55 protein-coding genes and 2 pseudogenes (1 of these 57 running past the window's edge) are annotated in these 56,846 nt (G+C 62.4%); 29 read left to right on the top strand and 28 right to left on the bottom strand.

All coding sequences use genetic code 11. The features are described from left to right. The 5 genes in view from AC1DWF_RS01685 to AC1DWF_RS01665 are tightly spaced (each overlapping or abutting the next) and all read right to left on the bottom strand, a layout consistent with a single transcriptional unit that may run on beyond the window. A protein-coding gene (locus AC1DWF_RS01685; RefSeq protein WP_476783208.1) for a branched-chain amino acid ABC transporter permease crosses the window boundary here: on the bottom strand, positions 1–209 show its 5' end (the start). The gene continues 694 nt to the left of window position 1, outside the view; only the first 209 of its 903 coding nucleotides appear in the window; the start codon lies at positions 207–209; the stop codon falls past the left edge of the window. Then, positions 206–934 carry an ABC transporter ATP-binding protein gene (locus AC1DWF_RS01680; RefSeq protein ID WP_476783209.1) on the bottom strand — a complete coding sequence of 243 codons (729 nt, stop codon included), beginning with the start codon at positions 932–934 and terminating at the stop codon, positions 206–208. Before AC1DWF_RS01680 ends, AC1DWF_RS01685 begins: the two co-directional genes overlap by 4 nt. Beyond that, a complete protein-coding gene (locus AC1DWF_RS01675; RefSeq protein ID WP_476783210.1) occupies positions 931–1,722 on the bottom strand; it encodes an ABC transporter ATP-binding protein in 792 nt (263 codons plus the stop codon). Before AC1DWF_RS01675 ends, AC1DWF_RS01680 begins: the two co-directional genes overlap by 4 nt. Next, the gene (locus AC1DWF_RS01670; RefSeq protein ID WP_476783211.1) at positions 1,719–2,939 is read right to left on the bottom strand and encodes a pyridoxal phosphate-dependent aminotransferase; all 1,221 of its coding nucleotides are present in this window, start codon (positions 2,937–2,939) and stop codon (positions 1,719–1,721) included. The genes AC1DWF_RS01675 and AC1DWF_RS01670 overlap by 4 nt, the downstream gene beginning before the upstream one ends. Then, positions 2,936–3,352, bottom strand: a complete 417-nt coding sequence (locus AC1DWF_RS01665; RefSeq protein WP_476783212.1) for a RidA family protein — start codon at positions 3,350–3,352, stop codon at positions 2,936–2,938. Before AC1DWF_RS01665 ends, AC1DWF_RS01670 begins: the two co-directional genes overlap by 4 nt. A gap of 704 nt (positions 3,353–4,056) precedes the next feature. Between AC1DWF_RS01665 and AC1DWF_RS01660 the strand changes: the two genes are divergently transcribed. Continuing rightward, entirely contained in the window at positions 4,057–4,299 is a 243-nt protein-coding gene (locus AC1DWF_RS01660; RefSeq protein WP_476783213.1) for a DUF1344 domain-containing protein, read from the top strand. A 130-nt stretch (positions 4,300–4,429) separates the two neighbouring features. Here AC1DWF_RS01660 and AC1DWF_RS01655 read toward each other — a convergent pair whose 3' ends face one another. From AC1DWF_RS01655 to AC1DWF_RS01630, 6 genes are all read right to left on the bottom strand, one after another. Then, entirely contained in the window at positions 4,430–6,220 is a 1,791-nt protein-coding gene (locus AC1DWF_RS01655; protein ID WP_476783214.1) for an ABC transporter ATP-binding protein, read from the bottom strand. 29 nt (positions 6,221–6,249) lie between these two features. Then, on the bottom strand, positions 6,250–6,609 hold the full coding sequence (locus AC1DWF_RS01650) for a Rid family hydrolase (protein WP_476783215.1): 360 nt from the start codon (positions 6,607–6,609) through the stop codon (positions 6,250–6,252). Positions 6,610–6,636: 27 nt separating this feature from the next. Further along, a complete protein-coding gene (locus tag AC1DWF_RS01645; RefSeq protein ID WP_476841397.1) occupies positions 6,637–6,996 on the bottom strand; it encodes a RidA family protein in 360 nt (119 codons plus the stop codon). Positions 6,997–7,031: 35 nt separating this feature from the next. After that, positions 7,032–7,886, bottom strand: a complete 855-nt coding sequence (locus tag AC1DWF_RS01640; protein ID WP_476783217.1) for an ABC transporter permease — start codon at positions 7,884–7,886, stop codon at positions 7,032–7,034. Positions 7,887–7,891: 5 nt separating this feature from the next. Further along, the gene (locus AC1DWF_RS01635) at positions 7,892–8,896 is read right to left on the bottom strand and encodes an ABC transporter permease (RefSeq protein ID WP_476783218.1); all 1,005 of its coding nucleotides are present in this window, start codon (positions 8,894–8,896) and stop codon (positions 7,892–7,894) included. Positions 8,897–8,977: 81 nt separating this feature from the next. Next, a complete protein-coding gene (locus AC1DWF_RS01630) occupies positions 8,978–10,495 on the bottom strand; it encodes an ABC transporter substrate-binding protein (RefSeq protein WP_476783219.1) in 1,518 nt (505 codons plus the stop codon). Positions 10,496–10,707: 212 nt separating this feature from the next. Here AC1DWF_RS01630 and AC1DWF_RS01625 point away from each other — a divergent pair, with 212 nt between their 5' ends. The 9 genes from AC1DWF_RS01625 to AC1DWF_RS01585 all read left to right on the top strand — a co-directional run bounded on the left by AC1DWF_RS01625 (position 10,708) and on the right by AC1DWF_RS01585 (position 20,295). Next, positions 10,708–11,379, top strand: coding sequence for a TetR/AcrR family transcriptional regulator (locus AC1DWF_RS01625; RefSeq protein WP_476783220.1), 672 nt, complete (start codon positions 10,708–10,710; stop codon positions 11,377–11,379). A 268-nt stretch (positions 11,380–11,647) separates the two neighbouring features. After that, positions 11,648–12,178, top strand: coding sequence for a dihydrofolate reductase family protein (locus tag AC1DWF_RS01620; RefSeq protein WP_476786339.1), 531 nt, complete (start codon positions 11,648–11,650; stop codon positions 12,176–12,178). A 412-nt stretch (positions 12,179–12,590) separates the two neighbouring features. After that, positions 12,591–13,352 carry a 7-alpha-hydroxysteroid dehydrogenase gene (hdhA, locus tag AC1DWF_RS01615; RefSeq protein WP_476786338.1) on the top strand — a complete coding sequence of 254 codons (762 nt, stop codon included), beginning with the start codon at positions 12,591–12,593 and terminating at the stop codon, positions 13,350–13,352. 773 nt (positions 13,353–14,125) lie between these two features. Then, positions 14,126–14,323 carry a hypothetical protein gene (locus AC1DWF_RS01610; RefSeq protein WP_476786337.1) on the top strand — a complete coding sequence of 66 codons (198 nt, stop codon included), beginning with the start codon at positions 14,126–14,128 and terminating at the stop codon, positions 14,321–14,323. Positions 14,324–14,616: 293 nt separating this feature from the next. Further along, positions 14,617–15,678 carry an ABC transporter substrate-binding protein gene (locus AC1DWF_RS01605; protein ID WP_476788745.1) on the top strand — a complete coding sequence of 354 codons (1,062 nt, stop codon included), beginning with the start codon at positions 14,617–14,619 and terminating at the stop codon, positions 15,676–15,678. A 31-nt stretch (positions 15,679–15,709) separates the two neighbouring features. Then, positions 15,710–16,759, top strand: coding sequence for an ABC transporter ATP-binding protein (locus tag AC1DWF_RS01600; RefSeq protein WP_476786390.1), 1,050 nt, complete (start codon positions 15,710–15,712; stop codon positions 16,757–16,759). Continuing rightward, positions 16,756–17,676 (top strand): ABC transporter permease, encoded by a 921-nt coding sequence (locus tag AC1DWF_RS01595; protein WP_476841396.1) that lies wholly within the window; start codon positions 16,756–16,758, stop codon positions 17,674–17,676. Before AC1DWF_RS01600 ends, AC1DWF_RS01595 begins: the two co-directional genes overlap by 4 nt. Further along, entirely contained in the window at positions 17,669–18,469 is an 801-nt protein-coding gene (locus tag AC1DWF_RS01590) for an ABC transporter permease (RefSeq protein ID WP_476786388.1), read from the top strand. Before AC1DWF_RS01595 ends, AC1DWF_RS01590 begins: the two co-directional genes overlap by 8 nt. Positions 18,470–18,591: 122 nt before the next feature. Next, complete coding sequence (locus tag AC1DWF_RS01585; RefSeq protein WP_476788744.1) at positions 18,592–20,295, top strand: glycoside hydrolase family 3 N-terminal domain-containing protein; 1,704 nt, start codon at positions 18,592–18,594, stop codon at positions 20,293–20,295. 3 nt (positions 20,296–20,298) lie between these two features. Here the strand turns inward: AC1DWF_RS01585 and AC1DWF_RS01580 are convergent, their stop codons facing one another. The 8 genes from AC1DWF_RS01580 to AC1DWF_RS01545 all read right to left on the bottom strand — a co-directional run bounded on the left by AC1DWF_RS01580 (position 20,299) and on the right by AC1DWF_RS01545 (position 27,030). Continuing rightward, positions 20,299–21,768 carry an amidase gene (locus tag AC1DWF_RS01580; RefSeq protein ID WP_476786566.1) on the bottom strand — a complete coding sequence of 490 codons (1,470 nt, stop codon included), beginning with the start codon at positions 21,766–21,768 and terminating at the stop codon, positions 20,299–20,301. A 15-nt stretch (positions 21,769–21,783) separates the two neighbouring features. Further along, positions 21,784–22,611 (bottom strand): sugar phosphate isomerase/epimerase family protein, encoded by an 828-nt coding sequence (locus AC1DWF_RS01575; RefSeq protein WP_476788743.1) that lies wholly within the window; start codon positions 22,609–22,611, stop codon positions 21,784–21,786. After that, positions 22,608–23,768 (bottom strand): Gfo/Idh/MocA family protein, encoded by a 1,161-nt coding sequence (locus AC1DWF_RS01570; protein WP_476782190.1) that lies wholly within the window; start codon positions 23,766–23,768, stop codon positions 22,608–22,610. Before AC1DWF_RS01570 ends, AC1DWF_RS01575 begins: the two co-directional genes overlap by 4 nt. 108 nt (positions 23,769–23,876) lie before the next feature. Next, positions 23,877–24,227 carry a RidA family protein gene (locus AC1DWF_RS01565; RefSeq protein WP_476782189.1) on the bottom strand — a complete coding sequence of 117 codons (351 nt, stop codon included), beginning with the start codon at positions 24,225–24,227 and terminating at the stop codon, positions 23,877–23,879. Continuing rightward, positions 24,224–24,916: an HpcH/HpaI aldolase family protein gene (locus AC1DWF_RS01560; protein ID WP_476782188.1), complete on the bottom strand. Its 693-nt coding sequence runs from the start codon at positions 24,914–24,916 to the stop codon at positions 24,224–24,226. Before AC1DWF_RS01560 ends, AC1DWF_RS01565 begins: the two co-directional genes overlap by 4 nt. 10 nt (positions 24,917–24,926) lie before the next feature. Beyond that, complete coding sequence (locus AC1DWF_RS01555; RefSeq protein WP_476782187.1) at positions 24,927–25,922, bottom strand: WD40/YVTN/BNR-like repeat-containing protein; 996 nt, start codon at positions 25,920–25,922, stop codon at positions 24,927–24,929. Positions 25,923–25,934: 12 nt separating this feature from the next. Next, complete coding sequence (locus AC1DWF_RS01550; protein ID WP_476782186.1) at positions 25,935–26,330, bottom strand: cupin domain-containing protein; 396 nt, start codon at positions 26,328–26,330, stop codon at positions 25,935–25,937. Positions 26,331–26,763: 433 nt separating this feature from the next. After that, the gene (locus AC1DWF_RS01545) at positions 26,764–27,030 is read right to left on the bottom strand and encodes a hypothetical protein (RefSeq protein WP_476782185.1); all 267 of its coding nucleotides are present in this window, start codon (positions 27,028–27,030) and stop codon (positions 26,764–26,766) included. Between the two features lie 318 nt (positions 27,031–27,348). Here AC1DWF_RS01545 and AC1DWF_RS01540 point away from each other — a divergent pair, with 318 nt between their 5' ends. Then, complete coding sequence (locus tag AC1DWF_RS01540; RefSeq protein ID WP_476788756.1) at positions 27,349–27,786, top strand: LysR substrate-binding domain-containing protein; 438 nt, start codon at positions 27,349–27,351, stop codon at positions 27,784–27,786. A 27-nt stretch (positions 27,787–27,813) separates the two neighbouring features. Here AC1DWF_RS01540 and AC1DWF_RS01535 read toward each other — a convergent pair whose 3' ends face one another. Beyond that, positions 27,814–28,776 (bottom strand): S1C family serine protease, encoded by a 963-nt coding sequence (locus AC1DWF_RS01535; protein WP_476782184.1) that lies wholly within the window; start codon positions 28,774–28,776, stop codon positions 27,814–27,816. 181 nt (positions 28,777–28,957) lie between these two features. Between AC1DWF_RS01535 and AC1DWF_RS01530 the strand changes: the two genes are divergently transcribed. Together AC1DWF_RS01530 and AC1DWF_RS01525 are read left to right on the top strand one after the other, a co-directional pair. Then, positions 28,958–29,830: a S1C family serine protease gene (locus AC1DWF_RS01530; RefSeq protein WP_476782183.1), complete on the top strand. Its 873-nt coding sequence runs from the start codon at positions 28,958–28,960 to the stop codon at positions 29,828–29,830. An 18-nt stretch (positions 29,831–29,848) separates the two neighbouring features. After that, on the top strand, positions 29,849–30,481 hold the full coding sequence (locus tag AC1DWF_RS01525) for a helix-turn-helix transcriptional regulator (protein ID WP_476782182.1): 633 nt from the start codon (positions 29,849–29,851) through the stop codon (positions 30,479–30,481). A 178-nt stretch (positions 30,482–30,659) separates the two neighbouring features. Here AC1DWF_RS01525 and AC1DWF_RS01520 read toward each other — a convergent pair whose 3' ends face one another. From AC1DWF_RS01520 to pdxA, 4 genes are read right to left on the bottom strand one after another with little or no spacing between them, the layout of a single operon-like run. After that, entirely contained in the window at positions 30,660–31,790 is a 1,131-nt protein-coding gene (locus AC1DWF_RS01520; protein ID WP_476782181.1) for an iron-containing alcohol dehydrogenase, read from the bottom strand. 43 nt (positions 31,791–31,833) lie between these two features. Continuing rightward, complete coding sequence (locus tag AC1DWF_RS01515) at positions 31,834–33,024, bottom strand: sialidase family protein (protein ID WP_476788740.1); 1,191 nt, start codon at positions 33,022–33,024, stop codon at positions 31,834–31,836. A 14-nt stretch (positions 33,025–33,038) separates the two neighbouring features. Then, positions 33,039–33,944 (bottom strand): dihydrodipicolinate synthase family protein, encoded by a 906-nt coding sequence (locus AC1DWF_RS01510; protein WP_476782179.1) that lies wholly within the window; start codon positions 33,942–33,944, stop codon positions 33,039–33,041. Continuing rightward, entirely contained in the window at positions 33,941–34,924 is a 984-nt protein-coding gene (pdxA, locus tag AC1DWF_RS01505) for a 4-hydroxythreonine-4-phosphate dehydrogenase PdxA (protein ID WP_476788739.1), read from the bottom strand. The genes AC1DWF_RS01510 and pdxA overlap by 4 nt, the downstream gene beginning before the upstream one ends. Positions 34,925–35,301: 377 nt before the next feature. Here pdxA and AC1DWF_RS01500 point away from each other — a divergent pair, with 377 nt between their 5' ends. The 16 genes and pseudogenes from AC1DWF_RS01500 (at position 35,302) to AC1DWF_RS01425 (ending at position 53,013) form a co-directional block, all read left to right on the top strand. Next, positions 35,302–36,951: an ABC transporter substrate-binding protein gene (locus AC1DWF_RS01500; RefSeq protein WP_476782177.1), complete on the top strand. Its 1,650-nt coding sequence runs from the start codon at positions 35,302–35,304 to the stop codon at positions 36,949–36,951. Positions 36,952–37,030: 79 nt separating this feature from the next. Further along, positions 37,031–37,987 (top strand): ABC transporter permease, encoded by a 957-nt coding sequence (locus AC1DWF_RS01495; RefSeq protein WP_476782176.1) that lies wholly within the window; start codon positions 37,031–37,033, stop codon positions 37,985–37,987. Position 37,988: 1 nt separating this feature from the next. Further along, positions 37,989–38,954, top strand: coding sequence for an ABC transporter permease (locus tag AC1DWF_RS01490; protein ID WP_476782175.1), 966 nt, complete (start codon positions 37,989–37,991; stop codon positions 38,952–38,954). After that, complete coding sequence (locus tag AC1DWF_RS01485) at positions 38,951–39,961, top strand: ABC transporter ATP-binding protein (protein ID WP_476782174.1); 1,011 nt, start codon at positions 38,951–38,953, stop codon at positions 39,959–39,961. Before AC1DWF_RS01490 ends, AC1DWF_RS01485 begins: the two co-directional genes overlap by 4 nt. Beyond that, positions 39,961–40,953 (top strand): ABC transporter ATP-binding protein, encoded by a 993-nt coding sequence (locus AC1DWF_RS01480; RefSeq protein ID WP_476841395.1) that lies wholly within the window; start codon positions 39,961–39,963, stop codon positions 40,951–40,953. Before AC1DWF_RS01485 ends, AC1DWF_RS01480 begins: the two co-directional genes overlap by 1 nt. Further along, on the top strand, positions 40,950–42,032 hold the full coding sequence (locus AC1DWF_RS01475) for a four-carbon acid sugar kinase family protein (protein WP_476782172.1): 1,083 nt from the start codon (positions 40,950–40,952) through the stop codon (positions 42,030–42,032). The genes AC1DWF_RS01480 and AC1DWF_RS01475 overlap by 4 nt, the downstream gene beginning before the upstream one ends. Then, on the top strand, positions 42,029–42,814 hold the full coding sequence (locus tag AC1DWF_RS01470; RefSeq protein WP_476782171.1) for a FadR/GntR family transcriptional regulator: 786 nt from the start codon (positions 42,029–42,031) through the stop codon (positions 42,812–42,814). The genes AC1DWF_RS01475 and AC1DWF_RS01470 overlap by 4 nt, the downstream gene beginning before the upstream one ends. A 51-nt stretch (positions 42,815–42,865) precedes the next feature. Then, positions 42,866–43,828 carry a hydroxyacid dehydrogenase gene (locus AC1DWF_RS01465; RefSeq protein ID WP_476782170.1) on the top strand — a complete coding sequence of 321 codons (963 nt, stop codon included), beginning with the start codon at positions 42,866–42,868 and terminating at the stop codon, positions 43,826–43,828. Positions 43,829–43,830: 2 nt separating this feature from the next. Then, positions 43,831–44,916, top strand: a complete 1,086-nt coding sequence (locus tag AC1DWF_RS01460) for an Ldh family oxidoreductase (RefSeq protein WP_476782169.1) — start codon at positions 43,831–43,833, stop codon at positions 44,914–44,916. 489 nt (positions 44,917–45,405) lie between these two features. After that, positions 45,406–45,642 (top strand): hypothetical protein, encoded by a 237-nt coding sequence (locus AC1DWF_RS01455; protein ID WP_476788737.1) that lies wholly within the window; start codon positions 45,406–45,408, stop codon positions 45,640–45,642. A 530-nt stretch (positions 45,643–46,172) separates the two neighbouring features. Then, complete coding sequence (locus AC1DWF_RS01450) at positions 46,173–47,084, top strand: bifunctional GNAT family N-acetyltransferase/nucleoside diphosphate kinase regulator (protein WP_476788736.1); 912 nt, start codon at positions 46,173–46,175, stop codon at positions 47,082–47,084. A gap of 669 nt (positions 47,085–47,753) precedes the next feature. Further along, entirely contained in the window at positions 47,754–49,412 is a 1,659-nt protein-coding gene (locus AC1DWF_RS01445) for an FMN-binding glutamate synthase family protein (RefSeq protein ID WP_476788735.1), read from the top strand. A 214-nt stretch (positions 49,413–49,626) separates the two neighbouring features. Further along, positions 49,627–49,821: pseudogene (locus AC1DWF_RS01440) on the top strand (integrase); the annotation flags it as partial. A 408-nt stretch (positions 49,822–50,229) separates the two neighbouring features. Then, positions 50,230–51,360 (top strand): hypothetical protein, encoded by a 1,131-nt coding sequence (locus tag AC1DWF_RS01435; protein ID WP_476789269.1) that lies wholly within the window; start codon positions 50,230–50,232, stop codon positions 51,358–51,360. Beyond that, positions 51,324–51,704 (top strand): hypothetical protein, encoded by a 381-nt coding sequence (locus AC1DWF_RS01430; RefSeq protein WP_476786614.1) that lies wholly within the window; start codon positions 51,324–51,326, stop codon positions 51,702–51,704. The genes AC1DWF_RS01435 and AC1DWF_RS01430 overlap by 37 nt, the downstream gene beginning before the upstream one ends. Next, positions 51,664–53,013, top strand: a pseudogene (locus AC1DWF_RS01425) (autotransporter family protein). Before AC1DWF_RS01430 ends, AC1DWF_RS01425 begins: the two are co-directional and overlap by 41 nt. Positions 53,014–53,243: 230 nt before the next feature. On the opposite strand, the gene AC1DWF_RS01420 reads toward AC1DWF_RS01425, so the two are convergent. The 4 genes from AC1DWF_RS01420 to AC1DWF_RS01405 all read right to left on the bottom strand — a co-directional run. Then, a complete protein-coding gene (locus AC1DWF_RS01420) occupies positions 53,244–54,470 on the bottom strand; it encodes an SLC13 family permease (protein WP_476787059.1) in 1,227 nt (408 codons plus the stop codon). A gap of 527 nt (positions 54,471–54,997) precedes the next feature. Further along, positions 54,998–55,714, bottom strand: a complete 717-nt coding sequence (locus tag AC1DWF_RS01415) for a DUF2182 domain-containing protein (protein ID WP_476841394.1) — start codon at positions 55,712–55,714, stop codon at positions 54,998–55,000. A gap of 156 nt (positions 55,715–55,870) precedes the next feature. Further along, positions 55,871–56,509, bottom strand: coding sequence for a DUF1326 domain-containing protein (locus AC1DWF_RS01410; RefSeq protein ID WP_476789267.1), 639 nt, complete (start codon positions 56,507–56,509; stop codon positions 55,871–55,873). Between the two features lie 31 nt (positions 56,510–56,540). Then, the coding region (locus AC1DWF_RS01405) for a hypothetical protein (RefSeq protein WP_476841393.1) at positions 56,541–56,846 on the bottom strand (306 nt) is incomplete at its 5' end.

The following is a 56,846-nucleotide window of genomic DNA, read 5'->3' as shown; positions in this document are numbered from 1 at the left end:
AGCGGCCACCCGAAAGAGAAGGGGCCGATAGCCTGGCTGGCTGGCAGGAACGCCACAACCGCAAATGCGAGATAGGCTCCCCAGGTCAGCATTTCGGCATGGGCGAAATTGGCGAATTTCAGCATATGCGAGCACAGCGAATAGCCGATCGCCCCGAGCGCGAGGATGCCGCCGGTCAACAGACCGTCGGCGATGGCTTGTCCGATCATGATTTCCTCCGGAAGCCCAGGAATGCCTCGGCAATTGCGTCGTTGTCGAGCAGGTCGGACGCCGTCCCCGTCATATGGTTGCGACCCTCGACTAGGACATAGGCGCGGTCGGAAACCCGAAGTGCTGCCTTTGCGTTCTGCTCGACCATCAGCACCGCAACTCCGCTCTTGGCGAGACGACGCAGATCCTCGAGAACCTCATGAACGATCTTTGGGGCGAGACCCGCTGTCGGCTCGTCAAGCATGATAACGCGCGGGTCGGTCATCAGCGCGCGCGCCACTGCAAGCATCTGGCGCTGGCCGCCCGACAGCACATTGGCTGCGGCGCGGCGGCGATCGGCAAGTGCAGGGAAATGTTCAAAGGCGCGCTGCACGCGCTCCTTCAGCACGGAACGTGGCAAGGTGTGGCCGCCGCTGATCAGATTGTCCTCGATCGACAGGGAGGAGAACACGTTGCTGGTCTGTGGCACAAAACCGATGCCGGCGGCGATGATCTCGTGCGTTGGCAGACCGGAGATACGCTTGCCGCCGAGCTTGACCTCTCCGCCCTCGACCAGAAGCAGACCRGCAAGCGCTTTGAGAAAAGTCGACTTGCCAGCACCGTTAGGGCCGATGAGCGTGACAAGTTCACCGGCATCGATGGTGACCGAAATGTCGAAGACGATCGGCATGCCTGGGATGTAGCTGGCGCGTAGATTGCGCGCCTCGCAGACGGGCGTGTTCATGCCAGTTCTCCCACTGTCACGTCGCCGAGATAGGCATCGACGACGCGCTGCTCTTTCATCACGCCGGCGGGATCGCCTTCGAAGATCACCTTGCCCTGAGCCATCACCACGATATGGCGGCAGATGCGCATCACCATGTCCATGTTGTGCTCGACAATGAGGAAGGCGACACCGCGCTCGTTGAGCGCCACGATCTTGTCGATGAGGGTTTCGATAAGGGTAGGATTGACGCCCGCTGTCGGCTCGTCGAGCAGGATCAGCGGCGGATCGACCATCATGACACGAGCAAGCTCGAGTAGTTTCTGCTGGCCACCCGAGAGCACGCCGGCGAGGTCGCGCGCCTTGTCGGCAAGGCCGGTGAAGGTAAGCACCTCCATAGCCCGCTCGCGGGCGCGGCGCTCTTCAGCGCCGACCAGTCCACCACGGAACCAATTGTTCCAGAAATTCTCGCCCAACTGGTCAGTCGCCGACAGCATGACGTTTTCGAGCACCGACATCTCAGGAAAGGGCCGAGGGATCTGAAAGGTTCGCGCGAGGCCACTGCGGAATATCTTATCTGGCCTGAGACCCGATATACGCTGACCGGCGAAGATCACTTCGCCAGCGCTTGGCTGGACTTCGCCGGCAATGAGGCCAAACAACGTGCTCTTGCCCGCTCCGTTGGGACCGATCAGGCCAGTGATCTGGCCTGCCCTGACTGATATGTCGACATTGTCGACGGCCTTGAGAGCACCAAAGCTCCTGCCAAGGCCTCGGGTCTGAAGGATGACATCGCCGCCTTGCGTCATGCACCGCCTCGCAAGGGCTCGGTGCTTGCCGCGGTGTCGCGCCCATCCCACAGATTGTTGAAGAACCTAGACAGCCGGTCCATGCCTTCGTCCAGCCGTTCCAGGCTCTCGGAACCGAAACAGACGCGAAGATGGCCTTCGCCTGATTGACCGTAGAAGCTGCCAGCCTCGACGACCACATCTGCCTCGTCGAGGATCCTTTCCGCAAGCGCCTGTGAGGGAATCCCGAAGGCGGAGATATCAGGAAATGCGTAGATCGCGCCTTGCGGCAATGGGCATTTCACGCCTGGCATCTGGTTGAGGCGGCGGACGACAAGATCGCGTTTCTGGCGGTCTTGGTCGACCAGTTCGGCAAGGACTTCCGAAGGACCGGTGATCGCAGCACGACCACCGGCCTGGATAAATGTGTTGACGTGAGTGGCGTCGTTGGCGGTGATCTTGAGCAGCCCGGGCATGGCCCAGGCGGGTGCCACCATGTAGCCAAGGCGCCATCCATCCATGGCAAAGGATTTGGTGAATGCAAAAGCTGTGATGGTGCGCTCGGCCATACCGGGCAGCGCGGCGATGCTTGTATGCGCATGGCCGTCATAGACCATGTCTTCATAGACCTCGTCGGAGATGACGAGCAGGTCGCGCCTGATCGCCAGCTCGGCAAGACCTTCAAGTTCTGCGCGTGAATAGACGCGCCCGGTCGGATTGACTGGGTTTACCAGCACGATCATCCGAGTGCGCTCGGTGATGCTGCCCTCGATGTGCTCAGGCTTGAGCGTGTAAGCATCGGCGGCATCAAGCTGTACGAAAACCGGCTTGGCCCCGGCCAGTTCGATCTTTCCGATATGCTGGGGGTAGAAAGGGTCGAGCAGGATCGCCTCGTCGCCCGGATCGAGCAGTGCCAGGAAAGCTGCAAACGAGGCATGCGTCAGGCCGTTGGTGACCAGGATATCCGCAGCCGATACATCCATTCCGTTCTGGTTGCGCAGCTTTTCAGCCAGTGCCGCGCGGAAGCTCGCGGTTCCCTTGAGGTCGCTGTAGTGGACATCGCCGGCCTGAAGTGCCGCGATCGTCGCCTGCTTGATATGGTCGGGCGTGTCGGCGGATGGTCGCCCAAGTTCCAGATGGATGAGGTCGCGCCCGCTACCGGCGAGCGCCGCCGCCTTCTGATACATGCCGAATGATTTTTGTGGCGTCTCCGAGATACGCCGCGCGACCCGCTTCATTGTTCCACCTGACTGACATTTGCCGCAGCACCGACTTGGCGGCGCGCGATCACTTCGATCTCGACCTTGATCTCTTCGACGGGGAAACCGCAGATGATGGTCGTGTTGGTCGGGCGCGGATCGGCGAAGGTCTCGCCGAGCACACGCGAGACGGCCATGACGTCGTCGCGGCTGGCGAGATAGACGCGCACCGAAACGATATCGCGCAAGCCGGACCCAGCTTCGTCCAATGCCGCAGCGATGATGTCGAGTGAGCGCCGCGCCTGGGCTTCCGCTTCGTGCGCAAAGCCTCCGATGGAAGGGTCATGACCGGCCGTGCCCGAAACGAAGATCCAGTCCCCGTCGACGAGAGCGCGGGAATAGCCCGCGAGTTCCTCGAAGGGAGAACCGGAGTAGATCGCTTTTCTTGTCATCGGGCACCTCAAGTTCATACGCTCATTTGATCAAACCATCATCGTGATTATAGCAAGTTTGGGGACAGATCAACCGCCTAGGCGCGGCCCCAAGCATTTTGGCTTTGGCGGAGAAAGGCGCGGATGAAGGGAAGGATTGGCGATTGGCACTCAAGCCGAAACGCAGCCAGCCGATTGCTGGGTCTGGGACGCATTCAGTGCGCGCTATACATTGCGCGACGTCTCCGACGACACCGCTTGATGATCTTCAGCGATGGTGGTGTTTCCAGTGACTGGAAGATCGACGGTCTTTTGGCGCCAAGCTGCATGCGTCGTCGCAGAAAACCTCTGATCGGCAACGAATCGATAGCTCTCGCACCCTCACGAGCGATGGCCAGATGCCCATGTATTGAGGGTGACTATTGCTGAATTTCCGAGAGAGTTCTGCCAGGAAAGCCATCAGCGACAGCTTTGCATCAGCACGCTTGACTTTCCAGTAACTGGAAAGGGCAGCTTGTAACAACGGCTCCAAAAGCCGCCAACCAGGAAGGAAACGGCATGCTCGGCTGATAATCGAATACGGCTTGCGGCCAGTCTGCAGGCCCACATCACCGGTCATCAGACCGAAGTCAGATCCTTGCGAAAAACATTGGCGTGGACAATCCCGGCATCAGCGATGCCGGGTAGCGCCCCTCCATTGATCAAAAATAGAAGGCACACCTAAAATGAAGAAGATCCTCCTCATTGTCGCACCTCTCATTCTTCTTGCAGGCGCGGCACTCGCATCCTCCCGCGACGGCGTTATTGCCAAATACAACCACGATGTACGTGTCATCACTCTCGAGAACGGCAGAAGCTACACGGTGCCGCGCGACGTTGCCTTGCCCCCACTCCAGGCAGGCGAGAAGGTAACGATCATGTTGAACGGCGAAGGAGACCGTGTGACTGACGTGCTGAAGTCGCGCTAGTTGGCTCGGCCCTGAGCCTCCCCCAAGAAAAGCGCCACGGGGACTCCCACCCGTGGCGTTTGGCCCCGCGGCTTGATAGGTGCCAAACGAATGGAGCGTTCGCGGCCATGCCTTATGCGGCGTGCCCAGACTACTCCAGCCGGGCGAAGTGGTCGCGACTAATTGTCTTCATCGGAATTGCCTCGTGGCGATAGTCGACGGGCCGGATCGGGCTTTTGAGTTCGCGGGCTGCCAGCGTACGCTCACGGCGCCGGTCGGGGTGGACGATCGGCACGGCATCGAGCAGGCGGCGGGTATAAGGATGCGCGGGCGATTGCAGCACGGCATCGCGCGGTCCGATCTCGATGATCTCGCCCAGATACATCACCGCTATACGGTCGCTTACCTTTTCCACCACGGCCATGTCGTGGGAGATGAAGAGGATGGAAATCGCAAACTCCTCCTGGATCTCGGCAAGAAGGTCTAGGATCTGCGCCTGGATCGAMACATCGAGGGCTGAAACCGGCTCGTCGGCGATGATCACCTTGGGATTCAGTGCCAAGGCACGCGCGATGCAGATGCGCTGGCGCTGGCCGCCGGAAAACTGATGCGGGTAGCGGGCGGCCTGTTCCTGGGTCAGGCCAACCCTGTCGAGCAGGCTCATCACCCGGGCGCGGATAGCAGCCGGTGAGCCCATATTGTGGATCAGAAGCGGCTCGGCGACGATCTGTTCGACGTTCATGCGTGGATTGAGCGACGCATAAGGGTCTTGGAACACCATCTGGATGCTCTTGCGCGTCTCGCGCATGTCGGAAGAGCCAATGTCATTCAGCTTGCGCCCCTGAAGCAGGATGTCCCCCGAGTTGGCATTGATCAGGCGCATGATGGTCTTGCCTGCGGTTGACTTGCCGCAACCGCTTTCACCGACCAGAGACAAGGTTTCCTTGGCCCGCAGGTCGAACGAGACGTTCTCGACTGCATGAACGTTGGCAACCACGCGTTGGAAAATGCCCTGGCGAACGGCGAATCGCGTCACCAGATTGCGGACGCTGAGGACGACATCGGCTTCATCCTGCGTATCGACAGCATCTGTTGGGGACTCGCCTTCAGCCGCGTCATTGCGCATGTCGCCCAGCTTGGGGGCGGCATCGAGCAGCCGGCGGGTATATTCATGTTGCGGGGCGTTGAAGATCGAATGGACATCGCCCTGTTCGACCACTTCGCCGCGCAGCATGACGACAACCTTGTCGGCGACTTCGGCGACGATGCCCATGTCGTGGGTGATGAGCAAGATCGCCATGCCGGTTTCCCGCTGGATGACCTTCAAGAGCGCGAGGATCTCCGCCTGAACCGTGACATCGAGGGCCGTCGTCGGCTCGTCGGCGATCAAAAGGTCGGGTTTGCAAAGTATCGCCATGGCAATCATGACGCGCTGACGCATGCCGCCGGAAAGCTCGTGCGGATATTGCTTCAGCCGCCGCTCGGGCTCAGGTATCCGCACCTGCTGCAGAGCCTCCAGCGAAATACGATCGGCCTCTGCCCGGCCGACCTTGCGGTGCCGGATGACCACCTCGGACAGCTGCGCGCCAATGGTCAGCACTGGATTGAGCGAGGTCATCGGCTCCTGGAAGATCATGGCCAGCCTGTCGCCCCGGATCTTCTGCGCCTGGGTTTCGTCGAGGCCAAACAAGTCGACGGTGGCACCGACCTTGTCGCGCAGGGTCGCGCTGCCGCGGACGATACGGCCGCCCATGAAGTGTACGAGGCGCATCACCGATTTGGCAGTGACGGACTTGCCCGATCCCGATTCACCGACAAGCGCCACCACCTCGCCACGTCTAATGGCGAGGTCTATTCCTTTGACGGCGAGATCCTGTTCCGCGGCTCCGTCGAAATGTACGGCGAGATCGGTAATCTTGAGCAGTTCTTCAGTCACGTTCATCTCCAGGAGCCGCAGGGATCAAACCGTTGTCAGCACGCCGCGTAGGCGCGGATCTCGACGGCACAATCGCGCCGTGCCGCATGACCGGTGACAACCGACAGTGCCGGAACGCCTTCGGGATCGATCCAGTCGTTCCAGACTTCGCAGAAGGCATCATACTCGGCGATGTCGAACAGCCACACCTGAACCATCAGGATCTGCTTGCGCGATGATCCGACGTCCTTGAAGTGCTGATCGATGATGTTGAGGATCTGCAGCGACTGTTCCTTGACGTCACCGCTCTTGTCCGGTGCGGTCAGGCAGACCGATGCCAGCGTGTTGGAGGCCTTGCCGAGGCAGATCGTGGGGCGCCCCGGCCCATGCACGCGACCGATTTCTCTCAGTTCCATATCTGTCTCCCTATCTGTGCGCGTCGTTCAAKCCCGGTAGGCGATGACGACGGCCTCGACCAGGCAATCGGAACGATAGAGCTCGCCGCTGACGCAGGTGCGTGCTGGCGGATTGGCCGGATCGGCCCACTCGTTCCACACGGAATTCATCGCACCGAAATAACGCATGTCCTTTAGCCAGACATGGACCACGAAAATCGACTTGTGGTCAGAGCCGGCGGAGGCCAACAGACGGTCGATTGTGCCCAGCACCTCGCGGGCCTGTTCCTTGATGTCGCCACTAGTGTCGGTGGCGTGGACACCAGAGAGGAAGATCATGTCATTGTGGGTGACGCACATGCTCTTGACGGCGCCGTCGGTCTTCGCGGTTTCGAAACGTTCGATCACAGCGGTCTATCCTTCTTTTGTTGATTGAGGGCCCGTCACTTGGTGCGTAGACGAGGATCTAGGTGGGTGCGCAAGACATCGCCGAGCAGATTGATGGCAAGCACTGTGCAGAAGATGCAGAGGCCGGGAAACAGCGCCATCCACCATGATGTGCTTATGTAGGCGCGGGCATCGGCCAGCATGCCGCCCCATGTCGGGGTCGAAGGAGGCACGCCAAGCCCGAGGAAGCTAAGGCTCGACTCGGCGATGATCGCGGTTGCCATGGCGAAGGTGCCGACGATCAGCGCCGATTGGATGAGGTTGGGCAGGATATGCGTGCGCAGGATCCTGGCGTCGCTTGCGCCCAGTGAACGCGCTGCGACGACGAACTCGCGTTCTCGAAGTGTCAGAGCCTCCGCCCGGGCAAGGCGGCAATAGGGAATCCAGCGCTGCGAGGCGAGCGCAATGATCAGGATGCCGAGGCTCTGGCCGAGGAAGGCGACGATCGAAATCGCAAGCAAAAGCGGGGGAAACGCCCAGACCACTTCCAGGAATTTCTGGATGGCGGAGTCGATGCGGCCGCCATAGTAGCCGGAGACGACCCCAAGCGTCACGCCGACGACACCGGAGAAGGCAACGACCGCAATCGCGATCATCAGCGAAACGCGGGAGCCATAAACGATGCGGCTAAGCAGATCGCGACCGACATGGTCGGTGCCCAAGAAATGGGGGCCGGTCAATTGCGGCGGCGTCATCGCAAGCATCAAGTCCTGACGATTGGGATCGAACGGTGCAAGCAATGGCGCAAAAACGCTTGCCAGCAGCAGGAGGACGATCACCGTCAAGGCAAAGGCCGCTTTCGGGGTCTTCATGGCCTTCGACAACTGACGAGCTTTCGGTGAGAGGGCCATGCTTGTCACCTCAGCCGGATACGGGGATCGACGACCGTGTAGATCATGTCGATGAGAAGATTGATGAGCACGAACAGCGAGGTGTAAACGAGCACCAGCCCGGTGATCAGCGGAAAGTCGCGGAAGGAAATGCCCTGTAGAAGCAGGTAGCCGATGCCTGGCCAGGAAAAGACCGTCTCGACGATGATGGCGCCACTGATCAGCGTGCCGAACTCCAGGCCGATGATGGTGATGACCGAAATGAGCGCATTGCGGAAGGCATGGCGCCACAATACGACGCGGCCGGACATGCCCTTGGCACGTGCCGTCATGACGTAGTCTTCCTGCAGGTTTTCCATGACCGAGGCACGGGTGATCTGCATGATGATGCCGGTCATGTTGGTGCCGAGCACGATGATCGGCAACGTCAGATGGCGCATGGCGTCCCACAGAGCATCCCAGCGCCCGGCGATCATGGCATCTATGGTGAGGAAACCGGTGACCGGGTCGACTCCCATGCCCCATGTTGCCCGGCCACCAGACGGGAGCAGGTTGAAGATGCCGGCGAACAGCAAAATGAGCAGGATGCCGAGCCAGAAATTTGGCAGCGAGATGCCGAAAAAGCCGCCGACCGACCCGACAGTGTCGATGAACGAGTTCGGGCGGCTCGCGGCCCAAACGCCAAGTGGCAGGCCGACGATGACGGCAAGCAGGGTCGAGTAGACCGCAAGCTCAAGGCTTGCCGGCAGGCGCTCGAGAACCAGGTCCATGACCGGCTCGCGGTAGCGGAACGATTCACCAAAATCGCCCATCACCGCGTTTTTGAGAAACGTCAGATACTGGATGTAGACCGGCTGATCGAGCCCCCACGCGGCGCGGATGGCCTCGCGGACCTGTTCGGTCGCCTCATCGTCGACGAGCATATCGACAGGGTCGCCCGGAGCGACATGGATCAGCGAGAAGATGAGAAGCGAAACCATGAGCAGGACCGGAATGGTGCCTGCCACGCGCTTCAGCGTGTAGCCTAACATGGAACGACCTGCGGCTCGCGAGGAGAAGGATAACGGGGTGGGGCAAGGTTGCCCGCCCCGTTGCGACTGGCGATCGGCGCTTTAGCGGAGGTGGATTTCCCAGCCGTTGACGCGGTCAGCCTTGCTCGGCTTGAACTCCACGCCCTTGGCAACGCCCCAGGCCAACTGGTGCAGCCACAGGAAGCAGGCTGGTGCATCGTCGGTGATGGCGGCCATCGCCTTGGTGAGCATGGCGACCCGCTTTTCAGGGTCGAATTCCCGACGCTCAGCCTGGAGAAGCGCATCGACTTCAGGGTTGGAGTATTGCAGGCGCGGCGAGGCGCCGGTTTCGAAATACTGGGCTAGAGCTGGCGATGGATCGAGCATCTGTCCGCGACCCATATAGTAGAAAGGCGTGTCGCCGCGCTGCACATTCGTCCACAAGGTGGCCCATTCCGGCGATTGCAGGCGCGGTTTGAAGCCGACTTCTTCCAGCATGGGAATGATCGCTTCGGTGATCTGGCGGTCGGCGATGTAGCGTCCGACCGGGGTGAACAGATCAACCTCGACGCCGACAGCGCCGGCCTCGACGAGAAGCTGCCTTGCCTTTTCCGGATTGTAGTCAATCGGAGTGACGTAGTTCGGATCGTAGCCCAATTGGCCCTTGCCGACCGGGCCGTCCAGGAGGGTCGCCCGATTGCCGAGTATCGCCCGGGCGATGCCCTCGCGATTGATGGCATGGCACACCGCCTTGCGCACTTTCGGATTATCCCATGGTGCGGTTTTCGGGCTCATCGCAATGAACATCATCTCGGCTGAGTCGACGAATTCGGCACCGGCATTGGACATCTGCTCGACGCGGCTGACCAACTGGGGCGGAATGCCTTGCGCGATCTGGATTTCGCCGTTGGCGAGCGCGGTGACGCGCTGCTCGGGCTCCGCCATCATGCGGTAGATAATGCGCTTGGGGTTGGTTTGGCTGATGAGTGGATGGTCGTCGACCCGCTCGATGACGATATGGCTGCCGACACCGATGTCGGCCAGGCGGTAGGGACCTGCGCCAATCGGATACTTGCGGTCGGCTTCCTGGGCGCCGTGCTCGTCGAAGATCTTCTTCGAGGTGATCTTGAGCGTCGCGAGATAGCTCGGAAGCGTTGCCATCGGCTGGGTGGTGGTGATCCTGATCCGGCGGTCGTCAAGCGCCTCCGCCGATGCGATATACTGGACGGAGGCTTGCGACATGCTCTGCGGGTCGTTGCGCGAGCGCTCGATCGAATGAAGGATATCCGCGGACACCACCGGATCGCCGTTGTGGCGCTTCCAGTCCGAGCGCAGGGTAATGATCCAGTGGAGATCGTCCTCGACGGTGACGCTTTCAGCCAGGAACGGCACAAACTTACCGGCTTCAAAGTCCCAGCGCATGATGCAGCCATAGACCTGGCACCAGATTGATCCAACGAGCACGATGGAATCCGCATAAGGATTGTAGCCGGAGATCGCCTCGGTAATGGCGACTGATATCTGCCCCGGCTCCAGCGCCCTTGCCGGGCCTGCCGCGACAGCCGCACCGAGCGACGCGGCACAGCCGATCGCAAGAATCCTCTTGATTGCCTTGAGCATGTTCTCTCCCCCGTTTCGCTGCCGGCTCGCTCCCTCCTTGGGCACGATGAGCCTCGCTGCATTTCAACCACCGTCGCCAGCCGAAGGTGGGTTCCTCAAATTATGTAAGTATGCTATTACTTACTAAATGGGGAGTCAATTGTCCTCTTCAGCGGATGCTGTAGAAATTGCTCTAGGAATTGCGTCATGCCCGGTTGCAAGGAAGTTTGTGAATGAACGAGACCACGAGGGGTGACGAGGGTGCCAATCGTCCAAAGTCGCGCAATGCGGTGGCAACGCGCGCATCGATCCTGGAAGCTGGGCTGGAGGAATTCTGCGAATACGGCCTGAGCGGCGCCAGCACGGCACGCATTGTCGAACGCGCCCAGTGTAACATTCGGATGCTCTATCACTACTTCCAGAGCAAGGAGCTGCTGTACAGAACTGCGATCGAGCACGTCTATGCCAAGCTGCGTGCAAGCGAGGCCAAGCTCAACATTGCCGACCGGGAGCCGGCGGACGGGATTCGGGCGCTGACAGCCTTTACCTACGATTACATGGCAGCGAACCCCGAATTCATCAGCATGGTTGGTGCTGAGAACCTGCTCAAAGGCGCATTCATCCAAGAGATCGAAAGCATCCCACGTTCGTCGCGACCGCTCATCGACTCGATCAGGGCGCTTCTGACAAAAGGGGAAAACGCTGGCATCTTCCGCCCGAATGTCGATCCGACCCAACTCTATATTTCAATCGTCGCCCTGAGCTTCATTCACATCTCAAGCCGCTATACGCTGTCGGTCACCTTCGGGCTCGATCTTGCCGCGCCGGACTTGCTGGCCGAGCGAAGGCAACACGTCATCGAACTGATCATGACCTATCTGAAGCCACCAGGGCTCGGAGCATAATCTGGGCCGTCACTTCCGAGGAGCCCGTGACCCCGCTTGTCGGAAAGTGGCTTGCGCTCCGCCTTGCAGACCGATGCGCACCCCAAGTGGATGCCAGGCGTGGATGGCCCGGAAGCAGAAATTCCAATGTCGCACGAGAGTGGTGTGGTTAGCGGTCCTTTGGTTTTTCGTCACTCCGACCAAGCGGCGCGCAGTTCATGCCCAACCTCACTTTCGCGTAATGTCGCCTCAAGCTATTCTGAATACCTTGCGGTGGAGATCTTGCGGCATGGCGAAGCTCGTCTTTGGAATGAACCAGTCCCTGGACGGCTATGTCGACTACCAGGAAATGTCGACAGGCCCCGAACTCTTTCGACACTGGATAGAGCATGTGAGCGACCTGACGGGCAGTGTGTACGGTCGCCGCATGTACGAGATCATGCGTTACTGGGACGAAGACCGGCCCGAGTGGACTGTGGAGCAACGCGAGTTCGCGGTGGCGTGGCGGCGGCAACCGAAGTGGGTCGTGTCACGCTCGTCGAAGTCAGTTGGCCCCAACGCCACACTTGTCGAGAATGACATCGAGGCGGTGATACGTGGCCTGAGGGCTCAGCTCGTCGGGGAGATAGCTATTTCCGGACCAGACCTGGCGCAAAGCCTGACCGACCTTGGTCTTATTGACGAGTATCGGCTCTACTTCCACCCCGTTGTGCTTGGTCGCGGCAAGCCATTCTTCGCCGGCCCGCGACCGCCGCTCCGCCTTGTTTCCACCGATCACGTTGGCGAGGAYGTGATTAGGTTGACGTACGTTCCAGCTTAGTCGCGCCTCTCGCCAGGACTGTGCCCACTGCAGCAGGCCGGTTGGGTGGCCGATCTGGTCCTGCTGGTGTTCGTTGGGACGTGCATTTGGCACGATGTTGCGCGAATTTGACATGCCGATTGCGCGCGCTTGGCCGACGGATTTCCGCTCGATGTCCTGATCGCCAATCTCGTTGCCGCGCGGTTGCTCGGCATCGTCACGGCGTTATGCAAGGAAGGCTCCGGCGGCGTCAACAAGATGGCCCGGGACCGGCATCATGGGCGACGTTTTCGAGTTTCGCCTACGGTTTGGTCGTGCTGACGGTCTCTGGTTGCCTATGGCGTTGTCGGCATCATGCTAGAGTACATCGCCGTCATCGTCGGGTTGCGGCTCTGCGAAAGCAGCTTCGTTTTTTCGAAGAATGGAGAGCACAATGGAAGCACCTTTCACTCTGTCTGGTCAGGTCGCCATCGTCACAGGGGCAGGGGCTGGAATCGGCCGGGCTATTGCCATGGCTTTCGCGCGCGCCGGCGCCAGCGTTGCAGCAAGCGATCTCCGATCAGACGCTGCGCAGGCCGTAGCAGACGAAATCAGCGCATCGGGCGGGCAGGCAAACGGCCTCGCCTGCGACGTGACCAAGGAAGACGACCTTGTCGCCCTGGTGGATGCAACCCTCAAGCGGTTCGGCAAGGTAACCGTCCTTGTCAACAATGCCGGTGGCGGCGGGCCCAAGCCCTTCGACATGCCGATGGATGATTTCGTCTGGGCCTACAAGCTCAACGTGTCTTCTATTTTTCGGCTCAGCCAGATTTGCTCTACGTCCATGGTCGCGGCCGGGGGTGGTGCAATCCTCAACATCAGCTCCATGGCCGGTGAAAACAAGAACGTTCGCATGACGTCCTATGGTTCGTCGAAGGCTGCGGTGAACCACCTCACGCGCAACATGGCCTTCGACCTCGGGCCCCGAAACATCCGGGTCAACGCGATAGCCCCAGGCGCCGTCAAGACCGACGCCTTGCTCAGCGTTCTGACGCCGGACGTCGAAAAGGCTATGCTGAAGCACACCCCGCTTGGTCGTCTCGGCGAGCCGCAGGATATCGCCAATGCTGCCCTTTTCCTGTGTTCGCCGGCATCCGCCTGGATCAGCGGTCAGATCCTGACCGTCAGTGGCGGCGGCGTTCAGGAGCTGGACTGAGCAAATTGCCGGTTTTGGCCTGCGCGTGTGCTCATCGCAGGCCAAGGCTTGAAAATGATCCAAAGCCGCTACCAGGTGGCGGAAACCATTGCCTTCATCCTGCGCCGACTATGCTACGTCAGCCTGGCCGGTCGGCAGTCAAGCCCGCGCAGCAGAACAGCCAAGACGAGGCATTGCATTGCATTGCAATGCAGAAACTCGGCGACCGCTGTCCACAGATGAAAAAGCGAGCTGCAGGGGGGAATTGTCCGCGCTATGGAACGGCCTTCGAGGTCGAAGCAATCCCTCCATGTGCCGATGGGCGTTTCTGCCGGGTAGCTTTCGAACAGCGCGTTGGCGACTTGTTCGGCGGTCTCGCGATCCGTGAGATGGCCTTGAGGAATTCAACTTGTGGCCACAATCAACAATGATTGGACAACAGTCCCCGTTGGATGGATTCGTCTATCAGGAACGGCCAACTGCCGGTCTTGCCAAGCAGGCGTCAGCAAACAGCTTGCGCTTGTCACCTGAAAGGTCGCGGTCCGAGAGGTTTTCATAACGCGCAAGCAGCCATATCCATTCACTCACGTGGCTGAAGTGTCGTCCCAGGCGATGAAGGAGCGGTGAGTGTCGCGACTGAACAATGAATGGGAAATGCAGACGTCGGGAGCGGCACCGTTCATTTCTCGCTTCCGCGGACAGCCCCCGTCAGCCCCGTCTTGTTGAGGCTGTCTAGCGGGCTTTCGAACGACGTAAAACGACCCTTCCAACCGACATACCGGTTGGCCAGACCGATGAAGTTCGCGGCATGGGCCGCTCAATGGCGCGTCTCGTCGGGCTACGACCGGATAGCAGCCGCACCAGAAGTTTTCGCGATTGTGATCGCTGATTTTCGCACCTACTTGATGCCGCTGGTCAGCGTATTTAATGCAGGGCGAATTTGGTTGTCGAGCGGGCCGGGGTCGCAGACAACAGCAACTGATGAGGCATAGTGCGAAGACTCCATCCAACTGGCGTGGCGAGTTCGCGAAATTTATTGCGCGGGCCAAGCCGGCTGAATTTCGGGTGAGAAACGCGCCTCGCAAGCCCGCTCGATAGCGAGCGGAAAATTATTGATAAGCCTGTCGATAAATCGCAGATACCTGCCCGGCATGGCCTACGGTAGTCCTGACCCTGCCCTTGGCGAAATACAAAGGGTACTGATCGCCGGGAAATTTTGCCTTCCGGAGTGGTTCAGGGAAATAAAAACTGCTGGACGAAAAAGCTCAGCCCGTGGGGAATTGTCATGATCTTGAAAAATGTGAGGAACTCTCTTTCCGCCTATGCCCTGTTCGCTGCGTGCGGCATCGCCACGTCGGCTGCCCAGGCTGCTGAGGTGACGGTTGCGGTCGGTGGCGGCGTGATCCAGGAAGTCGGCCGCGAGACATTGTGGGGACCGGCCGCCAAGACGCTGGGCGACACGGTTCGCGAAGAAACCATCAACGACGCCTATGCGTCGGTGAAATTGCAGGCTGCCGCCAACGCCGTGACCTTTGACCTCGTCCAGACAAACGCTTTCCAGGCCGAAAAGGGCGGCCGTGAGGGTCTGTTCATGCCGCTCGACTACAGCGTCATCGACTCGAAGGACTTCATCGAGGGCACGGCGCAGAAGTACTGCATCTCGGCGCTGATTTTCTCCTGGGTGATGGCGTGGAACACTGACGCCTACAAAGACAAGGCGCCGCAGACCTGGGCGGATTTCTGGGACGTCGAGAAATTCCCCGGTCGCCGGGCCATGCGCAACGATGCCGAGGCCCAGCTCGAAATTGCCTTGCTCGCCGATGGCGTGCCGATGGACAAGGTCTACGAGGTGCTGCAGTCCGAAGGCGGCATGCAGCGCGCGCTCGACAAGATCGAGCAGTTGCGTCCGCATATCGCGGTGTGGTGGAATTCGGGCGCCCAGCATGCGCAGCTGATGAAAGACAAGGAAGTTGACATGTCGGTGGGTTGGAACGCCCGTTTCGAGGCAGCCAAGAAGGACGGTGCGGCGATCGACTATACCTTCAATCAGGGCGTTATGAGCATGGATTGCTGGGCCGTTCCGGCCGGCGCACCCCATGCCGCCGAAGCGATGAAGATGATCAACGAGATGTCCAAGCCGGAAGCCCAGGCCAAGTTCTCGGTCGGGGTGAAGTATGGCGCCGCCAACAAGCGCGCCTATGAGACCGGCCTCATCCCCGACGACGTGTCGAAGAAGCTGCCGACCTATCCGGAAAACGCTGCGCACCAGCTCGCTCAGCGCAATGAATGGTGGGTGGAGCATGTTGGCGAAGCCCAACTCGGCTTTCAGGAAATGATGTCGCGCTGAGCGCGGCAGGGAACGGCTCGGTTCGAACGACATGACAAGTGCTGCGTTCATTGAAATCCGCAATCTTTCGAAAGCTTATGGATCTTTCCGCGCCCTCAACGATGTCGATCTCGACGTTGGGCGCGGTGAGTTCCTGAGCGTTCTCGGGCCGTCCGGCTCCGGCAAGACCACGCTTTTGATGGCGCTGGCCGGGTTCGTCAGGCCGGATCGCGGTCGAATCGCGGTCGATGGGCGCGACCTCGTCCGCTTGCCGGCCAATAAGCGCGACATTGGAGTGGTGTTCCAAAACTACGCGCTGTTCCCGCACATGAACGTTGCCGCCAACGTCATGTTTCCTCTGCGCGTCCGGGGTATCGGCCGCGCAGAGGCCTCCGAACGCGCAAGGAGGGCGCTCGACATCGTCGATCTCGCCAGCATGGCCGAGCGCGACACCGCAACGCTCTCGGGAGGGCAAAAGCAGCGCGTGGCGCTGGCCCGCGCAGTGGTGTTCGAACCTCGGCTGATGCTGATGGACGAGCCGCTTTCGGCACTCGACAAGAACTTGCGCGAGCAGATGCAATACGAGATCAGGAAGCTGCACGACCGGCTCGGCTTGACCACCGTCTATGTCACGCATGACCAGCGCGAGGCGTTGACAATGTCGGACCGCATCGCGGTCATGCGAGACGGCGTCATCCGTCAGCTCGGCACGCCGACATCGCTCTACCACCGGCCGACGTCGCGTTTCGTTGCCGAATTCCTCGGCGAAGCCAACATCCTTGAGCTCGACGCCGTCGTGAGCTTCGCCGCGCCGAAAGGCAAGGCAAGCGGGGCGGACTGGAAGCTAATGATCCGCGCTGAAGGGTTCTCACTCGTTGATGCAAGCGGCCACGACCAGGTGTCGCTGAACGGTGTGCTGACACGTTCGGTGTTCCAGGGCGACAGCTGGCTCATCTCCGTCGTTCTGGCGAACGGCGGAGCCGTCTCGGCGCGCATTGCCGCAGCCGAGGCGGCGAATTTCAACCTGGCGGCATTGTCCGAAGGCGCACCGCTCAAGCTGCATGTGCGCCGCGACGCGCTCATCGCCGTGACCGACGCATGAGCGCGCCCGCTTTGACCATGCCGGCCTCGATCGGCGCTTTCGACAATTCCGCCGTCTTGCGGCGCGACCGCAAGCTTGCGCAGCTCGGCTATTTCRGCTTGGCCTTGCCCGCCGCCTTGCTTGTCACCGTCGCCATTGTCGTGCCGCTCGCCGCGATGTTCTGGATATCGATTGTGCGGCCGGACGGCTCGGTGTCGCTCGACACCTATCTCAGAATCCTGAGCACACCCGTCTATACGCGCTCGATGCTGACGACCTTCCAGGTCAGCGGCATGACGGTATTGACCTGTGCTTTGCTGGGCACGCCCTTTGCGCTGGTCATGGCCAGCGTCGGCCAGCGGCTTGCCTCGATCTTGCTGTTGGTGGTGATGCTGCCGTTCTGGACAGCACTTCTGGTGCGCACCTATGCGCTGTCGGTGCTGCTGCAGCGCAACGGCCTGGTCAACAGCTTCCTGATCGACGTCGGGCTGGTCTCCGAGCCTTTGCCGCTGATCAACAATTTCTTCGGCACCCTTGTCGGCATGACGCATGTGATGCTGCCGCTGTTCATCCTGCCGGTCTATGCCGCGATCAAGCAGATCGACCACAACATCATCCGCGCTGCGGCCAGCCTCGGCGCCAGCAAGCTTTTGACCTTGCGGGCGGTGATCCTGCCACTGGCTGCGAATGGTATATTCGCCGGCGCGGTGCTGGTGTTCGTGCTCAGCTTGGGCTTTTACGTCACCCCGGCCATTCTCGGCGGTGGGCGCGTACCGATGATCTCGACCCGCATCGAACAGAACGTCTCGGTGCTGTCAGACTGGCCAGCGGCGAGCGCGCTCGGCGTGCTGCTGCTGCTGTCGGTCGGGCTGGTGTTCCTCGTCACCTTCCTGCTCCGGCGCAGCATTAGGGCTTTAGGAGGTGCCGCCAATGTTTGATGGTTTCGACGTCTCATGGCCGCTGCGCCTGGCAATCGGCCTGTTCACCGCGCTGGTGGCGGTCTTCCTGCTCGCACCGTCGCTGATCGTGGTACCGATGTCGTTTTCGGCGTCCGAACTGCTGCAGTTCCCGCCGACCGAATTTTCGCTGCGCTGGTGGCAGCGGTACTGGCAGTCCGACCTGTGGATGCCGGCGACCAAGACCAGCCTGTTGCTGGCGACGGTTACTGCTGCCGCCGCCGTGCCGATCGCCTTCGCCGCCGCCTATGCCACGACCCGTTCGCTCGGCTGGGCCAGGCTGCCACTCTACAGCGTGCTGCTGATGCCGGCCACTGTGCCGCCCATCCTGGTCGCCATTGGCCTGTTCTTTGTGCTCGCCAGGATGCATCTCGTCGGTTCGTTCCCGGGCCTGTGGCTGGGGCATACTGTGATCGCAATCCCGACCGCCTACGTCATCCTGTCGGCAGGTTTCGCTCGTTTCGACTTCACCCAGGAAAAGGCTGCCCGCAGCCTTGGCGCCGGCTGGTGGCGGTCGATGTTTTCGGTCGTCATCCCGCAGATGCGCTTTTCGCTTTTGTCGGCGGCACTGCTCGCCTTCCTGACGTCGCTCGACGAGGTGATCGTCTCCATGTTCGTCGGCGGCGGTGCCAACACCACACTGACCAAGGTGATGTTCCTTGGGCTGCGCGACCGCGTCGATCCGCAGGCTGCGGTGATATCGACAATCTGGATCGTGCTGGTGGCCATTGTCGTCACAGTGGTGTTCGGGCGCCAGCGCCAGGAGCATACGTGACAGGCCTGCAATCAGGCTTCGGCCGACCGGCTCGCTCTTCCGCGCCGGCAGCTTTTCTGCCAAGCTGATGGTTCGGGCGGCGACAAGTCGGTCTCGTGCAATCCGCCAGGAGTGTGATGACCATGCCGCTGACAATTGACCGAACGCAGCCGAAGGCCGTGGTATTTGGTTGCGCGGGTACCAGCCTGAACGCCGCCGAACGCAGCTTCTTCCGTGCCGCCCAGCCTTGGGGTTTCATCCTGCACAAGCGCAACTGCGCTGACCCGGCGCAGCTGCGCACGCTGGTGGCCGAGTTGCGCGAAAGCGTCGGCCGCACCGACGTGCGCGTGCTGATCGATCAAGAGGGCGGCCGGGTAGCACGGCTGGCGCCGCCGCATTGGCGTGCTCCGCCGCCGGCATCGCTGTTTGCCCAGATCGCACGCACCGACATCAAGCGCGCGCTCGATGCTGTGCGGCTCAATGCACGCCTGGTCGCGGCGGAGCTGTTTGATCTCGGCATCGATATCAACATCGCACCCGTGCTCGACCTGCCGATCGGCAAGGGCGATCTGGTGATCGGCGACCGGGCACTGGGCGATACGCCGGAGATGGCGAGTATACTCGGCCGCGCTACCTGCGAGGGCCTGCTTGCTGGAGGTGTGCTGCCCGTCATCAAGCACATTCTCGGTCACGGCCGCGCTCGCCAGGACAAATCCGAGGCGCTGCTGGTGGTTAATGCCTCGCTAGACGAGATGCAGTCGGCCGACTTCGTGCCGTTCCGCTCGCTGCAAGACATGCCTTGCGCCATGGCGGCACACGTTATTTACCGTGCCATCGACCGCGATGCGCCGGCCACCGCCTCGCGCACCGTCATCGACGAGATCATCCGCGGCATGATCCGCTTCGACGGCGTGCTTATGAGCGACGACGTCTCCGATATCAGCCGCACTCATCCGCTCGATGCGCAGGTCAGCGCCACTCTGGAGGCTGGTTGCGACGTTATTCTGCATGGCAGCGGCGACATGGACGAGATGCAGCGTGTGGCCGATGCGGCCATGCCGCTATCCGAGAACGCTGTCGAACGCCTGCACCGGGCCGAGCGGATGCGCCGGCGCCCGTCGGCGATCGATCTGGCTGATACAGCGAGGCGGCTGGAGGATCTGCTCAAGCCTCTCGGGGCCCGGGCCCGCCAGTCGGGCACGACGCGCTCGTCGGAAATCGTTGGCAATGTCGCAAAGAAGATCGAGCGCGACATCGTGCTCGGCCGAATTTTGCCCAAGGAACGCATCATGGAGGACGAACTGGTCTACGGGCTTGGCGTCAAGCGCCATGTCGCGCGCGCCGTGTTGCAGGAGCTGGCGCGCACCGGCCTGGTCAAGCTCGAGCCCTATCGCGGCGCGGTGGTTCGTCACCTGTCGCCCGACGATCTGGTCAAGCTGCATGATGTCCGCCAGCTTTTGATCGCCGCAGCGGTGCAGCGCATCCGTCTTCCGGTATCTCCGGTGCTGATGGGCAAGCTCGAACAGGCGCGGCAGATCCACCGTTCGGCAATCGCCGTGGGCGATCTCGAACTGGCCTATGTCCAGGACCGCGCCTTCCATGACCTTTTGCTGGAGGCGACGGGCAACGAATTCATCGCGCGCTCGATCCACGACTGCGATGCCGGCATGCGCAGCATCGATGCCGGCAGCCTGATGGCGGACAATCTTGTCGCGCCGGCACTCGCCGAGCACGACGAGATGATCAAGGCACTGGACAATCAGGATCTCGAAGGTCTGGGCAGACTGTGCGCGGCGCATTTCGACCGGCCGTTCGCCCATCACATGGCGAACGGCGTCCGGCACTGATTTTCAGAACCTGCCGCTGGCCCCGTTGGCAGCATGGAACGGCGCGCGCCGGTCGTACCAGGGCCGTGCGCGTTCAAGCGATGCCGCAAGTTCCATCAGCGTTGCTTCGCCGGCCGGTGGCGCCACCAGTTGGACGCCAAGTGGCAACCCGGAACGGTCCATGCCGAGCGGCAGCGACAAAGCGGGCTGACCTGAGGCGTTGAACGGCATCATGTAGACAGCGTCCTCGCCCATGGCCGAGGCATCATAGGCGTCGATGTCCTTGGACATATCGTAGTAGCCGAGCGGGCGGGTAGTCTGCGGCAGGACAGGCAGAAGCACGACATCATAGCGCGAGGTCAGCGTGGCGATGTGGCGGGAATGCCGGCGCATCGCCTCGATGTCGCGGCTGTGCTGAATGGCGCTCGTCGCCCGACCGCGTTCGATCGTCGTCCAGATCGTCGCCGACATGTCGGAAGGCTTGTTGGGAACGCCCCGCGCCCTGGCGTGATCGTCGAATTGAGCCGCCGTCTGGACCCGGATCATGCCGGTGTAGGCGCGCCACAAGCCCTCGAAGTCATAGTCGAAATCGAACGGCTCGACCTCGTGCCCGAGCGCGCCGCAGAGCCGCGCCGCATCGCAGACGGCCTCGTCGACGACAGCGCTGTTGGCATCGCCGCGCGGGTTGTTCAGGCTGAATCCGATGCGCAAGCGCCGGCTGCCGGGGGCGGTGCTGTCGAGGAACGACGGGCGCTCCCTGATATAATAGGGCTCGCCAGGATAGCCGCCCTGCAATGCGTCGAGCATGGCCGCAGTGTCCCGGACTGTCCTCGACACGCATGACGATTGCCCGCCGCCGAACCAGAAGTCGGCGGCCTCCGGTCCCGGCGAAATGCGGCCGCGCGACGGCTTGAGGCCGACTAGCCCGTTGATCGCCGCCGGCACGCGGGTGGAACCGGCGCCATCGCCCGCATCGGCCAACGGCAGATATCCCGCCGCGACCGCCACCGCCGCGCCGCCGCTCGAACCGCCTGGTGTCCGGTCAAACGCCCAAGGGTTGCGCGCTGGACCGTGCATAGGCGACTCGGTGGTCAGCGACCAGCCCCATTCTGGCGCGTTGGTCTTGCCGAGCAGGATGAAGCCGGCGTTCTTCGTCCGCTGGGTGATCAGCGAATCCGATTGGGAAACTGAACCGGCAAAGGACGAAATGCTATTTGTCGAGGGAACGCCGGCCCAGGATGAATGCAGGTCCTTGGCAAGATAAGGTACGCCGGCAAACGGCCCGGCCGGCGAAGTGGTGTCGGCCGAGTCGAGCGCTTGCTCGAAGCAGCGGATGACGACCGCATTGAGCGTGCCGTCGAGCGCTTCGATACGGGCGATCGACGTCTCGACCAACTCGCGCGAACTCACCTCGCGGCGGCGCACGAGATCGGCCAAACCGAGCGCGTCGTAGTCGTCGAACTCCTTGAACGGCCCGATTGGCGAACGAGACATCGGCTTCTCCTTCGTTCAGATGCCTAGGCCGCGCAAGAAGGTGCGGCTGTCGCGGATGACGTCGTCGGCCGGAATGTCCCAGCCAAACAGGTGCGATTCATATTCGACAGACGCAGCACCGTCGTAGCCGAGCCGACGCAAGGTGTCGGTAACGGCCTTAAGGTCGACTTCGCCAGTGCCGAGCGGCACGCATTTGAAGTCGGGATAGAGGCCGACCGAATCCTTGACGTGGAAATTGCTGATGCGGCCGAACAGCAATTCCGCCGCCCTGACAGGGTCCTCGCCACGCAACTGGAAGTGAGTCGGGTCGAAAGCGACGCGAACGTCGGAGCCGGGGATGGCCCGGAACAAGTCGAGATACTCGTCAGCTTTGGCGACGATATGCATCGAGCAGCCTTCGATGCCGAACTTGACGCCGCGATCCCTGGCATGGTCGCAAACTTCTTCCAGAGCCGCCGCCAGGTACTTTCGCGCCGTGGCTATGTCGATGCCGCCGAAGGCGCGGCCGGTGAAGACCCAGACCACTGGCGCGCCGATGTCGCGCGCCAGATCCACGGAGCCCTTCAGATAGTCGATGCCGGCGCGCCGTTCCTCTGCCGTTTCCTTGGCAAGGTGCAGACAGGCGCTGAGCGCCGAGATGCTCATGCCAGCATCAGCGATGGCGCTGGCGACATCCGCCCGGCCGGCCGCGTCGAGCGCCGGCGTCACATGCGGCACGAAGCCGTTGCTCCACAGGTCGCCATTGAGCTCGACCGACTTGTACTCGGCGTGCGACAGCTTGCCCGCCAGATCGGTGACGGGCAGCTGGTGCAGGAAGGTGCTGTAGAAGCCGGCCGTGATCATGACCGGCCTGCCTGGGCCGCGAAGTCGGGAAATGCGAATGGCGCATCGTCGGCAAGCGGCAGCGACACCCAGGAGCGAGCGATCTGCGAGCTGTAGGAAGCGTGGACCAGCTCGGTGGCGCGGGCGCCGTCCAGGCCAGTGGCGCCGATGCCATCGGGGGTGCCGGAAAGGATTTCCTCGGCCATGCCGGCAAGCTGCTCGGCATAGGTGTCCCACTCGTTGCGTGGCGGCCAGATCGATAGCCAGCCGTCCCAGGCGTGGCGGTTCTGCTTGGAGCGCGCGGTCGGATAGACGGCCTTGCGGATCGCCTCCGGTAGCTCGTTCATCGGCACGGTGGTGTTGATGGCGAGCGGCACGTCGAAGAAGGGCGAGCCGGCATTGGTCCAGAACGACAGCGAGCCCTTGGTGCCGTAGAGCTCGGTGGCATCGCCGAGCACCGGTGAATAGCGGTCGGCGATGAAGGAGCCGCGCGCGCCCTTGTTGGTGCGCACCATCAGGTGGACGTTGTCGTCGACGACGGGCGGTATGACGCAATGACTGACATCGGCCACGACCTCGGCATAGTCGTCGTCGAGCAGGTAGCGGAGCATGTCGAAGCGATGGATCAGGTTGTCATTGGTGGTGGCGCCGCCCGACTTTTCGAGATCCCAACGGAAGTTGCTGCCGTCGACCCAGTTGTCCCACTTGGCCGAGAAAACGGTACGGAACGAAAACACCTCGCCGATCAGGCCGGCGTCGATCGCGAGCTTGGCCATGCGGATCTGGTTGAGGTAGCGCTGGTTGAAGCCGGTCTTGAGCACGATCTTATGCTCCTCGGCGGTCTTGGTCATGGCGAGCGCGTCGGGATAGGTGACGGCCAGGGGCTTCTCGCACAGCACATGCTTGCCAGCGCGGGCGCAGGCCTCGAAATCGCGGCGATGCAGGTTGTTGGGCGTCGCCATGATGACGATGTCGACGGACGGGTCGGCAAGCATCTTGTCCAGGCTGGTATAGACGTTGGCTCCGCCATAGGCATCGGCCAGCGCCCTGGCGCGCCCCTCATCGATGTCGCACACGGCGGCGAGCCTGGTAGAGGCACCAGCCGCCACGGCCGGCGCATGGCCGTCGTGGACAATATTTCCGGCCCCGTAGAGGCCCACTCCCAATTGACGTGACATGGCAGTCCTTCCGCTTTTCTTTGACCGCAGGCCGGCATTGCCGCTCGATGGGGCGAGCAAGCGCATGCCGGTTTGGGTCGGGCTTTCAGTTGATGTTTCGAGTGGCGCTCAGAGCGCCGCGATGACAGCGATTTCGACCAGGTTCTTCGGCCGTGCCAGGGGCGAGCCGACGGTCGCGCGTGCCGGCGTGTTGCCCTTGGCGACCCAGGCGTCCCAGACGGCGTTCATCTCTTCGAAGGTGGCAACGTCGGTGAGCCAGATGTTGGCCGACAGGATCTTCGACTTGTCGGTGCCGGCTTCGGCGAGATAGGTGTCGATCTTGTCGAGGATCTGCCTGGTTTGCTCGGCGACCGAAGGCACCGGGTCGGTGGCGGTCTGGCCGGCGAGATAGACCGTGTCGCCATGGATCACGATCTGGGACATTCGTTCGCCCTGCCGCAGCCGTTCAATCATTGTCATTGTGTGTTCTCTTTCATTATTTGCCGGAAGTCGTTGGCCCCGGTGATCAGGAAATTGTTGGCGTGTTCGTAGAGGAACCGGCATCCGCCAGTGACAAAGGCGGCAACCGTGTCGCGCGTCACCAGCGTTCCTGGCACTTTGCCGGCCGCGCGAATTCGCGCGGCGCACGAGAGTACGAGCTGCTTGACGTCGGGATGGTGCGTCTGGCCGTTAAGACCCATCGAATGCGAGAGGTCGTTGGGGCCCATGAAGAACACGTCGATGCCTTCGACAGCGACGATGTCGTCGAGCTTTTCGACTGCCTCGAGCGATTCGATCATCGCCACGACCACGGTGTCGTCGAAATTCTGCGGCCTTGCCCGGCGCACGGCGGTAACGATGCTGCGGGCGCTGTCGGCATTGTCGACATGCGGTACGATCAGGCCTCCGGCGCCGGCGTCGAGATAACGGGTCAGAAGATGGTCGAGATTTGCTTCGGGCCGGACAATAGACTGCAGTCCAGCCGCGCGGGCGGCGCGGCACATGTCCTGCACGGTCTGGATCGAAGCGGTGCCGTGCTCGCAGTCGATGAATACGCCGTCAACGCCGAGGCGCCCGAGAAATTCGGTCAGGGCAGGCGAGGGGTGATCGGGGTTGACGACGACGACCGGCTCGTCGCGAAGGAGGCGTTGCTTGAACGGATTTGGCATGATGCGTCCCTCAACCGATGGCGATGGAAAAGACATGGCCGATGCCCCTGGGCAAAGGATTCGAGCGCCAGCTCTCGCCGGCATCGTCGCTCAGGAAGACGTGGCCGAACTTGTCCGAGCAGGCGATCCTTCGCGRCTCAGTCGGATCGACTGCCATGGCAAAGACAGTGCTCTTCAATGGCGCGCCGAGATCGAGACGATGGAAGCTCGCGCCGCCATCCGTCGAGCGGAAGAAGCCGCCGAGGTCGCCGTCGAAGTCGTTGCCGGCGCCGAGATAGATTGTGTTCTGAGGGCCCTGGCCAAGGACGCGGCAATAGGAACCTTTTTCGCGAAGCGCCGGTACCGGTAGCTTGCTCCAGCGGCGGCCATTGTCGCTGCTCTGGAAGGCGCCGACGCGTGTCGTCACCGACACTTTGCCCTGGCGATCGACAAGCACTGAATGCAGGTCGACGGCTTCCTCGACGACATATAGGCCGTCGAGAGCTTGGCACCAGCTGCGGCCGCCGTCGTCCGACATGATCAGACCGCCGATCTCGATGCTGGCGTAGATCCTGTCGGTATCGTTGGGGTCGACGGCGATACGGGTGATGCGGCGCGGCATGTCGGCCGTGATGGCGGGATAGCCGACCGACACATTGAGGTCCTGCCAGGTGTGTCCGTTGTCGGTCGACTTGTAGATCGCCGTCGGCTCGTAGCCGGCGAAAAGTGTGTCCGGCTCATGTGGATGCCGCGTCAACGACCATACGGCAAGCTCCGGCTTCGGGGCGTCCAGCCGGGTCCAGCAACCGCCATGGTCGGCGCTCCGGAAGATGCCGTCCTGCGTGGCGGCGAACACCTCGCCCGGACGCCTGGGATCGGCGAGCAGCGCGAATGTCTGCGGCACGTTGGGAAAGCCGTTTTCAAATCGCTCCCAGGCGCCGCCATCGCGGCTCCGCAGCAAGCCGGAGCTCATGAAGCGGCCAGGATCGGTGTCCCCTGCAAGCCCCGCATAGAGGGTGGTCATCATGTCTGTAATCGCTCAGTGGGTTTCGGGGTCGGTCGAATAGTCGATGACCGGCGCATCCTTGATCCCGAAGGCCATGGCGAGTGCCCGGATGCCGTTGTGCTCATGCGCCGGCTTGATCGAATGCCGTGCGTTCGGTGGGATCTTCACCAGATCGCCGGGGCCGATCTCGGCGGTTTCGCCTTCGATGGTCATCAGCGCCCGGCCGGACAGCATGAAGTAGAACTCGAAGGTCGGGTGGCTGTGGGTGTGGACTTCGCCTCCGGCGCGGATCTCGAACTCGCTGATCAGCTCGAGATGACCGCCCAGCGTCTCGTCCCGCATCTCGCGCGGCGGCACCAGCCACCACACTGGTGTCGTGCCTTGATGCTCAAGTACAGGTCGCGTGAAATCGCTCGAGCGGATGTCCATCGGAGCGCCCCCTTAGCCGGCCAATGCAGATGTTGATTGGTTGGACCTTACGAACGGTCGCGGGCGCTGGCTAGAAAAGGGTTATCGCCAACTTTATCGATAAGCCGCAGCTTGCCTGGCCGCAGTCTCGGTTCCATCCTGACGATGCGTTCACCTCGATCCGCCCGTTCTGCCTAGGCTGAGCAACGAGGTCTTAGGAACTTCGCTTTCGCCTCCGACAGCTGTCAGCCAGTGGCGGCCGATCCTGGAGCCGCTTCCATTCGATCCGAGTTTACGGAATGGACGGCGGCAATGACCGTTGGATGGTCCGTGCGTGAAACGCTGCAGCAGTTGCCCACCACGATTTTGCCGCGCAACTCGTGGCGGAAAGCGCGACAGCGAAGCTATGTGTACCAGCCACTGGCGGCCCGATGGTCGACTCGGTTGGAGCTGATCACAGGGCGATCAGTTCGTAGGCGTCTCCCCTGGGGACGACCATGCCGGCGCCGGGGAAAGCAAGGTGCATGCCTAAAACCGGAATGCGATCGGCGGCGACCTCTTCGAACATGCGCTTGCGGGGCGTTGCCGCGAGGGCAGGATCGGCGTCGAAGGTGGAGCTCCACTTGGGATGGGCAAACTGTAGTTGCGGAGACACGACGACATCGCCCCAGATGATCAACTGCTCCGCGCCGGTAGCCAGTCGGAACCCGGTATGCGTCAAGCTATGGCCCGGCAGCGCCACAGATGGATGCCCGGCAAGATTTCCGCGGTTCCGGAGAAGGGGACAACGCGACTCTTGTAGGCGGGGGCGGCTGCTCGTGCCCCGGCGAACGAGAACTGGGCTGCGCCCGAAGCACTGTTGAAGTTGTTTTCTGAGGTCCAGTAGTTCCATTCAGCCTCCGCGACATGCAGCTGCGCCTTGCCGAAGTTTGCGACACCGGCGCCGTCATTGCTGGCAAATCATGTGCTTATGCCGATGGTAGCGGATTTCTCGGTGCGGCACCCAGAAGTCGAGCTGGAAATCCTTGCCTCCGACTAGATCGTAAGCCTGACCAAGCACGAGGCCGACATTGCGATCCGCGCCACGGCTGCGCCCCAGGACACGCTCATGGGCCACCAACTTATTGGCAATGAGAACGGACTTTATTGCAGCTGCACTTACCTCGATCGCCGGGCCTTGTTACCGGAGGAGGCTTTTAGCAGCTCAGAGCTCGACTGGATATGGCTCGATCAGTCCAGGGGGTATCCTGATTGGGCGCGGCGTTATTTCCCTTTGGGCCGCCCAGCGGCGAAGGTGGACAGCAAATCAACGGGCCTTGCCGCCGCGCTGGCCGGAATGGGCGTGGTCGAAATGCCGGTTCTTATCGCCCAGGTCATTCCAAGGCTTGTCCGATTGCCTAATCTGCAGGCGCGGTGGGACAAGAATATCTGGATCCTTTGTCATCGCGATTTCAAACGAACGGCGCGGGCTTCGTAGCCGATATGCGCCGACAGTTTGATGCGCTCAAGGCTCCCGCAACCCCGGCGTTACTGTCACTTGGCTGACTCCGGAGCGACCGACAACCGTAAACTCCGTTTGCCTGTCGATCCTCTCGGCGTCCAGCATCCGCACCAGATCRTCCACGCCGGCGACGGCGTGACCGTCGATAGCGACAATGACGTCGCCTTCCTTCAGCCCGGCTTTCGCAGCCGGTCCGCCCGCCTGGACCGAGCGCAAGCGAACCGCCGCCCGGCTGGTTACCCTGGCAAGCAGCGCCACGCGGCGTGGCAGGGTGACCGTGTCGGCCGACACGCCAACAAAGGCCCGGCGCACGCGACCAAAGCGGATGATTTCCGCAATGACGAAGCTGGCCGTATTCGAGGCGACAGCGAAAGCGATGCCTTGAGCGCCGCGGATCGTAGCGGTGTTGACGCCAATCACCTCGCCGGCCGACGATACCAGCGGTCCACCGGAATTGCCTGGGTTGAGCGCAGCGTCGGTCTGGATAACGTCATCGATGAGCCGGCCGGTCAAGGCGCGCATCGATCGGCCCAGGGCCGAGACAATGCCAGTCGTCACCGTCCATTCAAAGCCGAGCGGATTGCCTATGGCGATGGCGATCTGGCCACGGCGCAGGCGCTTCGAATCTCCGAGCGGGGCGATGTCGGGAAAATGCCCGTCGGCACGCACCAGGGCAATGTCGGTATCGGCATCGCCGCCAAGCACGCGCCCTTCAGTAGACGTGCCGTCAGGCATTGCGATGCGCACAGCGCTGGCCTCGCCGACAACGTGGAAGTTCGAGACTATCAGCCCGTCCGGCGAGATGACGAAGCCTGAACCATGGCCGGCCGTGCGGCGGCCCTCGGCAACGGGTCCAATACGGCACACGGCCGGGCCAATCTGGTCGACCGCGTCGGCGACGGTGGACGAATAAGTGTCGAGCAGAGCGGCATCATGAGGCTGCGGGTCGGTCGCGGGCAGGGCCATTGGGGGCCTCCATGTCATTCGAGCAATCGATGCCTATATGTGTTTTGCGCGCAGGCGCGCTGCGACCTGACCTGATGGCTAGTGGCTGCGGCTCCTAGCCGTCTGGCGAGTTGGAAGTACCATGGAGCGTGGCAATATCTGGGTTCAGAAAGCCCCAAACGGCCCAGCCCAGGAGTGCGTGATGACCAGGTTCAACCTTGCCGCCCTTTCCAATGCAGTCGCCGACATCGCCGAACAGGCTGCGTCCGTGACTGCGAGCTTTTCAACCCATCATGGCCGGACTGCGACGGCCTTCCACTGGGGCGAGGGCCTCTACGTTGCCGCCGAGGAGACTGTCGAACCTGACGAGGAATTGCAGCTTGCCCTGCCCAGCGGCGAAACTGTGACGAGCGAATTGATCGGTCGCGATCCGTCGACCGGCATAGCGCTGTTGAAGCCTTCGGCGGCAGCCGGCGGCAGCAGCTTCGAAAAGGCCGAGCCGGTGCGCCTCGGCGACGTCGTCGTCGCGGTCGGGCGTGACGGCGCTTCGCCTCTTGCGGTGCTCGGCAACGTGGGCGAGGTCGGGCCGATGTGGCGCTCACGGCGAGGCGGCACCATCGACCGCCGCATCAACCTTGCGGTGATGACGGGCGCTCGTTTCGAGGGGGGACCTGTGCTTGACGCCAGTGGCGGACTGGTCGGGATGTTTCTTTTCGGGCCGCGCCGCCGGGCACTGGTTATCCCTTACGAGACGATCGAGCGTACGGTCGCGACATTGCGCGAGAAAGGCCACGTCCTGCGCGGCTATCTCGGCGCCAGCCTGCATCCCATCCACCACGGTCAGGTGCTGGGCGCCATGGTCATGGGGCTCGACGACAACGGGCCGGCCAAGGCTGCGGGCATTGCGCTGGGCGACATTGTCACTGCTTGGAACGGGGAACCGGTGAGCGGGCCGCGCGAACTGATCCTTCGCCTGGGTCCGGACAGCGCGGGCACCGCGGTTGCGCTGAAGATCTTGCGCGGCGGGGAGGTGCGTGACGTGGCGGTTACCATCGGCGAAAAACCCCTGATCTGAGAGTGCCGGATGCTGGTGATGCCGGAGACGCAACGCAGGCTGCTCGTTTTGGTCGCGCTCGGCGACTCAGCGTCGAGCGCGCAACTTGCCCTTCGCCTGTCGGAGAACGCTGGCCTGGCGGTGGTGACGGCTGAGGACCTGGCCGAAGGCAACCACGTCGACGTGGCGATCATCGACGGCGAAACTGTAGGCCGCGTGCGGACACAGGGGGTACCAGTGCTTGTCCTTTCCTCCTCCAGGGCGACGCACAGGACGGCGACCATTGCGGCGGTACTGCCGAGAGACGCTGACACGGCGCTAATCGCAGCGGCCGTATGGCTTGTAGCCGCTGGCTATCATATCGCTCATGCATCAACTGAACTGGACGGGCGCGACGGCAGGCTCGGCTCAGCTAATGACCGGTTCGGTGGCGGTCTGCTGGCCGATGGTGAGGCAGATCACGAAGCTTTCTCGATCCGGTTGTCGCCGCGTGAGACGGAGGTGTTGGCATTGCTTGCCGAGGGCGCGTCAAACAAGGTGATCGCGCGGCATCTCGACATTTCTGTACATACCGTCAAATTCCATGTCGCGGCGATCCTGGTGAAGCTCGGCGCGGCCAACCGCACGGATGCCATCGCCACTGCGATGCGGCGGGGGCTCGTGCTGGTCTAGTGCCCAAAGCGTTAAGTGGAGATTACGAGATCGTTGCTGCTCCGACCTAACCCATCATCGAAACCCGACGGCACCAGCGCCGGGGCGCGCAAACAAGTTGAATCCCAAGTTGCGCGCCGCGATTTGCCTCCTCGTAGGGCATCATCAAATGCATGGAAATCCCTCACTCTGAGGCAATCTAGTGGGCCGCGCGATAGATCGAGAGAATGTCCGCCCGCGCCAGTTCGCGCGGGTTGTTGTCGAGCAGGCGGCGGATGGCGAAGGCGTCGTCGGCCATGGTCTCGAGATCGTCCTCCGGCACGCCCAGTTTCGACAGGCGCATCTCGATGCCGAGCGAGGCGCAATAGTCGTGCGTCGAGCCGAACACGTCTTGGACGGCATGGGCCTCGGGAAGCCCGAGCGCTGCTAGGACATGGCCTGTCTTTTCCGCCGCTGCCGGCAAGTTGAAGGCCAGCACATGCGGGAAGATCAGCGCGTTGGCAGCACCGTGGGCGATGTGCCAGCGCGTGCCCAGCGGATAGGCGAGCGCATGGCCACCGGCGGTGTTGACCGGGCCGAGGCAGAAGCCGCCATAGAGCGAGGCGAGCGCCAGGCCGGCGCGGGCCTCGACGTCGCTGCCGTCCTTCACCGCACGCGCGAGGTAGCGGCCGACCAGCTTCACGCCTTCCAGCGCGTAGAGATCGATCACCGGATGCGCCTTCTTGTTGGTGTAGGCTTCGACGCAGTGAGCCATGGCATCGACGCCGGTGGCGGCGGTGACGGCCGGCGGCACGGTCATTGTCAGAGCGGGATCGACGATTGCAATGTCGGCCAGCATCTCGATGCTTTCGATGGCGAGTTTGGCCTGGGTCTCTGGATTGGTGACGAGTGCGCGGATGCCGGCCTCACTGCCGGTGCCTGAGGTTGTCGGTACCTGGGCGAGGGCGACGCGGCGCCGTGCCGCCTTGCCGACGCCGACGATGTCCTGCAGCCGCTGGCCGCTGCCGGCCATGACCGAGACCAGCTTGGCGAGGTCCATGGCGCTGCCCCCGCCGAAGCCTATGATCAGGTCGGCCTCCGAACGGGCGGCCAATTCGAGCACCTTCTCCAGATTGGGCAGGTCCGGCTCAGGCCGTACCTCGCCGAAGACGACCGTTTCGACTCCGAGCGCGAGCGTGTCGACACGGGCGGCGTTGAAGGCGTCGGCGACGACGAGGGCCCTCTTGATGTTGCGGGCCTTGACCCAAGCGGCGAGCCGAGACACCACGCCGGGGCCGAACTCGATGACGGGCGGCCGAACGATCGTGATGGGCGTGTTGAGACCGTTCATAGTCAGTGCTCCAGCTGTATGTGACTGCCACCGCCGCGCATGGTTAGAACATTCTCGGCGAGAGGCGGATGTATTTGATGGCGCGGCGGAAATAGGTGAAGGCGACGTGGATCGCCCCGTCCGGGGCCGCGAGGACGGACGGGTAGGAGAACTCGCGGTTCAGCCCATCCTTGGAATTGTTGGTCAGGCAGAAGCCGTCGCCGGTCTCGAGATCGATGCGGCCGCCGAAGCTGTCGCCGCCGTCGGACGAGAAGGCGAGGCTGAGCGGCGCGCGCGGCACGCCCCAGACGGCCTTGCGCCCCTCCGGTTCCGCAGGCGGCACCGTTGCCTCTGGCTCGCCACCTTCGATCTCATCATAAAGCGACAGCCGCCGGTCCTCCGACATCGAGGCATTGGCATGGTTGTAGACGATGGCGATGCGGCCATCCGTTCGCACGGCCTGAACCGACGAGTTGTTGTTGGGCAGGTCAGTCGGCTCAGGCGCGCTCCAGCTGCGGCCGCCGTCATGTGAGCGGCTGCGCAGCACCTGCTCGGAGAAGCGGTTGCGGTAGAGCGCCACCATCTCGTCGCTGCCGAGCGGCACGATGTTCATGTGCACGGCGCCGATGCTGTCGGCCACGTCATGCATGGCCCAACTGGTGCCGGCGTCGGTGGAGATCAGCACGGCAGCGGTGTCGACATCGCCGCTCCAGCGCGTGCCTGGCACGCCGATGCAGCGGAATACAGGCAAGATCCATTCGTCGCGGCCGTTCACGATGATCGGTTGGCGCACGAAGGTGCCAGGGATATCGCAAAGCACCGACACCTCACCGAAGGTCTTGCCGCCATCGGAAGAGATGCGGCGCTTGACGACGGCGCCGTCCTGGTGGCCCGAGGTCTGCGAGGTGTAGAGCAGCCAGACCTTGCCGTCGGGCGCGTTGAACAGCATCGGGTTCTGTTCGGATTTCTGGGGGTCGTCCGACATTTTTTCCGGCGCCGACCATGTGTTGGACCCGGGTGCCAGCCGCGACATGTAGATCGAGATGTCGCCCATGCCTTCCATAGTGCCGCCGAACCAGACGCAGGCGAGCGTGCCGTCGGGCAGCAGCGAAAGGTTCGCGGCGTGGTTCTGCACCGTCGGCGACGGCAGGAAGGCTTCGGTGCGGCCGGGCGCTGTCGCCCGCACCTTGCCGTCCATGCGCGCCGCGACCTCCGCGTGGGTCATGACGGCTGCTTCCGCTTGCGCCGAACTCATGGCCATCTCTCCGCTCACGGTAGCTGTTCGAGCTGCGGGCGGAGCGCGGCGATGTCGCCGTCGCTCAGCCCGACCAGTGGCGGGCGCAGCCGCTGCCATGCCTTTTCGCCATGCTTGAGGCCAACCATCGCCTTGATGGTCGGGATCTGGGCGTAGCTATTGGAGAGGTTGCGCCAGGCGTTGATGCGCGCCTGCGCTGCTTCGACCTTGGCCTCTTCGCCAGGGTTGGCATGGTTGTCGAACACCGTGCGCAGCGAATCCGCGATCAGGTTTGAGGTGGCGGTGATGCAGCCGGCGCCGCCTTCGCGCAAAAGCGGCAGCATCAGCGGATCAGCACCTGGGAAGACGGCGAAGCCCGGATAGGCCTGCACCAGCGCCTGCATATTGGCGAAATCGCCCTTGGATTCCTTGATGCCGACAACCGTCTTTGGGAAAGCCTCGATAAGCCGGCCGACGAGCTCGACCGACAATGCAATGCCCGACACCTGGGGGATGTGGTAGAGCACGACCTTGAGCCGATCGTCTGCAACGCCTTCGAGGATGCGCGAATAGGCGTCGAACAAGCCATCGTCGGACACGACCTTATAGTAGAAGGGCGGCAGCATCACGACCTTGTCGATGCCGATCGAGAGCGCATGGCGGGTCAGCTCGATGGTTTCGGGAATGGCGGCGACGCCGGTGCCGGGCATCAACTTGTCAGCCCCAACGCCTGCCTTGACGACGCTTTCCAGCATCGCCTTGCGCTCGCCGAGCGAGAACGAGTTGGCCTCGCCCGTGGTGCCGAGCAGGGCGACGCCATGGCAGCCTTCATCGAGCAGCCTTTGGCAATGCTTGGCGAGCAGGCCGTGATCGGGCGAGAGGTCGGCGTTGATGGGTGTGGCGGCGGCGGAAAAGACGCCCGAGATTGCGAATTTCGTCATGCTGTCACCCGAGGCGTTCCGGCGAGCTTGCGCGCATAGGCGATCGCCGCATTCATGTTGACGTGGTTGGCCTTGCCGGTTCCGGCAATGTCGAAGGCGGTGCCGTGGTCGACCGAAGTGCGGTCGATGGGCAGGCCGAGCGAGATGTTGACGCCGGTTTCGAATGCAACCAGCTTCATCGGGATGTGGCCCTGGTCATGGTACTGCGCGACGACGAGGTCGAAGGCGCCGGAATAGGCGCGGTGGAAAACCGTATCCGGCGGCACCGGGCCGTAGGCATCGATGCCCTCGGCCTTGGCCGCGGCAACGGCAGGGGCGATGAACTGGTCATCTTCGGTGCCAAACAGGCCGTTTTCGCCGCAATGCGGGTTGAGGCCGGCGACCGCGATGCGTGGGCTTTCGATGCCGATGCGGCGCAGGTGGCGATAGCCGGTGCGGATGGTCTCGAGGATGCGCTCGGGCTTCACCCGCGCAATCGCCTCTTTCAGCGACACATGAGTCGAGACGTGAATGACCGACATGCGCTCGGCGGCGAGCAGCATCCAGGATGAGCGCGAGCCAGTCAGATGCGCCAGCATGCCAGTGTGGCCGTCATAGTGATGGCCGGCGAGGTTCAGTGCTTCCTTGTTGATGGGAGCGGTGACGATGCAGCCGATCTCGCCCGCGGTCGCTGCTTCCACCGCACGGGCGATGAAACGGAACGAGGCGTCGCCGGCGCGGATGTCGATCTTGCCGAAGGCGATCGGGTCGCCATCGATGGCGACATGCTCGACGGCAACAGTATTGGCACCGTCGGAGACAGGCGCAAACTTCAGCGGTGCGCTGACGATGCTGGCTGCCGCTTCAAGGCTGTCGCGGTTGCCGAACACGCGGATGGTGGCGCGGTCGGCGGCGCTCATCTCGGCCAGCGACTTGCAGATGATCTCGGGGCCGACGCCTGCCGGGTCCCCCATGGTGATGCCAATCGTGCGGCTCGTCATCGCTCCCTGTCCGTCTGTCTGCCGGCGACGCCCGTGGCGCGCGGCGATCTGGAATCCTCCCGAGCGCATGCACCCAGTGGGTGCCAACTGCACTTGGCCTATGGCCGGAAACTGACCACAAGCAGACAAGTTGTCAAGTTGCTTTTTCCTGATGAATTTGAATGATGGTCGCGTAGAGCCAATTAAATTATTGATTTTACGACATTAAATCTGCGTCATTTTACCGATAGCTAATTTTTCTGTGTCGCAAGCCAAAAAAATGAATTGACATGTTTACAATATGGCGGCATTTGTTCGGCCACGGTTGCCGCTTCCGCGTCTGTTGCCTTTCGACCGACCAGAGCATCGCCGTTCACGGGTTTCAGGGAGGAAATGTGATGTCGAAACGGAACACCGAGACTCAGTCGCGTGCCGGGATGAACCGCCGCGATGCGCTCAGGCTCGGCCTGGGCGGCGCAGTGGGCTTCACGCTGCTCGGCCTCAATGCCAAGATCGTCTTCGCGCAAGAAGGACAGGTGCTGAAGGTTGCCAATCCGGCCTTCAACCAGGACTGGTCTCCGTTGCGCGGCGGTGGCGTGCCCTATCGCTGGAACTCGGCCTGGTGGGCCTCGCCGATGTATTTCGACAGCGAAGGCAAGATCCATCCTTACGTCTTCACGAGCTGGGAAGGTTCGGCTGACTCGAAGACCTGGACTTTCAAGCTCGACCCCAAGGCGACCTTCTCCGACGGCAGCAAGATCACTTCGGCAGATGTCGCAGGTTCGTGGAACGTTGCGGCGATGCCCGGCACCAAGAGCCAGCGCGCAGACCAGGTGCTCGGCAAGGTCGCTGGCTTCGCCGAAGTGACCGGCGGCAGCGCCAACACCATTTCCGGCGTCACCACGCCTGACGAAGGCACCGTCGTCGTGACGCTGAACGAAGCCGACCCGATCTATTTCATGCGGGTTGCCAACCACATCGTGCCGATAACCAAGGCCTCGCAGTCGCGCGGCGAGGATGGCAACGAGATCCAGGACTGGTTCACGCCCGACGCAGGTGCCGTCTATTCCGGCCCGTTCAAGCTGACCAGCATCGACATTGACGGCGGCAAGCTGGTGTTCGAGCCGAACGAGAACTTCTTCGGGCCGAAGCCGAAGCTCGCCCGCATGGAGATCACCTCGATCGAGGACAACGTCACGGCCACCTCGCTGCTCAAGTCGGGTGAGTTCAACGCCCACACCGAGCTGGTCACATCTACAATCGTGCAGGATCTTGGCGCCGAGTTCGCCTCGGGTCCGCTGATCCCGACCAGCCAGCACTTCTGGTTCAATTCCAAGCGCGCGCCGATGGACGATCCGAAAGTTCGCCAGGCGCTGATCATGGCGGTCGACCGCGACGGCCTGATGAAAGCCTCGTTCCCCGACGGCCCGCACAAGAAGACCGACCAGGTCATCAACTCGGTACCCGGCGCCGATAATTCCGGCTTCGAGCCTTACCCCTACGATCCGGAAGGCGCCAAGAAGCTGCTCGCCGAGTCGACCTATGGCGGTCCCGAGCGCCTGCCCAAGATCCTGTTCGTCGGCATTTCTTCGCCGGCCAACGAGGCGGCCGCCCAGTTCATCGCCGAGCAGTGGCGCCAGAATCTCGGCATCACCGCCGTCGATATGAAGCCGCAGCAGGACGCTTATGCCGGCCCCGACCAGAACTCGGTGCAGATCTTCCGCGACGACGTCGGCACCCGCGTGCCGGATGCCGCAAGCTATCTCGCTGGCTCGATCGCCTCGACTTCGTCCAACGCCCAGAACAAGCTGGGCGGCTACAAAAACGACAAGGTCGACCAGCTGCTGGCCGAAGCCGCGACCAAGGCGGCGGACGATCCGCAGCGCATCGCCCTCGCCCAGGAAGCCCAGAAGGCCTTCCGTGAGGACTGGACCTTCATCCCCTGGTACGCGCAGGCGATGTCGCGCTGGGCCAATGCCAATGTGAAGGGCATCGACAAGAACCTCGACTGGCAGGTTGTCGCGCCTTGGGAAATCACCGTCGGCTGATGCCCCGGTAAAGCGCACGGGGGCTTGTCCCCCGTGCTACTCTCTCGAACTGATACCGTGCGGTGGGAGGCCGCCCGCCATGCTGCGTTATATTGCAACACGGCTGCTGCTGTGGATCCCGTCCGTTCTGCTGGTCATGCTTGCCGTCTATGCCATGGCCTATTTTGGCGCTGGCGACCCGATCAAGCTGATCTTCCTGCGTGCGCCCGGCGACGTCGCCTACAATCCCGAAAAGATCGAGGCGATCCGTGATGCCGCTGGCCTGAACCGGCCGTTCCTCGTCCAGTTCGGCAGCTACATCCTCAACCTCTTGCAGGGCAATTTCGGCAACTCGCTGACCTCGGGCCGCTCGGTCTGGGCGATGGTTTCGGCCGCCGCACCTGTCTCGTTCAAGCTCGGCCTCTGTGCCGTGGTGCTGACCGCAATCGTTGCGGTGCCCCTCGGCATGATCGCGGCGATGAACCAGAACACCAAGATCGATTACACGATCCTCGGTTCGGCGCTGTTCTTGTGGGCCATCCCCGCCTATGTCGCCGGTCCGCTTTTGATGGTGGCGCTGATCTTCGTCCTGCCCGGCGGCAAGGTTCCCTATGGCTGGGGCGGCGTCTTCGACCTGCGCATCCTGTTGCCGCTGCTCGTCCTCTCGTTTCAACCGATTGCACTGATCGTGCGCCAGACGCGCGCCGCCGTGATCGAGGTGCTATCTGAGGATTTCGTCCGCACCGCCCGCGCCAAGGGCGTGCCCGAAATGGTGGTGGCCTTCCGCCACATCCTCAGGCCCGTGCTGACGCCCGTCGTCACCCAGCTCGGCCTGATCATGATCACCATCGTCAACGGCGCGATCTTCGTCGAGCTGGTGTTCGGCCTCCCTGGCCTCGGCCGCTTGACGGTCTCGGCGCTCACAAATTCCGACTATCCCGTCATCCTGGCCATCACGCTGATCGGCTCCTTCCTGGTGATGCTGTCGAACCTTCTTGTAGACGTGCTCTACCCACTGCTCGATCCACGCGCCAACGACACGATGAGGAGCCGCTGAAATGACGATCACTCCCGTCAATCTCTCCTCGTCAGTGGCCGACGACGAGCTCCCCGTCAGCTTGTGGCGCGATGCCTGGCACCGCCTGCTGCGCAACAAGCTGGCGGTCGCCGGTCTCGCCGTTGTCATCCTGCTCGCCTTCGTCGCCGTTTTCGGCCCCTGGCTCACGCCCTACGACTTCCTCACCCAGGACCTCAACGCCCGCAACCAGGCGCCATCGCTTGCGCACCTCTTCGGCACCGACGATCTCGGCCGCGATGTGTTCTCACGCGTTGTCTATGGCACCCGAACCGCCTTCGTCGTGGCGATCGTGGTGACGACGATCGCCGTCGTCATCGGCGTCACCCTCGGCGCCATGGCCGGCTTCTTCGGCGGCCTGTTCGACCGCATCGTCATGTGGTTCACCGACATGACAATGTCTGTGCCCAACCTTCTGCTGGTCGTCGTCATCAACGCCTCGCTGAAGACGCCCATCACCGCATGGATGGAGGCGCGCTATCAGGCGACGCTCAACCCGTTTTACCGCGAAACCATCTGGGTCGACTTCCTGCTGGTATTCGGCTCGATGGCACTGATCAGTTGGCCACCCTATGCCCGCCTCGTCCGCGCCCAAGTGCTGTCGATCCGCGGTCGGCCTTATGTCACGGCGGCGCGCGCGCTCGGCCTGACCAACCGCCTCATCCTGATGCGCTACATCGTGCCCAACGCCATCGGCCCGCTGATCGTTTCGGTCAGCGCTGGCCTCGGCACCGCGATGGTTCTGGAAAGCGCCTTCTCCTTCCTCGGCGTCGGCGTCAATCCGCCCACGCCCAGCTGGGGCAACATGATCTCCGACGGCCTGCGCGTCTGGCAGCACTATCCACATCTGCTCGCCGCACCCGCAGCCGTGCTCGGCCTCGCCACTGTCGCCTTTTCCTTCCTCGGCGACGGCCTCAACGACGCTCTCAACCCGAGGGGCAGCAAATGACCGCTCCCGAAATCCAGAAGCCGCTGCTCGACGTTCGCGGCCTGACAATCGAGATCGAAACCCGCCGCGGCCCGGCCATCATCGTCGACGGCATCAACCTCACCGTCGGCAAGGGCGAGACAGTCGGCGTCGTCGGCGAATCCGGCTGCGGCAAGAGCCTGACCATGCTCTCCCTGGTGCGGCTGCTGCCAAACAAGATCAAGGTGAAGGGCGGCACAGCCGAATTCGCTGGCCGCGACCTGCTCAAGATGTCGAAGTCGGAGCTGCGCCAGGTGCGCGGCGGCAAGATCGGTTTCGTCTTCCAGGATCCGATGACTTCGCTCAACCCGGTCATGCGCATCGGCGACCAGCTCTGCGAGCCACTGATCTACCATCGCAACATGAACAAGGCTGACGCCCGCAAGCGCGCGATCGAATTGCTGAGGCTGGTCGGTATCCCGGGCCCGGAGCAACGTATCACGGCCTATCCGCACGAACTCTCGGGCGGCATGCGCCAACGGGTGATGATCGCCATGGGCCTTGCCTGTGACCCGGAACTGTTGATCGCCGACGAACCGACGACTGCGCTCGACGTCACCATCCAGGCGCAGATCGTCGACCTGGTGAAGGATCTGCGCAAGAAGCTCAACATGTCGGTGGTGTGGATTACCCACGACCTCGCGCTGATCGCTGGATTGGTCGACCGCGTCGCCGTGCTCTATGCCGGAACTGTAGTCGAGGACGCGCCGGTCGGCGAACTCTTCGCCCGGCCGACGCATCCCTACACGCGCGGCCTGCTGGCCTCGATCCCGAAGCTGTCCGACGAGCGCGCCAGCCGGCTGTCTTCTATCGGCGGCACGCCACCCGAACCGGGCCGCCGTCCGAAGGGCTGCCCGTTTGCGCCACGCTGCGCCCTGGCCGAAAGCATCTGCCACGAACGCGTGCCGGTGCTCGAGCCGGTCGCAGGCACCAGCGGCCACCGCGTCGCCTGCTTCGTCGCCCAGCGCCAGATGAAGGAGGCCGCGTGATGGCTGCCGAACCGCTGATCAGGGTAGAGAATCTCGTCAAGCATTTCGTCGTCCGCCTCGGCGCCTTCGGCGAGCGCGGCGCCACCGTTTATGCGGTGGACGACGTGAACTTCGACATCTTCGCCGGAGAGACCCTGTCGCTGGTCGGCGAATCCGGTTGCGGCAAGTCGACGACGGGCTTCACCCTGCTCAACCTGCAGAAGGCGACTTCGGGCAAGGTCATCTTCCAGGGCGAGAACATCGTCTCGCTCGACGAAAAGCGCATGCGGCCCTATCGCCGCGAGTTGCAGATCGTCTTCCAGGACCCCTATTCGACGCTCAATCCGCGCATGACCATCGGTGAGGTGGTGGGCGAGCCGATCCTGTTCCACAAGCTCTCCACCAGGGCCGAGCTGCCGGAGCGGGTGTCACGCCTGCTCGCCGATGTCGGCCTGCCCGCCCGTTTTGCCCAGCGTTATCCGCACGAACTCTCGGGCGGACAGCGCCAGCGGGTGGCGATTGCCCGGGCGCTGGCCTGCCAGCCCAAATTCATCGTCTGCGACGAGGCSRTCTCGGCGCTCGACGTCTCGGTGMAGGCGCAGATCATCAACCTTCTGCTCGACCTGCAGGAAAAATACGGGCTGACCTACCTGTTCATCGCCCATGATCTTGCCGTGGTCCGCCACATCAGCACCCGCGTCGGCGTCATGTATCTCGGCCGAATGGCCGAACTCGCGACCCGCGAGCAGCTGTTCTCCAACCCGCTCCACCCCTACACCAGGGCGCTGCTTTCGGCCGTGCCCGAGGCCGATCCGGAACTGGAAAAGACGCGCCAGCGCCAGATACTCACCGGCGACGTGCCAAGCCCGCTTGCGCCGCCCACCGGTTGCCGCTTCCACACGCGCTGCCCCATCGCCATGGACAAGTGCAAGGCGGTCGTGCCCGAATGGCGCGAGGTCGTTCCCGGCCACCACGTCGCCTGCCATGCGGTGGAAATGGAAGCGGCTGGATGACTCTGATGCTCGCCATCGTCGCCGACGACCTGACCGGAGCGCTCGACACGTCGGCGCCCTTCGTCGCGTCGGGCCTCAAGGTGGCGGTGGCAATGACCCCCGAAGCGACCGGCAAGGCGCTGGCGAGCGCTCCCGATGTCTTTGCCGTTAGCACGGCGTCGCGGGCACTACCCGCGGAAGTCGCAGCGGCAAGGGTGCGCGAAGTCGCTAGCCGGTTCATGCCGCATACGCCCGGCATCGTCATGAAGAAGATCGACTCCCGGCTGAAAGGCAATGTCGGCGTGGAAGCCGACGCGCTGGCCGAGGCATCGGGGCGCGATGCGCTCGTCGTGGCGCCTGCCGTTCCCGACCAGGGCCGCACGACGCGCGACGACGCTGTCGTCGGCCGCGGCGTCGATGCGCCAGTGCCGGTGCTGGCGACATTTGCCGGCCTGTCCAGGCGCGTCTCCGTGCGCAACGCCGCCAACGACGCCGATCTTGACCAAGTCATCGCCGATACCGACTGGAGCAACAACGTTGCGGTCGGGGCGCGGGGACTGGGTCTGGCCTTCGCCCGCCATCTCCACCACAACAGGAACTCTAGGCCCGCCGATGCACCGACAAGCGACCAGAACGTGCTATTCGCCTTCGGCTCGCGCGACCCCATCACCGACCAGCAGGTTGCCCGATTGGTCGATGATAATCCCCACGTTCAGCTCGTCGACGCCTTGAACGGCCGCTTCGCCTTGCCCGCCGACAGCACTCTGCCAACGGTTGTTCGCTGTACCGGTGACATGGTCGAGGAGCCGGCCCGCATCGCCGCGCGTTTCGCCATGGGAATAGCCGCGGCCGTTGAGCGGCTCCGCCCCTCCTCGCTTGTCATGGGCGGCGGCGACACGGCACTCGCCATACTTGGCGCGCTTGGCGCCGACGTGCTATTTCCGCAGGGCGAGGTGGCGCCGGGCTTGCCCTGGTTTACCATCGCGACACGCCATGGCGAAGGGCTGCGCTGTGTCGTGAAATCCGGCGGATTCGGGAAGGTCGCGGTTCTCTCCGACCTCTTGCGTATGCCGAGCCGGGAACAGGCGGAACACACATGACGACCGAATTGCAGCAGGACGGAACGGAGCCGGATGCGGCCGAAACCGGCGAAAAGCCGGGCAGCGGCCACAAGGGCGCTTCCAAGGCGCCGAAGCTGGTCGACAAGGTGTTCGACCAGCTGCAGGAGCGGATCGTCTCGGGCGAGTTCCCCTCGGGCTCTAAGCTGCCGGGCGAGCACGATCTCGCGACGCTGCTCGGCGTGTCACGGCCGGTGGTGCGTGATGCGCTGGGCCGCCTGCGTGACGTCGGCCTCGTCTATTCCCGCCAGGGCTCGGGAACCTATGTCCGCGTCTTCGACACCCAGAAGACCAGCCTCGGCTTCTCCCCGGTCAAGACGATCGCCGACATCCAGCGTTGCTACGAGTTCCGCCTGACAATCGAGCCGGAGGCCGCTTATTTCGCCGCTCTGCGCCATGACGCTGCCGCGATGCAGAAGATGCGCGCCGCTCTCTCCGAACTGCGCGACGCGACGCGCGACCAGACCCACCGATCCGATGTCGACTTCCTGTTCCATCGCTCGGTGGCTGAGGCCGCCAACAACCACTATTACACCGCTTGCCTCGACGCACTGCGCCAGCACATCGCCGTCGGCATGAATCTGCACGGTCTCTCCCTGATGGGGCCGCTGACCAAGCTCGAACAGGTCTATGACGAGCATCGCGGTATCTGCGACGCCATCGCTGCGGGTGAGGCGGAGCTGGCGCGCAACCGCATGCGCGAGCATCTCGAAGGCTCGCGCAACCGCTTGTTCGAAAACAAGGTGCTCGACCTCTCGCGCTGACCCCGGGTCGGCAGAACTCCAGCCGCTCAGGCGGCACGACAGGAAAGAACGATGACAACGACGATCGTTACAGTCGGCGGCCGGATGGCCGCCGAGGGCCTTGCCATGCTTGAAGATGCCGGAGTTGCGTGCATCTCGACGGAGCCTTATCCCGCGAAATCCGAAGTGCTGGAACTGATCGAGCAGCACCAGCCGGCAGCACTTGTGGTGCGGCTGGTGGAGCTGGTCGACAGCGACATGCTGTCGGCGTCGCGCAATCTCAGGATCGTCGCCAAGCATGGCGTCGGCACTAACGACATCGACGTCACTGCCGCAAAGGCGATGGGCATCCCCGTCGTCATGGCGACCGGAGCCAATGCCCATTCGGTGGCCGAACACGCGCTCGGGCTGATTCTGGCGCTGACCAAGGATTTTCTGCGCCAGGACGGCCATATCCGCAACGGCCTGTGGGACAAGAAGCTCTATGCTGGGCGCGAGCTGCGCGGCCAGAAGCTCGGCCTCGTCGGTTTCGGCCTGATCGGCCAGATCCTTGGCCGAATGGCCGCTCCTATCGGGCTGCAAGTCTCGGCCTACGATCCGTTCGCGCCGGACGAGGCCTTCGCCCAAGGCGTCACCCGCGCCGGGTCGCTCGATGTCCTGTTCGCCGAAAGTGACGTTGTCAGCCTGCACTGCCCTTTGACTGAGGGCACGCGCGGTCTGATCGGTGCACACGAGATCGGGCTGATGAAGCCCACGGCCATCCTCATCAACACTGCGCGCGGCGAGGTCGTCGACGAGCCGGCCCTGATCGCTGCCCTTGAGGCCGGGCGCATCGCCGGCGCCGGCCTCGACAGCTTCGCCGAGGAGCCGCCGGTCGCAAGCCTGCTTTGGCAGCTGCCCAACGTCCTGCTTACGCCCCATGTCGCCGGCGTCACCGAGGACGCGCGCCGCGCCGTCTCGATCATGACCGCCGGCAACGTGCTTGCCTTCCTCCGCGGCGAGCAGCTCGCCCAGAATCTCTATGCAAGGGTATGACCATGGCCTCCGATGACACGCGTCACGACGTCGATACGCTGACCGACCTCGCTTTCGCCATCTTCAAGGCGGCGGGCCTCGAGCCTGACAAGGCCCATGCAGTGGCCGAGATCCTGGTCGAAGCCGACCTGATGGGCCACACCACCCATGGACTGGCATTGGCGCCATGGTATCTCGACAGCATCCGCAACGGCGTCATGACCAAATCAGGCGCACCCCGGGTGATCTCGGATCGCGGTGCCTGCGTCGCCTGGGACGGCTTGCGCCTGCCCGGCGCCTGGCTGACGGCGACGGCGATGGACCTCGCCGTCGAGCGCGCCGCGACCTACGGCACCGTCACCGTCGCCATCGGTAACAGCCATCATATCGGCTGCCTCGCCGCCTATCTCACCCGGGCTACCGATCGCGGCTATATCGCGCTGCTGACAAGCTCCAGCCCGTCGGGCGCTTCGGTCGCCCCGTTCGGCGGCACGCGCGGCGTCTTCACGCCGAACCCCATCGCCGCCGGCATCCCGACCGACGGCGACCCGATCCTGATCGACGTCAGCGCCTCGATCACCACCAACAATATGAGTTCGCGTCTCATCGCCGAAGGGCGAAAGTTCGAGCACCAATGGCTGCTCGACCGCGATGGCAAGCCGACAGACGATCCGAATGTGCTGAACGACGGTGGCACCATCCTGCCCGCCGGCGGGCTCGACCACGGCCAGAAAGGCTACGCACTGGCCATATTGGTGGAGGCGCTGACCCAGGGACTCGCCGGCTTCGGCCGTGTCGACAAGCCTGAGGGCACCAACGCTTCAGTCTTCCTGCAGGTCATCGACCCCAGCGCTTTTGCCGGGGAAGCGGCATTTGTCCGCCAGACCGGCTGGCTGGCTAATGCGTGCCGAAACAACCCACCGAGGCCAGGCGTCGACCGAGTAAGGTTGCCTGGCGACAGCGCTGCCAGGCGCAAGCAAAAGGCGCTCGTTGAAGGCATAGGTCTACATGAGGGGGTCCTCCACAAATTGATTGCAGAAGCCATTCGGCTTGGCGTCGACGCCAGGCCCGGCATTCAAGATGCCTTGCTGCTCGACGGACGCGTTTAGTTCTGCAAAAAATCTGAGTGGTCAATCGATAACGAGGCAGCGCGAAACTCCGTTATTTCAGATGGCGGCGGATAATGGAGATCGCGCGCAGCTGAACGCGCTGATCGACCGCCGCTTCAATGATCCCTTAATGACAGCGGCGAAGACACCGAAGCCGACAAGCTGGCCCGGGCCAGGCACCGCTACTGGGCGCTGTCTTCTACAGCACGCCGGCGTTCGAACTAGCCTGGGAGAGCTTCGCCAGCACAAGGACACCCTACTCGCGATCCAGGATCGTGTGGGCCTTTTTGGCTACGACAATGAGGGGCAGGTACCCGCTTTGTCGGCGAAGACGATCTATCGCGTTATGGACAGTTTCGTTGGCAAGTGGCCAAAGGTGCCGTTGCCGAGCAGCTGGGGTTCTGGCTCTCCGAAAGGCGAAGTCGCCTATCGGTTCCTTCATCGTCTTCCGTGGCGGCTAGGCAGTGACACCCCTCGCGGAAGCTTCCAATGATCGAGCGTATGCTGGAGACCGCGCGCTTTGCGGATTTCCGGGAGAGGCTGCTCACATTGCGGGACGCACGACGCCAGCTCGCGCTACAGGATTTCAGAGCACCGTCGCCCGCCGACGTGTGCGCGCTCCTCTTCGAACAGCTCGCCGAAATGCAAGTCTGGCTGATGGGCGTCGAAACTGACCAACTTGTGACGGATGGTCTGGGCACTGATGACAAACGGCGAGCGCTATAGGGAGCCGGTTATCGCGTAGAACGAGACAGGGCGAGCGATCGCCGACGAGGTTGGAAAGGGCGTATAGGAGCTAATGCACCAAGCCGGTTGATACCGCCAGATCAGGAGAACCCACTGGGGCCGTGCACCTCGAGTGCGAGCTTGCGATCGGGATCTGAGACGCGCGAATGGCATTATGGCCAGCGGCACATGAAAGGCCGCACCTACAGGTCGGATACGTGGCCGCACCAACCAGCAACGGCAGTGCTCAAAGAACCCCTTGCCAACGGAGAGCCGTCTATACACGGCCCCCATCCTGCCGGAACGAATCGTTTCAGCCCAAGCTGACGGTAGGGCTGTTTGGGGGTGGTTTCCTGCCCGTCCCGTTCCCGCCCCACTTCGCGGACCGCCCTCACTCATACGGGGGCGCTTCTCCGCTGGCCTTCACCGCTGGATCTTTGCTAGATCGGCATTCTTTCAACGTTGATCCGAAAGAACCAGCACGGCAGCGACCGTGACAGGCTTTCATTCTTGCGACTAAGGTAGCGAAGATGAACAAGCCTTTTGTTTCGTTGCGTCCAGAAATCACTCGGACACACGCACTGATCCTGATGGACTGGTTAGAGGATGAACGCGTCACTCGCTACCTGAGCGATTCCCGCAGTGTGTCTCGATTCATCGCACAGGCCGTCGACCGAGCTCAGATGCCGATCCTGACACATCTGTTCAATCAGGGCGGCCGCTTCTTTATGGCTTACGACCGAAACGATATCCCGGTCGGCTTCGTCCGTCTGGTCAAGACAGGCGCTGAGTGTGAAATAGTCTTGGTCGTCGGAGACCATGACAGCTGGGGGCGCGGACTTGGCGCCAGCACCATCCGCGAAGGTTTGAAGCTCGCCTTCCTCGACATGCGAGCCGAGAGCGTCATCGCCAAAATTCACCCGAACAATACGCGCTCGCTGAAGGGTTTTGAACGCTGCGGTTTTCTTCTCAAACTCGAAACACCAACACTCAATTCCCTGTCCATGACCTCTGGCCGGTATCTCCAACTCCTGCGCGAAGGCGCCATGGCAAAATCTACCGACATCTACGTCACGGAGATCGACAAAGCACGGCTCCAGAACCTGATTGAGTTCGAGCAAGGGGCGGCAATTGTCGAGCTTGAACATGAGATCGAGAGAGCCATTGTCGTTGATCCTCAGCACGTCGCGCGCGATGTCGTGACAATGAATTCCAGGGTCGTGCTGCAGCTTGATGATGAACAAAAGGAAGTGGCTCTTGTCTACCCGCAAGACGCCGACGAACGCTCTGGTAAACTATCGGTCCTCTCCGACGTCGGCGCCGCGATCCTGGGCTATCAGGAAGGCGACGCCATCGACTGGAGGGTTACAGATCGTACGCGACGTATCCTGATCGAAAAGGTGATCTACCAACCGGAATCGTCCGGTGATTTTCATCTCTAGCTGCACTGTGGCAAGCCTGCTTGTCGAGTTCGTCTGCAGCCTGACAAGCAGGAGAGAGGGGCGGGGCTTCCGGTTACGCAAAGTTCTTCGAAGGAAGAGCCGAAACCCGAAAGGCCTATGGCCTGCCCGCTGCGGCCCCGATCGTTGATTCGACCAAGGCGTGTCGCCGATTCCCAGCACTCCCCCGCAGCGGATTCGTTCGCCGGCCCCACATCGGTCGCAGGCAACGATTTTCCAGTCACAGTAGGTTAAGCACCACTGCAAGGGGGTAAATAGCGGTTTGTCGCTCACGGAGCGCTGAGCCGGGTCATCAGCCTCGGTGTCGTGACTTCCCGCGGGCAGCTTGCAGCCGGGCGGCTTAGCGCTTCGATGTCTGAAATGGGTCGGCTGCAAAACGGCTGCTATCGGACCTCAATACCTAAAATCGGAACGTCCGGTAACGGCCCCCGACCCGCCACGGAAAAATCATGTCTTTCGTTTCAGCCCTTGCCAATGACTACCGCCGGCTGAGTGCCACGCGACGCGAATTGCCCCGGTGGGATTCGCTGCAATGTCACAAATTCGGTGCTATAGGCCTGTCGCCTGAGCGATTTGCCGTTCGCAGCTTTCGTTCCGGACCACCCTGGCTACGAATGCCACAACGCGGACTTTCCGGACAAATCCCAAAAAATGGTCAGCATTATCTTCTCGCATCAACGCTATACCGTGTTCGTCGGCGTTGGGCTCATTGCACTAGCATCCCTTGCGGGTGCGGCGCTTTACAGCAAGTGGCTGCTGGTCGTTGCCACGCTTTGCGGCGGGCTCTTCCTGCTCGGCGTGCATGACCTTTTCCAGCGCCGGCACTCCATCCTGCGCAACTATCCGATCGTCGGGCATCTGCGCTTCCTGCTCGAGGGATTCCGGCCGGAAATCAGGCAGTACATCATCGAGGGCGATCATGAAGAGGTGCCGTTCAGCCGCCAGGCCCGCGGTCTCGTCTATCAACGCGCCAAGGGAGTTGAGGACAAACGGCCCTTCGGTACGATTGAGAATGTCTATGGTTCCGGCTATGCGTGGCTGACCCATTCCGCCTCGCCCGTAGCGATCACCGACACCAACTTCCGGGTGCGCATCGGCGGTTCCGCCTGCAAGCAGCCCTATGACGCCAGTCTCTACAACATTTCGGCGATGAGCTTCGGCTCGCTCTCGGCAAACGCCATCCTCTCCCTCAATACAGGGGCGAAGAAGGGCGGCTTCGCGCATGATACGGGCGAAGGCGGCATCAGCCGCTATCACCGGCAGGGCGGCGGCGACCTGATCTACCAGGTTGCGTCGGGCTATTTCGGTTGCCGCACAGACGACGGCAGTTTCTCGCCGAAGAAATTCGCCGAGATCGCCGCCGATCCGCAGATCAGGATGATCGAGATCAAGCTGAGCCAGGGCGCGAAGCCGGGCCACGGCGGCATGCTGCCCGCATCGAAGATCTCACCGGAGATCGCCGAAGCGCGTGGCATCCCCATGGGAGTCGACTGCGTCTCTCCGGCTGCCCATGGCACCTTCTCGACGCCGATCGGCCTGATGCAGTTCGTCGGTCAGTTGCGCGGCTTGTCGGGGGGCAAGCCGGTCGGCATCAAGCTCTGCATCGGCCATCGCCGCGAGTTCATGAGCATGGTCAAGGCGATGCTCAAGACGGGGATTATCCCGGATTTCATCGTAGTGGATGGCGCAGAGGGCGGAACGGGCGCAGCTCCGGTCGAATTCGCCAACCGGGTCGGCATGCCGATGCTGGAAGGGCTGACCTTCGTACACAACACGCTGCGCGGCGCGGGAATTCGCCATGAGGTGAAGATCGGCGCAGCCGGCAAGATCGTCTCCGCCTTCGACATCGCCCGCGTCGTGGCGCTGGGGGCCGACTGGTGCAACGCGGCGCGCGGTTTCATGTTCGCCATTGGCTGCATCCAGGCTCAGGCCTGCCACACCAACAAATGTCCTGTCGGCATCGCGACACAGGACCCGGTCCGCCAGCGGGCGCTCGATGTCGGAGACAAGAGCGATCGCGTCGCGCGATTCCATCGCAACACGATGAAGGCGCTTGGCGAAATCGCCGGGTCGGCCGGCCTGAGCAATCCTAGCGACTTCATGCCCTATCACTTCATGTTCCGGCAGAAGGACAACGAGTTCCTCGACGGCAACGAAGCCTACCCCTATCTGCCTGAGGGCTTCCTCGTCGCCGGGGAGGAAATTCCCGAACTGGCCGACTGGTACAGCCGCTGGGACCGCGCCAATGCCGAGAGCTTCGCGCCGCCGGAAATTCCGCACGGACCTTTCCAGCGCCGCAAGGCCGCTTGAACACATTGCAACGTGTTCCGCACGAGGAAATCAACCGGCGTCATCACCTTTCGAAGATGCAGAGGCGAACATCATCTGTTTGTCATGCGGCGAGAGAATGCGCATGACCGCTTCAACCAAATTCGCTTCGAAAGGGGACCGGCAGATTTCGGCCCCGCCGCAGTCAGCTCCATTTCGTTTCCCTCTCGGCCATTCAAGGCCGAGGTGAAATGAAATGGGTTACTCTCAGTATGATGCCGCAGTTCGCGGCCGCGTTGCTTGGAATGCGGGAAAGACAGTCGGAACGAAACGCCCGCTGAAGCAGAAGCAGATATGGGTCGTTCAACAGAAGACGGGAAGTCCTGTCCAATTCGAACTGACCAGCGATGTGCGTACCAGCCTACTAGCGTGGCTGGAGAGGCGCGGCGGCTGTGCAGCAAGATCGGATTTGGGATGGGAAGCTGCCCGTATGCTTTTGGGGCGCCTGAAGCGGAATATCTGGCGAACGAACACCCCACCTTTCATCGCGGCCTGTTTGTCCACGAGTTTGCGATTGTACCGGCGGACGCAAATTATCGAACTATTAAGCATAAAGCTCTCAAAGGTGCTTAGTGTTTGAATCATTTCGGTTTTCCATGTTGAAGCATTGCCGCCTACTTGGGACTTTCCATCTGCCCCACCGCCGCCTGCCTATGGCCGTAGCGCCTTTGGCGTTGATGCTGGCGAGCGCGCCAGTGTCGGCCCAGCAGGTCATCCTGGGTGGCGACGCCAATCCTTCGGACCCAACGAGCATCAATAGCGGCGTAGATTTGGAGATGGCCGCACCAGCATTGGCTCCTTGACCATCGAGAACGGCGGCACTCTGACCAACAGGCAGGGCTCGGTTGGCAGCGATATCGGCGGCGATGGCACCGTCACCGTCACGGGGCACGATGGCGCGGGCAATGCCTCCACCTGGACCAACACCGATTTTCTCTATGTCGGCCGCCAGGGCACCGGGACACTCAACATCCTCGATGGCGGGGTCGTGACGGATACCAGTGGCTATATTGGCGGCAGCTCGGGCGGCGTAGGTGTTGTGACTGTGTCGGGCGACGATGGCTTTGGCAATGCCTCCACCTGGACCAATCAATACAACCTGCATATTGGCGAAGAGGGGAGCGGCACATTGCACGTTACCCACGGCGGCCGGATCGAGACGAATGGCCGGATCAACATTGGCAATTTCGGTCAGGGCGAAATTGTCATCTCGGACAGCTCCACAGTCTCAAGCTACGACGCGATCATTGGCGTCGCCGAATATGGGGTGGCGCTGCTGACATCGGGCGGGTCCTGGACCATGACGGACCAGCTTACGATTGGCTTGGGCGCCCAAGGCGTTTTGCGGATCGAGGACGGTGCCCAGGTGATCAGCAAGCAAGGCTATGTGGGTGCCAATCCCGGTGGCCACGGCAACGTCACCGTGACAGGCGCGGGGTCGATTTGGCAGATGACCGGCTCCAATCTCACCTTGGGCAACTACGGCGTCGGTGCCATGAACATCGAAGACGGCGCCCGGGTTTTTGCGCTTAACTGCGTCTATCTGGGCATATCGGATGGGGCGGCAAGCGGCACGCTGAATGTGCTGGGCACCCCGGGTGCGCGCGGGGTTCTGGAAACCAATGGTTTCCGCGGCGGCGTGGGCACGGCAAATGTCACCCTGGATGGCGGCATCGTTCGGACCACCAGCGACAATGCGACTTTCTTCCGCAATTATGGCGCTCAACAGGTCACCCTGGGCACCGCAGGCGGTATCATCGATACCAACGGCCACGATATCGACATCGCCCCCGAAATGACCGGCGCGGGCGGCCTGACCAAGGATGGTCTGGGTACGCTGACCTTGACAGCGGCAATAGCTATGTCGGCGGTACGACCATCGCCGCCGGCACCTTGCAACTGGGCGATGGCGGCACGAGCGGCAGCATAGTCGGCAATGTCGCCAATAGTGGCATTCTGGCCTTCGATCGGTCCGACATGGTGACCTTCGGCGGCACGATCACCGGCACGGGTGGCGTCCGGCAGATTGGTACCGGCCAGACCACGCTCACCGCCAACAATTCGGGCCTCTCAGGCGTGTCTGGGGTGTATGACGGCATCCTGTCAATCAACGGCATCCTCGGGGGAACCCTGGACGTCGTCGGCGGACGCCTGCAAGGCACTGGCCAGGTCGGCGCCACCACAAATTTCTCCGGCGGCACCATCGCCCCGGGTAATTCGATCGGTACCCTGACTGTGGCGGGCAAATTATGCCGGCAATGGCGGCACACTTGAGATCGAGACGGTTCTGGGCGACGACAGCTCGGCCACGGATCGGCTTGTCGTGACCGGCGATACGTCCGGCAGCACCAATGTCCGCGTCATCAATCTCGGCGGCGCTGGCGCACAGACAAACGAAGGCATCAAGATCATCGATGTCGGCGGCCAGTCCGGCGGCAACTTCACTTTGCGGGGCAGCTATACCTTCGAAGGTGACCCAGCCGTGGTTGCCGGAGCCTACGCTTACCGTCTTTATCAGGGCGGTGTGAGCACACCGGCAGATGGTGATTGGTATCTGCGTTCAGCCTTGCTCAATCCCGGTACCATTGGCCCACTCTATCACGCCGGCGCACCGGTCTACGAGGCCTATGCCGCTGTGCTGCAGAGCTTCAATACACTCGACACGCTGCAACAGCGCGTCGGCAATCGTTCCTGGGCCGCGGGCATGATCGACACCGGTGCCATGGTTGACGGTGCTGGCGCCAATAGCGGCGTCTGGGGCCGGATTGTAGGGCGCCAGATGCACGTGGACCCCAGGTCCTCCACGACCGGCACCGACTATGATATCGACACCTGGCAATTGCAGGCCGGGGCGGATGGTCAACTCTACGTCGGAGAGGACGGAAGTCTGCTGGGCGGCCTTTCCCTGCGCTATGGCACCATTGCTGGCGACGTTGCCTCGATCTTTGGAAACGGAACGATCCGCAGCAGCGGGTACGGTTTTGGCGGCTCGCTGACCTGGTACGGCTCGAACGGCTTCTATCTCGATGCCTAGGCAAACCTCACCTGGTATGACAGCACGCTCTCGTCCTCCACCGCAGCAACCAGGCTGGTCTCAGGCAATGGCGGCTTCGGCTATGCACTTGGTCTGGAAGCAGGTCAGCCGATAGCGCTGGACCCAGATTGGTCGGTGACGCCACAGGTCCAGCTGATCTATTCCGGCATCAACTACGATCCATTTACCGACGTCTTTGGTGCCGCGGTGTCGCTCTCCGATGGAAATGATCTCAAGATCCGTCTTGGCGTTTCAGCCGACTACCAGAATGCCTGGACAGATGACCGCGGCGCAACCAGCCGCATCCATGCCTATGGCATCACCAATCTCTATTATGACCTCATGCCGCAGGCCACTACCGTGCTTGCTGCGACCCCCCTCGTAAGCGAGCAGGAAAGCCTTTGGGCTGGCCTCGGTCTTGGCGGCTCATACGCGTGGGGAAATGACAAATATGCTCTCCATGGGCAAGCCACGGTCGACACCAGCCTGATCAATTTCGGCCGCAGCTACGGTATTTCCGGCACAGCCGGTCTCACCGTCAAGTTCTAGGCGCCCATTGTGATGCCGGGTCCGATAGTAGGTAAGCTGGGCTCCAATGTGACCTGACGGGTGGGGGTTGCAAGCGAGTTCACGACAGGCATCCGCCGCATCGTGTTTCAAGATGCTGATCAGAATCGCGCCAGTCACACCTTTTGGACAGGTTTCTGCGCGCGGCGCGTCCGGTCTTTCCCAGCAAACTGACGAGCCGGATGTAGCAGCCGTGAAGCAGGATTTTCCAATTAGAACGGTACGAGGCCAATGCCCCAAAGCCAAGCTATCGTAATGGCCAGGCTTGCGATCGCCATCGGAACACCAGAGCGCGCAAAGTCGACAAAACCGAGCTTGACGCCGGAAACGGAGGCCCTTTCGGCAACGATGATGTTGCACAATGAACCCGTGAGAAGGAGGTTTCCTGCGAACGTCGATAGCAACGCCAGCGCTGTCAGAGCACCCTCCGAGAGATCCGGAACGAGCTTGACCAGCAAGATGACGGCCGGGACATTGCCGATCGTGTTGGAGGCGGCAAGCGTCAGTGGCGCGAGGACAGCGAGACGGTCGGGCAGCAAGCCCCGTTCCGTGAGCCAGACCATGCCTTGCTGTGCCAGTCCGGTCTTGGCGAAAGCTGCCGTTATTCCGAAAAGGCAAACGAAAAGGAGCAGCAATTGCCAGTCGACCGCGCCGATCATAGTGCGTGAGGAGAGGCGACGAGACATCAGCAGAAACCCCGCGACCGCGAGCGCCGAGAGTTCACGCGGCAACGGAGTCAGGAACAGCGCCACAAGTACTGCGACTGCAAACATGCCCTTCAAGAATTGAAACCGGTCGATTTGAGGTGGCAGGCTGTCCTCCGGATTCGCGCCGTCGCCAGGCGCCAAGCGCCAGGTCGCGACGATGGCGACGAAGGTTATTGCGAGGCTGGCCAGTGTGGGCGGCACTGCAAAGGCGAGATAACGCCAGAAATCCAAGCCGCCGGCCTGCCCGATCAGGATGTTCTGGGGGTTGCCGATAAGGGTAGCGGCAGAGCCGGCGTTGGCGGCCCCGGCGAGCCCAATAAGGTATGGTCGCGGATCGAGTTGTTGCGAGGCAACACCCGCGACAACCAAAGGTGCAAGTGCGAAAACGATGACGTCGTTGGTGAAGATCGCGGCCAGCACACCCGTCACTGCGATCAGGCTGGCGAGCAAAAGCTTCGGATTGCGGGAAGCGCGAACGATCCGGTCAGCGATCCAGCCGTAAAAACCGGAATGGTCGAACTGTGCAGAAAGGATCATCAGCGCGAACAAAAGGGCGATCGTAGGCACGTCGACCGCCGCGCCGGCTTCTTCGAGAGACAAATCGCCCGAGGCAAGGAGGACGATCAGACCGAGCAGCGCGACGCCGGTTCGGTCGATCGCCAGGCCGGGCACGCGCCCCAGAGCCATGCCCGCGTAGGTTAGCACGAAGACCGTTACCGACAGGGTTGTCATACGAAAAATGCCCTCGAAAAACGCAAACTGGAAGGAATCGCCAACCTACCCATAACAAAGTCGATCACTTTAAGCCCGTTGCGACCTGTCGGAATGGCTTCAAGGTCGTTCGGCCCGAAGGGTCTGCTTGCATGCGCAGGCGTCAAGCGGAAGGCCGGTCGCCAATTGAATGAAGTCCATCCCTCAGACCATATTGGGTGTGCTAACACAGTCCGCGTCGCCCAACAGCTCCAACATCGGGCCGCGTTTTCATCCGACTAATCCCGACTTACGAGTGCCGCCGACCGAAAGGTGCGATTTCGATCGTTTTGAAGCGGCCGCTTAAGATGTCGGCTTCTGGTCAAATCAATCTAAATCCGGACTGTCAGATCTCGGCCCCTGAGCTTCCAGGCAGCGATGCGCCAGAAATGGACCTGACGCTCGCGCCGTATCGTTTGCTCGATATCCGACCACAAGCCTTTCGGCATGAGCGTCTCGACCACCTTATCGCTTGAGAAGCGAGTGGCCTTGGCGCGGGGGGAATGCCCCTAACCGCTAATCCAAGGCATCTCAATCACCCCGAGCGCTACAACGATCCCGAGACCCAATAGCGCAATACCCAAAGCACCTTCGAAGCGGCGRCCACGCGGCTGCAGCTTCTCGACGAAGACGACCAGCGTTAGAAGCAGCATCCAGGCGACGCTCATGACGCCGGCCGCAACCAGCACAGCAAACAGCGCCCAGCAGCACCCAAAGCAATAGACGCCGTGGCGCAGCCCCATCTCAAGCGCGCCAACCCGGCCCTCGCGCCAGTGCTGCGCAACGAACGCGAGCGGTGAACGGCAATGGCTCAGGCAAATGTGCTTGAGGGTGGTGAACTGGTAGAGCCCGGCGACGCCAAGCGTGGCACCGAGCGCGAGCGGCGCCCATTTCGACCGCTGAGGCGGATCGAGGCTCGCCGCAAGCTCGCTGCCGAACTGGACCAGGACATACACTAGGAGGCCAGCCGTCGCCCAGACGAGCATGTAGCCCGCGACGAAGATCCATGTCGGGACGGCCACGTGCCGTTCGCGACTCGCCTGTGCCGTCGCGAACATAAAGACCATGGGCGCCGCGGCCGGCAGCATCATGGCCGCCATCATCACAGTCCACACAGAGAGAAAGGCGGCGGCGCCGGCAACTGACMAGCCGTCGGCGGCTATTCCGGACATAGCCATGCCGGCCATCCCTTCCATGCCCTCCATCCCGCCGCGCATGATGCCCATAGGCATGTCCATGCTGAAGGTCTGGTAGAGGGTGAGCGCCCATGCCGCTGCTGTCAGTACAGCGAGCGATGCAAGGAGACCCAGCGGCATGCCACGGAGATTCCGGGTGAAACGCCACCATTTCCTGGGGAACGCGTCAGGCAACGGCACAYCGCCCTAGTTCGGACCGGTCCAGTCGAACGGAATGTGCTTGCTCGAGCGGGCGTTGCCCGTCCAGTCGAGCCCGAAGCCTTTGGTGCTCACTTCTACGGAGCGCCCCCAGGTGGCAATCTGGCCCGGGCCAACCTCCGAGCCCGGCGGGTTGATCGTCTGCACCCGCTTGCCGGGCGGTGTGGTTGGACCGGAAAGCGCTTCTGCGCGCCCGACGACGCGGCCGGGAATTTCGACCCGCCAGGTGGCGAGGTCGCCCGCCACCTCAAAACTGATAGGCACGAACTCGATACCACGCATCTCGCCGATGTTGGCCGCAAATCCGGCCGGCCAGCCGCCGGCCTGGCCGCCGAAGATCGCCTGCAGGGCTTCGCGCTGCCGCTCATTCGCCTTCTCGTCGATGTACATGCCCATCACGGCCTTTGCTTCGCCTGCCCAGAGATTGCCTTCGAATTCACCGAGTGCAACTAGCGTCAGGCCGTCTAGCTTCACGCCGCCATACTGACCCTCGCGCACATGCCAGGCGAGCACGCCTTGGCAGTGATTACCCGTTGGTCGCTGTGCAAACTCGCAAGGGCAAGGGATGTCGCAGCTGCAGATGTCGAACCAATCGCCTGCGAGTCGCCATTGAGGCACTGCATTCATGGCTGGTCCTCCCGGAAATTCAGGACCACAACTATACCTCGATGCCGAGTCGCAATCCAGCAGTTCGTGCTTCGTTCGCTGATAAACTGGCCGCCCAGCCACAAGTCCGCTCGTGCCCAGCAACTACTTTTACCAGAGCGAAGCCTTCGATCGTCAGATCCGGTTCGCGCCGGCGGCAAGCCCCGCCATGGAGCAGATCAGGACCTTCTGGTTGAACGTCACCAATCTTGGTTGCGACGCCGAAAGCTGCCAGTCCGCTCATGATGCGGTTGTCTAATCGCAGTTGGGACGTCAAGTGTGAAGTTTGTTGAGACGACGCTGCCGGGCGCATGGTTGT

Source organism: Aminobacter sp. P4_D5 (genome assembly GCF_056401815.1).
The sequence above is the reverse complement of the archived record's forward strand: the minus strand, read 5'-3'. Positions and strand labels throughout refer to the sequence as shown.

Excerpts from the sequence above, each read along its gene's own strand:
- AC1DWF_RS01530 (WP_476782183.1), top strand. The coding sequence starts at position 28,958 with ATGACCAGGTTCAACCTTGCCGCCCTTTCCAATGCAGTCGCCGACATC.
- AC1DWF_RS01630 (WP_476783219.1), bottom strand. The coding sequence starts at position 10,495 with ATGCTCAAGGCAATCAAGAGGATTCTTGCGATCGGCTGTGCCGCGTCG.
- AC1DWF_RS01465 (WP_476782170.1), top strand. The coding sequence starts at position 42,866 with ATGACAACGACGATCGTTACAGTCGGCGGCCGGATGGCCGCCGAGGGC.
- AC1DWF_RS01600 (WP_476786390.1), top strand. The coding sequence starts at position 15,710 with ATGACAAGTGCTGCGTTCATTGAAATCCGCAATCTTTCGAAAGCTTAT.
- AC1DWF_RS01515 (WP_476788740.1), bottom strand. The coding sequence starts at position 33,024 with ATGAGTTCGGCGCAAGCGGAAGCAGCCGTCATGACCCACGCGGAGGTC.
- AC1DWF_RS01580 (WP_476786566.1), bottom strand. The coding sequence starts at position 21,768 with ATGTCTCGTTCGCCAATCGGGCCGTTCAAGGAGTTCGACGACTACGAC.
- AC1DWF_RS01410 (WP_476789267.1), bottom strand. The coding sequence starts at position 56,509 with ATGAATGCAGTGCCTCAATGGCGACTCGCAGGCGATTGGTTCGACATC.
- AC1DWF_RS01565 (WP_476782189.1), bottom strand. The coding sequence starts at position 24,227 with ATGACAATGATTGAACGGCTGCGGCAGGGCGAACGAATGTCCCAGATC.
- AC1DWF_RS01665 (WP_476783212.1), bottom strand. The coding sequence starts at position 3,352 with ATGACAAGAAAAGCGATCTACTCCGGTTCTCCCTTCGAGGAACTCGCG.
- AC1DWF_RS01635 (WP_476783218.1), bottom strand. The coding sequence starts at position 8,896 with ATGTTAGGCTACACGCTGAAGCGCGTGGCAGGCACCATTCCGGTCCTG.
- AC1DWF_RS01500 (WP_476782177.1), top strand. The coding sequence starts at position 35,302 with ATGTCGAAACGGAACACCGAGACTCAGTCGCGTGCCGGGATGAACCGC.
- AC1DWF_RS01660 (WP_476783213.1), top strand. The coding sequence starts at position 4,057 with ATGAAGAAGATCCTCCTCATTGTCGCACCTCTCATTCTTCTTGCAGGC.
- AC1DWF_RS01575 (WP_476788743.1), bottom strand. The coding sequence starts at position 22,611 with ATGATCACGGCCGGCTTCTACAGCACCTTCCTGCACCAGCTGCCCGTC.
- AC1DWF_RS01675 (WP_476783210.1), bottom strand. The coding sequence starts at position 1,722 with ATGACGCAAGGCGGCGATGTCATCCTTCAGACCCGAGGCCTTGGCAGG.
- AC1DWF_RS01570 (WP_476782190.1), bottom strand. The coding sequence starts at position 23,768 with ATGTCACGTCAATTGGGAGTGGGCCTCTACGGGGCCGGAAATATTGTC.
- AC1DWF_RS01450 (WP_476788736.1), top strand. The coding sequence starts at position 46,173 with ATGAACAAGCCTTTTGTTTCGTTGCGTCCAGAAATCACTCGGACACAC.
- AC1DWF_RS01520 (WP_476782181.1), bottom strand. The coding sequence starts at position 31,790 with ATGAACGGTCTCAACACGCCCATCACGATCGTTCGGCCGCCCGTCATC.
- AC1DWF_RS01670 (WP_476783211.1), bottom strand. The coding sequence starts at position 2,939 with ATGAAGCGGGTCGCGCGGCGTATCTCGGAGACGCCACAAAAATCATTC.
- AC1DWF_RS01510 (WP_476782179.1), bottom strand. The coding sequence starts at position 33,944 with ATGACGAAATTCGCAATCTCGGGCGTCTTTTCCGCCGCCGCCACACCC.
- pdxA (WP_476788739.1), bottom strand. The coding sequence starts at position 34,924 with ATGACGAGCCGCACGATTGGCATCACCATGGGGGACCCGGCAGGCGTC.
- AC1DWF_RS01560 (WP_476782188.1), bottom strand. The coding sequence starts at position 24,916 with ATGCCAAATCCGTTCAAGCAACGCCTCCTTCGCGACGAGCCGGTCGTC.
- AC1DWF_RS01590 (WP_476786388.1), top strand. The coding sequence starts at position 17,669 with ATGTTTGATGGTTTCGACGTCTCATGGCCGCTGCGCCTGGCAATCGGC.
- AC1DWF_RS01485 (WP_476782174.1), top strand. The coding sequence starts at position 38,951 with ATGACCGCTCCCGAAATCCAGAAGCCGCTGCTCGACGTTCGCGGCCTG.
- AC1DWF_RS01445 (WP_476788735.1), top strand. The coding sequence starts at position 47,754 with ATGGTCAGCATTATCTTCTCGCATCAACGCTATACCGTGTTCGTCGGC.
- AC1DWF_RS01420 (WP_476787059.1), bottom strand. The coding sequence starts at position 54,470 with ATGACAACCCTGTCGGTAACGGTCTTCGTGCTAACCTACGCGGGCATG.
- AC1DWF_RS01470 (WP_476782171.1), top strand. The coding sequence starts at position 42,029 with ATGACGACCGAATTGCAGCAGGACGGAACGGAGCCGGATGCGGCCGAA.
- AC1DWF_RS01650 (WP_476783215.1), bottom strand. The coding sequence starts at position 6,609 with ATGGAACTGAGAGAAATCGGTCGCGTGCATGGGCCGGGGCGCCCCACG.
- AC1DWF_RS01525 (WP_476782182.1), top strand. The coding sequence starts at position 29,849 with ATGCCGGAGACGCAACGCAGGCTGCTCGTTTTGGTCGCGCTCGGCGAC.
- AC1DWF_RS01490 (WP_476782175.1), top strand. The coding sequence starts at position 37,989 with ATGACGATCACTCCCGTCAATCTCTCCTCGTCAGTGGCCGACGACGAG.
- AC1DWF_RS01455 (WP_476788737.1), top strand. The coding sequence starts at position 45,406 with ATGATCGAGCGTATGCTGGAGACCGCGCGCTTTGCGGATTTCCGGGAG.
- AC1DWF_RS01550 (WP_476782186.1), bottom strand. The coding sequence starts at position 26,330 with ATGGACATCCGCTCGAGCGATTTCACGCGACCTGTACTTGAGCATCAA.
- AC1DWF_RS01460 (WP_476782169.1), top strand. The coding sequence starts at position 43,831 with ATGGCCTCCGATGACACGCGTCACGACGTCGATACGCTGACCGACCTC.
- AC1DWF_RS01640 (WP_476783217.1), bottom strand. The coding sequence starts at position 7,886 with ATGGCCCTCTCACCGAAAGCTCGTCAGTTGTCGAAGGCCATGAAGACC.
- AC1DWF_RS01495 (WP_476782176.1), top strand. The coding sequence starts at position 37,031 with ATGCTGCGTTATATTGCAACACGGCTGCTGCTGTGGATCCCGTCCGTT.
- hdhA (WP_476786338.1), top strand. The coding sequence starts at position 12,591 with ATGGAAGCACCTTTCACTCTGTCTGGTCAGGTCGCCATCGTCACAGGG.
- AC1DWF_RS01605 (WP_476788745.1), top strand. The coding sequence starts at position 14,617 with ATGATCTTGAAAAATGTGAGGAACTCTCTTTCCGCCTATGCCCTGTTC.
- AC1DWF_RS01585 (WP_476788744.1), top strand. The coding sequence starts at position 18,592 with ATGCCGCTGACAATTGACCGAACGCAGCCGAAGGCCGTGGTATTTGGT.
- AC1DWF_RS01625 (WP_476783220.1), top strand. The coding sequence starts at position 10,708 with ATGAACGAGACCACGAGGGGTGACGAGGGTGCCAATCGTCCAAAGTCG.
- AC1DWF_RS01475 (WP_476782172.1), top strand. The coding sequence starts at position 40,950 with ATGACTCTGATGCTCGCCATCGTCGCCGACGACCTGACCGGAGCGCTC.
- AC1DWF_RS01610 (WP_476786337.1), top strand. The coding sequence starts at position 14,126 with ATGAAGTTCGCGGCATGGGCCGCTCAATGGCGCGTCTCGTCGGGCTAC.